The sequence below is a fragment of the Pseudocitrobacter cyperus genome (genome assembly GCF_039889165.1).
GTDB classification, from domain to species: Bacteria; Pseudomonadota; Gammaproteobacteria; order Enterobacterales; family Enterobacteriaceae; genus Pseudocitrobacter; species Pseudocitrobacter cyperus.
Genome location: NZ_JAYMYY010000004.1, coordinates 57,090 through 114,760, shown reverse-complemented (window position 1 = coordinate 114,760; position 57,671 = coordinate 57,090). Strand labels below are relative to the sequence as shown.

Here is a 57,671-nt window from a genome sequence, read left to right as displayed (position 1 = left end):
GAAAACGAAAATATAAAAGTTCGAATGTGCGCAATATCAAACAAATTCCCCGTAAAATATGGCCTACTGGTGACAAGGATATTGCAATGGAAGGACTGAAGTATGCATCAATCAGCGGAGTACGATGCCATTATTATCGGCGGCGGCGCCACCGGCGCGGGGATTGCCCGCGACTGCGCCCTGCGGGGGCTTAGCGTAGTCCTGGTCGAACGCCACGACATCGCCACCGGCGCAACCGGGCGTAATCATGGCCTGCTGCACAGCGGCGCGCGCTATGCCGTTACCGACAGCGAATCGGCTCGCGAATGCATCAATGAAAACCGTATTCTGAAACATATCGCCCGCCACTGTATCGAGCCCACCGGCGGGCTGTTTATCACCCTGCCGGAAGATAGCCTCGATTTTCAATCCACCTTTTTACAGGCTTGCGCAAACGCGGGAATCGACGCGCAGGCTATCGACCCACAGGAAGCACGCCGCCTTGAACCGGGCGTAAACCCGGCGCTAATCGGCGCGGTAAAAGTGCCGGACGGTACCGTTGATCCCTTCCGCCTCACGGCGGCAAACATGCTGGATGCCCGCGAACATGGCGCGGCGATTCTCACCGGTCATGAAGTCACCGGGCTTATTCGCGACGGGGCAAACGTGCGCGGTGTCCGCCTGCGCGACCATCAAACCCAGGAAACACGCGAGCTACGCGCCCAGGTGGTCGTGAACGCCGCCGGGATCTGGGGGCAGCGTATCGCCGAATATGCAGACCTGGCTATCCGCATGTTTCCGGCGAAAGGCTCGCTGTTAATCCTCGATCACCGCATCAATCAACACGTGATAAACCGCTGTCGCAAGCCTGCTGACGCCGACATTCTGGTGCCCGGCGATACAATCTCGCTGATTGGAACCACCTCTATGCACATTAATTATGACGAGATTGACGACAATCGCGTCACCGCGCAGGAAGTGGATACGCTGATTCGCGAAGGCGAAAAACTCTCCCCCGCTATGGGCCGCACACGCATACTCCGCGCGTACTCCGGCGTGCGCCCACTGGTTGCCTGTGACGATGACCCAACCGGGCGGAACGTCAGCCGCGGCATCGTGCTGTTCGATCACGCACAGCGTGATGGTATGGAAGGCTTCATCACCATCACCGGCGGCAAACTAATGACCTACCGCTTAATGGCCGAGTGGGCGACCGATGCAGTCTGCCGCAAATTAGGTCACACCCAACCCTGTACAACCGCTACCACCCCATTACCGGGTTCACGCGAAAGCCAGGAAAAAACCATCCAGCGCATTATCTCGCTCCCCGCGCCACTGCGCGGTTCCGTGGTCTATCGCCATGGCGATCGGACACCAGACTGGATCGGCGATAACCGCCTGTATCGCAGCCTGGTATGCGAGTGCGAGGCCGTTACGGCGGGCGAAGTGCAATACGCCGTCGAGAATCTTAACGTCCGCAATCTGCTGGATCTGCGCCGCCGCACCCGCGTCGGAATGGGAACCTGCCAGGGCGAATTGTGCGCCTGCCGCGCGGCAGCCCTGCTGCCACGCTTCCATGCCGCCAGCGCCAGCCAGTCGCTAACGCAACTCTCTGACTTCCTCAACGAACGCTGGAAAGGTGTGCAACCGATCGCCTGGGGCGATGCGCTGCGCGAAAGCGAACTTACCCGCTGGGTTTACCAGGGGCTGTGCGGGCTACAGAAGGAGCATCAGAATGAAGTTTGATACCGTCATTATCGGTGGCGGCCTGGCCGGGTTGCTGTGTGGGCTACGGTTACAGTCGCAGGGGATGCGCTGCGCCATCGTCAGCCGGGGGCAAAGCGCGCTGAATTTCTCTTCAGGCTCACTGGATCTTCTCAGCATGCTACCCGATGGACAGCGTGTGGATGACGTTAGTCACGGCCTGCGGGCGCTGAGCACCCAGGCTCCTGAACATCCGTATAACAAAGTCGGCTGCGAAAACGTGCTCTCTTACGCCCGTGAAGCTGAAACTTTACTCGCCGACTGTGGCCTCACTTTTCAGGGCGAAGCCGGGAAGATACATCAGCGCGTCACGCCGTTAGGGTTATTACGTAGCGCATGGCTCAGCCCCGTTGAGACGCCACTATTCCCGCCCACAACCAGCAAAGTACGTCTTGTGGGGATCACCGGTTTTCTCGATTTTCAGGCGCCTCTGGCCGCAGAATCATTACGTAAAAGTGGTCTGCAGGTCGACGCGGCTGAAATCGACCTGCCGCAATTAGATGTGCTGCGCGAAAATGCCAGCGAATTTCGCGCGGCGAACATTGCCCGCCTGCTCGATCAACCGGAACAGTGGCAGCCGTTATATGACGCGCTCGCCCCACTGGCGCAGGGTTACGATGCGCTCTGGCTTCCGGCCTGTTTTGGCGCCAGTGATAGCCAGCTTTACACCTGGCTCTCATCGAAGCTCACCTGCGCGTTGCACCTGCTTCCAACACTTCCGCCCTCCGTGCCGGGAATGCGGATTCAGACGCAGCTTCAGCGACGCTTCATCCGAGCGGGCGGCATCTGGATGCCGGGTGATGAAGTGCAAAAAGTCACGCTGGAAAACCAGCGTGCTACCGCAGTCTGGACACGCAATCATGCGGATATTCCCCTGCGCGCACGTTTTGTCGTGCTGGCGAGCGGCAGTTTCTTCAGTAACGGGCTGGTCTCCAGCCGTGAAGAAATCCGCGAGCCGGTGTTGAATCTGGATGTTATGCAGGCAGCCACGCGCGAGCAGTGGTATCGCCCGGATATCTTCGATCCTCAGCCCTGGCAGCAGTTTGGCGTTGCCACCGATGCCACATTACGCCCGGCAATCGCCGGTCAACGGCTGGAGAATCTGTTTGTCATTGGTTCGGTTCTGGGTGGCTGTGACGCCATTGCTCAGGGCTGCGGTGGCGGCGTATGTGCGGTAACGGCTCTGCATGCCGCTCGCCAAATCGCCCTGCTGACGGGAGGTGAAGCATGAGTAGCGGCCAGTTTGAGAATTGTATTAAGTGTACCGCCTGTACCACTGCCTGCCCTATAAGCCGGGTGAATCCACGCTATCCGGGGCCAAAACAGGCAGGGCCGGATGGTGAGCGGCTACGTTTGAAAGACGGCGCGCTCTATGACGAGGCGTTGAAGTACTGTATCAACTGCAAACGCTGTGAAGTGGCGTGCCCGTCGGATGTCAAAATTGGCGATATTATCCAGCGCGCCCGCGCGCGCTACGACGTAACCACGCCATCGCTGCGCAACCGTATTCTCAGCCATACCGACCTGATGGGACAGATATCGACGCCCTTTGCGCCGCTGGTGAATGCCGCGACCGGACTCAAACCCGTGCGTCGTTTGCTGGATAGCGCGCTGAAAATCGATCATCGTCGCACGCTGCCAAAATACTCATTCGGCACTTTTCGTCGCTGGTACCGCGGCATTGCCCAACAGCAGGCGCAGTATGACGAGCAGGTGGCGTTTTTCCACGGCTGTTACGTCAACTATAACCATCCCCAATTAGGCAAGGATCTCATTAAGGTATTAAATGCGCTGGGTACAGGCGTTCAGTTGTTGAACAAAGAGAAGTGCTGCGGTGTGCCGCTTATCGCCAACGGTTTTACCGACAAAGCCCGCAAACAGGCGCAGGCCAACGTCGCGTCTCTGCGTGAAGCCATTGATGGGAAATCGCTGCCGGTTATCGCCACCTCATCCACCTGCACCTTTACGCTGCGCGATGAATATCCGCATCTGCTTAATGTCGATAACGGCGGCCTGCGCGAGCATATCGACCTAGCCACCCGCTGGCTGTGGCGAAAACTCGATGAAGGGAAAACGCTGCCGCTTAAACCGTTGCCGCTGAAGGTGGTGTATCACACGCCGTGTCATATGGAAAAAATGGGCTGGACGCTCTACACCCTTGAACTGCTGCGGCAAATTCCCGGGCTGGAGCTAAAGGTACTCGATTCCCAGTGCTGCGGCATTGCGGGCACCTATGGCTTTAAGTCAGAGAATTACCCCACCTCGCAGGCCGTCGGCGCGCCGCTGTTCCGCCAGATTGAGGAGAGCGGCGCAGATATCGTGGTGACCGATTGCGAAACCTGTAAATGGCAAATCGAGATGTCGACCAGCAAGCGCTGCGAGCATCCGATTACGCTGCTGGCACAGGCACTGGACTAGACCGAATCAGATAACGCAATGTTTACCAGGCCAGGATAATCATGCCAGCCCGGCTAACATTGCGTCATCCGGTCGTTTCTCAATAACTACTTTTGCGTGTTTGCGCTAACGGAACAGGCTTAAACATCGCCAGCCTGTTGTCCAGCGCTTCCGTGTACAGCATCGTATCGACGCCGACGGCAACAAAGTTGGCTCCCCACGCCAGACACTTCTGCGCCATTTGCGGGTCGACCGAGAGAAATCCCGCCGCTTTTCCAGCGGCACGAATACGATGAATACTCTCCTCAATAATTCTCTGCACTTCCGGATGACCGGTATTATCGGGATATCCCAGTGATGCAGAGAGATCGGCCGGGCCAATAAAGACCCCGTCTATTCCCTCCACTTCCAGAATCGCATCCAGATTATCCAGTGCCGTTTTACTCTCAACCTGAACCAACAAGCAAAGCGATTCATTCGCCTGTGCCATGTAATTCTCAATGCGCCCCCAACGCGCAGCACGCGCGACACTGGCCCCCACCCCACGCTCTCCTACTGGCGGATAGCGAGTTGCGGCAACCACCTGTCGGGCCTGCTCTGCGGTATCGACCATCGGAATTAATAGCGTCTGTGCACCGATATCCAGCACTTGTTTAATCAACGCCTTACTGCCTTCAACCGGACGAATAACCGGCTGGCTGGCATAAGGTGCGATAGCCTGCAACTGGTGATAAAGATCCTGCACCGTATTCGGCGCGTGTTCGCCATCAATTAACAGCCAATCATAACCCGACGTTGCCGCAATCTCTGCCATATAGGAGGTGGTTGAGCTCAGCCACAGACCAATCTGCACCTCCCCTTTACGTAATCCTTCCTTGAAAGGGTTTGCTAACAATGCGTTCATAACGATCCTTACAACGTAGATAAGATTAATGATGCGCTGCGCCCGATTGCGTAACAGGGCGGTTCACGCTCAACGTGAAGATGATCAAGGAGCCAATGATTGCCACACCGGCCAGGGTAAGCAGGCCCGCCGCATCGCTGGCAAACAGCGTTTCCGCTTTGACGCGCAGAATGGGCGCAATAAATCCTCCGACGGCACCAAACAGGTTAACGAAACCAATCCCTGCGGCCAGCGCAGTCCCGGAGAGCAACTGAGTCGGCATCGTCCAGAACACGGGCTGGACGGCGATAAACCCTACCGCAGCCACACATAAGGCGAGGATCGCCAGAACCGGAGAAACCAGGCCGGACAGCCCAATCCCCATTCCCGCAGCCAGCAGCGTCAGTGCGGCAACGTTACGGCGCTCACCGGTACGGTCGGAATAGCGCGGGATGAGCCAGGTTCCAAACAGCGCAGCCACCCAAGGGATCGCCGTCACCACAGATGCTGTAAAGCCAACTTTGGTACCTAGCAGCGCAGCAACCTGAGTCGGCAGGAAGAAAATCAGGCCATACACTGCCACCTGAATCGTCAGGTAGATAATCGCCAGTTGCCAGACACGCCCGTTGCGCAGGGCATCCGAAAGCTTAGAGGTGACTTTTGTCTCCTCTTCACTGGCCAGTTGACTCAGGAGCGCCGTTTTTTCAGCACTATTGAGGAATCGCGCCTGCTGCGGGGTATCATCCAGCCAGAAGAAAGTGAAAATACCCGCCCCTACCGCCAGTAAACCTTCGATCACGAACATCCAGAACCAGCCGGGATGCCCCATAAAGCCGTGCATCTCCAGCAACGCACCCGAAAGCGGCGACCCCAGCGTCAGCGCCAGCGGTGCGCCCATGTAAAACAGCCCCATAATGCTGGCGCGGTTTCGCTGCGGGAACCACTGCGATGTCAGATAAATCATCCCCGGGAAAAAACCGGCTTCAGCCGCCCCCAGCAGAGTACGAATGATCAGGAATTTCGCTTCGCTGTCGGCCCACGCCATCGCAGCAGAGAGAAAACCCCACAGCAATGTAGTCGTACCAATCCAGCTTCTGGCACCGAATTTACGCATCAGCAGGTTAGCCGGTACGCCCAGGAAAGCATAAACCACGAAGAATATACCGGCCCCCAGCGCATAGGCTTCATTGCTCAGTCCGGTATCAATCTGATAAGTCTCTTTCGCAAAACCTATGTTCGAGCGGTCAAGAAACGCCAGCACATACAGCGCTAACATAAACGGTATTAAACGCGCGCGGTTTTTCTTCACCACGCTATCAAGCAAAGTGGTACTCATAGCAAGATCCTCAAAGAAATGAGGGCGTTGCCGAGGCTTCAGCAACGCACAGATAATTAGTGGCTATAAGGGCGTTTCAAATTGCAGTCCCGATTAAGCTCGACACCAAATCCGGGTTTATCGAGCACCGATTTATGGATGCGACCGTTTACCGGTACTGGTTCATCCAGCAGAATGGGATCAAACTGCGGACGCAACGTTGAACAATCCGGGCTGGTCATCAGAAACTCACTGAACGGCGTGTTGGTAAAGGTGATGACGGCATGGTGCGAGTAGACTGAAGAGCCGTGCGGCACCACCAGTTGGCCACGCGATTTGGCGATAGCGGCAATTTCAACCAGCGTGGTCAGCCCACCACACCAGCCAACATCCGGCTGCATAATATCAATGCCGGTTTCCGACAACGTGCGGAAGGATTGCAAAGTACCGTGGTGCTCACCGCTGGTCACCATCATTCCCGCTGGCGCGTTACGCTTCAGTTCGCGATATCCTTCATATTGCTGTGGCGGCAAACACTCTTCAATCCACTTCAGGTTGTACGGCGCGCAGGCATGGGCCAGCTTCGTCGCATAGTTCACATCCTGGCTCATCCAGCAATCAAGCATCAGCCAGAAGTCCGGGCCGCATTTCTCGCGCATATCAGCCACCATTGCGGCATCTTTGCGCACGCCCGCATCACCGTCGTGCGGCCCCCAGTGCGTCGGCATTTTTCCGCCGATAAAGCCCAGCTCTTTAGCCAGATCCGGGCGAGCGCCGGTGGCATAGAACTTAATTTCATCACGAACTGCGCCACCCAGCAGTTTGTAGACCGGTAATCCTACGACTTTGCCGAACAGATCCCACAGCGCCAGATCCACGCAGGAAATGGTGTTCATCACCAGGCCGCCCGAACCGGAGTAGTACATCGTCGCGCCAAGCATCTGATCGTGAATGAGTTTGATGTCGCTGACGCATTTACCTTCAATAAACCGATTAAGATGTTTTTCGACGATAAAGCAGCCCATCTCTCCTGCCGTAGAAACCGCGAATCCGGTCTGTCCGTTTTCGGCCTCCACTTCGACAATCAGTGTGCCTAACACATTGATACCAAACGACTGACGAGACTGTTCATATTCACGATATTTACTCATCGGCGTGGCGATATGATCGTCAATCCAGTGATTCGCGCCCTGATCGTGATAATCACCGCCGCCAGAGCCTTTTTCTGCTGTAGCGCCACCGATAAACCAGGCTCGGACATGTTTAATTTTTGGTAGGGTCATGATGTTCTCCATTGTTATGATGCGTGTGAGTCAAAAGGACTTTTCCATCCCAACAGGCGTGAAATATCTTTGGCGCAGGCAATGGCTTTCCCGGCCAGATAGTCACGGTTCTCTTCGTTGATTTGTAATCGGGTACCGACCACTGAAATAGCTGCAGTCAGTGCATTACTGGCATTAAAAACGGGGGCTGCCACACAGCGGACATCGCGATAATCTTCGCCATTATCAAAGCTCCATCCACGCTGACGGATACGTTCCAGTTCATCATTCAACTGCTGCGGCGTGGTAATGGTTGTCGGGGTTGCCTGCTCCCACACCAGTTGCTCAATCACGGCCTGACGCACGCTGGCAGGCTGCCATGCCAGCAGGCATTTACCGATACCGGAGCGGTAAAGAGAGAGGCTTTTCCCTTCGTGCGAGCGCACGCTGATAGTGGACGTGGATTCTACTTTCAGAATGTAATAGGCGCTTTCATGGTCGATTATCCCTAAATGACAGAGCAACCCGGTTTCATCCATAAGTTGTGTCAGGCGTGGACGGGCTAGTTCACGCAAATCCATCTTGCTTAGCGCATGCCCTGAAAGCTCCACCAGTTTGGTCCACAGGCAATAGTTCTCCTGGTGGTCAAGGCTGATGAAGCGCTGGCGCTTCAGTTCGTTCAGCAACAAGTAGGCTGTACTTTTGGGAATACGCAACGTTTCGATAATCGTTGCGGCGCTGCATGGCCCGATGCGTGCAATGAGATTGAGAATGTCGATAGCACGAGTGAGCGCAGGGACTTTGCTTAATTCCAACATACTGGACTCCAGTCTTAGATACTGGAATCAGTGTGTTCGGTCGAAGAAACAGAAATTGTGAATCTCGTCAAATACCGAGGGTGTTCCAGAGGAATGGAGAAATTAGGTTTGGAAATGTGAGGTAAAGCACGGATTTTTTTACACGGAGTACAACAGGCTGGACAATAACAGGGAGAGCCGACTCCTCTCCCTGGGGAGGTTTACACTTTCAGCGTTTCCACCACTTCAATCCAGCCGTGCTCGCTGGCAACATCTTTACCGTTTAGCCAGCGGCGCAGCATGTTCATCGCCATCATGGCACAGACCTGCTGACGCACAACCAGACTGTGACGCGTGGTGTTAAACTTCACGCGCAGCGCCCAGGTGCTTTCGGCAGTGGAAAGCGCGAAATTGAGATGCTCGTTTTCGAGCCCCGTTACGGACAGCGCCACCCCCGCAAAGTGATTTTCACGGCGTTCAGCGGCCCAGCGGGCAGTTTGCGCCAGCGTCTCTTCCTGCGACGGAATCACCTCACTGGCCAGCAACGGCGCACCCGCGCGTTGCAGCTCCAGCGCCAGCAGCCCGCCAGTAAACTGTTCACTCAGCGTCAGGCTGAGCTGCTTATCCTGCAATGCGCGGGCAAGCTGTTTCGGCAAGCCTTCGGTGCCTTCAAAAATCAGGCTATCGCCCGCGACCTTTTTCACTTCCGGCCACAGGGCTTCCATTGCCTGACGTTCACTCGCCGGGCCAGTCAGCTTGAGTTCGATAATCGGCATTGAGGAGCGATAGCCCATCGATACGCCCGCGGGCAGCGCCAGGTGATCGAGACTTTGCGCAAGGTCGCTTTCCGAACGGCCAAACGTGGTGAGACGCAGACATAGCGGCGGCTCAGGAATGTCAAAACGTGCACGCAGGCGTGGCAAAATTTCCTGCTGAACCATCACTTTAAATTCAGACGGTACGCCAGGGGTGAAGAAAATCAGGCAACGGTTGAGCTTAATGGCAAAACCGCAGGCCGTCCCCACCGGGTTATCAATAAACTCGGCACTGGCTGGAATTTCCGCCTGCTTGCGGTTGCTCGGCGCCATCACGCGGCCACGCTCTTTGAAGAATTTCTCCATCTGCGCCAGCCACGGTTCATGCAGTACCAGTGATTCGCCTTTCGCCGTTGCCGCCGCAAGCGCACTTAAATCGTCGCTGGTTGGCCCAAGGCCACCGTTAACAATTAATACGTCGGCCTGCAGGCTGCGTTCACGCAGTACCGCCACTAAATCGTCCAGTTTATCGCCTACTGTGTTACGCCGGGAAAGCGGCAACCCTTGTTCAAATAAGTAATCTGCAAGCCAGGCAGCATTGGTATCGACTATCTGCCCGTATAAAACTTCATCGCCCGTAGACAGCATCTCTACGTTTATCATCGCTTTCTCCAGTAAAAGAGGACGATTTACTATAGCGCAAGGCGAGGAATAAAAACGAGAAAACTGGCGCGGCAGAACGCCGCGCCGGAAAGAATCAGAAACTGGCGCTTACACCGACGTATGGGCCGTCCGCCACTGCGCTGTCCCGATTGCCATCTTTGCCCGCAAGGTTGATATAACGATAACCTGCCTCGACGCTGAGTGGACGCAACAGCATAAAGCGACCGCCAGCATTGGCTTCTTCATAATCCTGTACGCCACTGGAAAGTGAGTCAGGGGAGTAGTAGTACTCGCCGAATAACTGGAGGCGGTCACCAATTTTCCACTGTAACCCCCCGCCCACCGCCGCCGCGTAACCATCATCGCCGTAGTTCGGGCTCAGATAAACGCCCTTTCCTCCGACCGTTGCCAGAAACGGCCCCAGAGGCACATTCAGCCCAAGACCAAGACCCGCAATGTCGCCGTGGTCATCGTTATGCGCCCAGTTGCCACTTAACGCCAGCCCGGTGGTTTCAGTGCCAAAACCAACGCCGATGTTGGTATATTCTTCACCCGCCTGACCACTGATGCTAATAGCATTTGCCGCTGCCGGAAGCAGCAGCGCGCCCATCAGCCCAAATAGTATGCTCTTTTTCATTTCTGTCCTTTCGCGCAACCACACAATGAATACCCAAAAAACAGCCGAATTGTACTGCCGAATATCGCCAAATCCATGAACTAAAAGGGCGATTACTGTTCAAATTGTAACTAATTACGACACGAAAGTATCACTAAAGATTAGGGAATGCGGAGCTTAATACGATCTTTTCTCTCGTTCCGGAGAAACCTCGCAAATTACTGACGATTATCACCGTACAATAGGATTAACTCAGTTTCATATAAGGATTTACTTATGCGTCAAAGAACGATTGTATGCCCGCTCATTCAAAATGATGGCGCCTGGTTACTGTGCAAAATGGCAGACGATCGTGGCGTCTTCCCGGGCCAGTGGGCGCTTTCGGGTGGCGGAGTCGAGCCCGGCGAGAAGATTGAAGAGGCATTGCGTCGCGAAATTCGCGAAGAACTGGGGGAAGAACTGATATTAAGCCACATTACACCGTGGACTTTTAGCGACGACGTGCGCACCAAAACCTACGCCGATGGCCATCAGGAAGAGATTTATATGATTTACCTGATTTTCGACTGCATCAGCGCCAACCGTGAGATTGTACTGAACGATGAGTTTCAGGACTACGCGTGGGTGAAACCGGAAGATCTTGCGAGCTACGATCTGAACGTCGCCACCCGCAAGACATTGACGCTGAAAGGGCTACTTTAATTTTTGCGCAACCCACTCTCGCAACTGATGGCGAGAGACCTTAATCCCACTATTTTTCATCGTTTCCGGTAACCGCAGCCAGTGACACGGTTGCTGGAAGCCCGCCAGTTGATCTTTCGCCCAACCCGCCAGTACAGAAAGATCGATATCGCTTTCGCAATCCACGACAGCGACCGGGCGTTGTCCAAACTCAGGATCGTCCAGAGGAACGATAAACACCTGTGAAACCGCAGGATGCGCCACAATGACCCGCTCCACGGCTTCAGGTTGGATACCTTCCCCACCGCTAAAGAAGAGATTATCCATGCGCCCGACGATATAGAGCTTACCGTCGCGTATTTCGCCGCGGTCGCGGGTGGCAAACCAACCTTCGGCATTCACCAGCGACACCAGCGCGCCATCCCGCCAGTAGCCCGAGGCCATACTTTGCGCGCGCAGCCAGACTTCCCCCTTCACCAGTTTGAGCTCACGCCCGGCAAGCGGCGTCCCCACATCATCACCGCCGTTGGCTTCACGCGCGCAAACCGTCGAGGCAAATTCGGTGAGTCCGTAGCCGCAGAAGGTACGGATACCCATCGCGCTTGCCTGTTTGGTCAGGTCGGCAGGAATGGCCGCGCCGCCCAACAGCACGGCTTTCAGCGACAGTGGCTGTTCATCATTCAACAAGCGCCAGAGCTGAGTCGGCACGAGTGAAGCATGCGTACATCCGTGTAGCGCCTGGGCGAGGGGTCGCTCGCTCACCGCCATCTGTGCGCCCGAATAGAGCCAGCGCCAGAAAATCCCTTGCCCGGAGACATGGAACAGCGGCAACGACAAAAGCCAGCATTCATCCGGAGCAAACGGAATCAAACTTAACACGCCCTGCGCGCTGGCAAGATGCGCCGCGCAGGTGTGCACCGCCGCCTTTGGCAGCCCCGTGGAGCCCGAGGTGAGAGTCATCGAGGCCAGGCGTTCAGGCCGCCAGCCAACATCGTGATAACCCGAGGATTCCCGCAGCGTGAGGCGTGGCAGTGAATCGGCAATCTCACTGGTTTCCAGGTTGAGCACGTGACGCAGGGTTAACCCCGGCAGTAAGGCGTTAATCAGCGTGGCGGGCAGACGCGGGTTAAGCGGTAAAACACGCGCCCCGCACTGTAACAATGCCAGCCAGGCCAGCACCGTTTCCCCCCGGTTGCGCGCGCATAGCGCTACGCCGTCACCATCGCGTACACCCTGCGCCTGAAAACCGGCTGCCAGCGCGTCGATTCGCTCACACAACTGCGTCCAGTGAAGCGTCTCGTTGTCGAGGTGCAGCGCAGACGCAACACCCCGCAGCTCACGCCAGTAACGCCAGGGCCAGGTTGAAAAAGTCACAGCAACGGCTCCAGCGACAGCATATCCAGGCACGGCAGCGGGTTATCCGGCCAGCGGCGAATCAACTGCGCCTGCATCAGATTGAGGGTATCCAGCCCCGGTATCGTCTCAGGCGTCAGCCAGGCAGCGATACGCGCCAGTTGCGTTAGCCCAAGGCTCGATTCAATCGAAGAGCTAATGACCGCCGTCATGCCCAGCGCATGCGCGGCAGCAACCTGCGACTGCACTTTTTGCAGGCTGCCGGTGAGGGTCGGTTTGATGACCACAGCACGCACGCCGGGCTCGGCTTCAAATCGGAAATCAGCGTCGCGCAGGCTCTCATCCCAGGCGATAGCAATGCCCGTTTCCACGGCAAACGCGCGCGAATCATCGCGTGTTTTGCACGGCTCTTCGAGAAACGCGATGCGATCGCGGAATGCCGGGTTGACGTATTTGGCAAACTGCTGCGCTTTTAGCGGCGTCCACGCCCGATTGGCATCGAGACGCAGGTGCAGGTCAGGGATCGCTTCCAGCAGCAGGTTAACCACCATGCCGTCGCGCACAGCTTCATAAAGCCCCACCTTCACTTTTGCCACTTTTTCACCGGGCATGTCAGCCAGCGCCAGCACCAGTTCATCCGGGTCGCCGGTGCACAGCGGGGCGGCGCGATAATCTGCCGTTATCGGCAGCGTATCGTCCAGTTCCGCCAGCGCACAGCTAATGCCAAACGCCGCAGAAGGCAGTTCCGGCAACGGGGCATCTTCACCCTGTCGCCAGCGTTGCGCCCAGTCCAGTAAGGCAGATTGCGCCTCGTCCAGCGTTTCACGGCTGAAGCCCGGCAGCGGAGAAATTTCTCCCCACCCTTCGCGCTCGCCGTCACGCAGCCAGACGAACAATCCGTCGCGGGTTTTCAGTCGCCGTTCGCGCAGTACCACGCCCGCGTCCATTGGTACCTGCCAGCGGTAAACCTGCGCGTGTCGCATTACGGGTTCCGTTTAAATTTGCTGAAATCAGGCTGGCGTTTCTGGTTAAACGCGTTGCGCCCTTCCTGACCTTCTTCGGTCATGTAGAACAGCATCGTGGCGTTACCCGCCAGTTCCTGCAGCCCCGCCTGACCATCACAGTCGGCGTTCAGCGCCGCTTTCAGGCAACGCAGCGCCATCGGGCTGTTTTGCAGCATTTCGCGACACCAGCGAATGGTCTCTTTTTCGAGGTCAGCCAGCGGCACGACGGTGTTAACCAGGCCCATATCCAGCGCTTCCTGAGCATTGTACTGACGGCACAGGAACCAGATTTCACGCGCTTTTTTCTGCCCGACAATACGCGCCATGTAGGATGCGCCCCAGCCGCCGTCGAAGGAGCCCACTTTCGGGCCCGTCTGGCCGAAGATGGCGTTTTCTGCCGCGATAGTCAGGTCGCACATCATATGCAGTACGTGACCGCCGCCGATGGAATAACCGGCCACCATCGCCACCACTGGTTTCGGGCAGGTGCGGATCTGGCGCTGGAAATCGAGTACGTTCAGATGGTGCGTGCCTGCATCATCCTGGTATCCGCCGTAGTCGCCGCGCACTTTCTGATCGCCACCGGAACAGAAGGCTTTGTCGCCTTCGCCAGTCAGGACAATCACCCCGATGTTGTCGTCATAGCGCGCATCCGCCAGCGCCTGAATCATCTCTTTAACGGTCAGCGGACGGAAGGCGTTACGCACCTGCGGACGGTTGATGGTGATTTTGGCAATGCCGTCAGCGGATTTCTGGTAACGAATGTCGGTGTAGCCTTCAGAACAGTCTTGCCATTCAATCGGCGCGTAAAGCATAGCTTCATCAGGATAGATCATAGTGTGTCCTATAGTCAGAGATGCACAATCTTCGCCAGACACGCCACCACGCCCTCGGGGTTTTCCCGATGCGCGTTGTGCCCGGCGTTACGAATTACATGGCGAGGCGCGGCAAGTTCATCGGCAATCGCCATAAACTTACTATCGCGTTCGCCGCAGAGATACCAGAATGGGAAATCACGATCGCGCAGGGCATCACGCAGATCGTCCTGCACGCTTAACGATGTTGCTAATAGCATAGCCGCCAGCGCGCTGCCGTCATTGTTTTGTCGTAGCGCCACCAGCGCGTCGCGCTGTGCAGGCGCCAGGCTGGCAAAGACCGGCTGCCGATACCAGGCGTCAAACACCTGGTTCAGCGGTTCACAGGCAAAACGCTGCGCCCAGCGATTGTCCGATTGCCAGCGCTGCGCGCGTTGTTCTGCGCTTTGCAGCCCCGGATGACCGCCCTCAACCACCACGCCCAGCAATCCTTGCCGCTGATGCTGGCAGGCAAACGTCATCGCAATCCGCCCGCCCAGCGAGTAGCCGATCAGCCAATAGTTAAGTATGTTGTAACTAACCAGCGTTTCGCGCAGCGCCGCGCAAACCTCGGTGAAATTATTCACCTGGCAGGTTGTGGAATCACCGTGTCCTGGCAGGTCGATATAGAGCCGCGAGGCATCAGGAAACGCCTCGCCCACCGTTTGCCACTCACGGCAATCGCCGGAGAAACCGTGCAGAAAAACCAGCCACGGTTGCTTCGGGTCGCCCGGTCGCGCAACGGCATTTAAAATCATAATTGGCTTACCTGCGCCAGCAGCCGTTGCAGGGTTTGTGCGCCATCCGTGTCGTTGACCACCAGTTCGATAACCGTGGTGGCGGGCTGACGCCAGGCTTTTTCCAGCGCCGTTTCCAGCGCGGCCCAGTCCTGCGGCTGATGGTAATTCAGGCCAAACATTTTCGCCGCATGTTCAAAATGAACGTTCTGCGGCATGGCGTAAAAGCGTTCACGCTCTTCCACCGGCGTCGGCAATAGCGAGAAGATCTGCCCGCCGTTGTTGTTCACCACAATAAGAACAAAGGGCGCGGAAACCTGTCTCAACAGCGCCAGGCCATTTAAGTCATACAGCGCCGAGAGATCGCCCACAATCGCCAGCATCGATTTGGCGCTGGCGCGCTGTACGCCCGCAGCCGTAGAGATCAGGCCATCAATCCCACTCGCACCGCGGTTGCTGTACACCGGATAACCCGCAGGAAGCTGGCTCAGCGCGTCAATCAGGCGCACCACCAGGCTGTTGCCGACAAAAAGCTGCCCCTGTTCAGGCAGATAATGGCGAATGCGGTGCGCCAGTTGCGCTTCGCCGAAAGTTTCGCTGACGGCCTGAACGCTGTCCCACGCCTGCTTAGCAAGACGCGGGATCGCCGTACACCACGGCGTGCGCTTTTCTGCCGGATGCAGTTCCAGCCAGCGGTCGATTTCGCATACCAGTCGACGACCGCGATGATGCGCCGGATCCAGTCGCCCGGTGAGATTATCCACCAGCCAGTATTCGTCCGGTTCGCAGGTCAGTTGCCACTGCAACAGACGCTTGCCCGTCAGGCTGCTACCAAGCTGCACAACAATTTGCGCCTGCGCCAGTTCGCTTACTGCCGCTGCATTACCGAGCCACAGGTCGGCACAGGGTAGCGGTTGGCCGGTTTGCGAAAGCACGTCGCCAATCAGCGGCCAGCCAAGCGTTTTCGCCCATTCAGCGACCTTTTTGCCCTCTTCGGCGCTCATTCGCCCGGCGACCACCACGCCACGCTTCTGACGCCAGAAGAACCAGTCGCGCTGTTTGTTGCTCTCGAGATGTAAAGACTCCCGCAGCCAGGGGGTATCCTCCTGCCACCAGCCACCCAGCGCCTGTTGCCACTCAACACCAGTGTCATCCATTTCGCCATACAGCGGTTCAGCGAACGGACAGTTGATGTGTACACCGCCCGCATGCAGCGAGCCGAGGGTATTGTCAATCGATGAGACCAGCCAGCGCGCAGGAATGTCCTGGCTCGGACGTGGCAAAGAGAGTGTGGCGGACGGATGCGTGGCGAACATCCCCGGCTGACGAATAGCCTGATTAGCGCCGCAGTCAATCAGTTCCGGCGGCCTGTCGGCGGTCAGCAGAATAATTTTTTCACCCGTCAGCCCGGCCTCAATCAGTGCCGGATAGAGATTTGCGACCGCCGTCCCTGAGGTAACGATGACCGCCACCGGCTGACGGCTGACCTTTGCCAGCCCCAGAGCCAGATGACCAAGCCCACGCTCATCAAAATGGGTGTGATGAATAAACGTCCGATTTTCAGCCGCCGCAAGAGTGAGCGGTGTCGAACGTGACCCCGGAGCGATGCAGATATGGCGCACGCCGTGACGGGTTAATGCTTCAAGGATCACCGCCGCCCAGCGTCGGTTGAAAGCGCTTACTGACATAAGTTTGTCCGGTATCAATATTGCGACTCAGTATAAATAATACGAAACAATGAGATTTTGATATGAGTCGTTAATGTTCTACTCAGAGAACAATAAAGAGCGCAGCCCTGCTGCTTTATTTTCGATTTCCTGCCACTCAGACTCCGCCTGAGACCCGGCGACAATCCCCGCGCCCGCGTATAAGCGCAGCGTGTTACCGCTGACTTTCGCCGAACGCAGCATGACGCAAAACTCGCTTTGTTGTCGGCTAAGATATCCCGCCGACCCCGCGTACCATTCCCGGGTGAAGGGTTCAAATGCGTCAATAAAATCGAACGCCTTATTACGCGGCAGCCCGGCAACCGCCGCCGTGGGTTGCAGTTGTTTCAGACAGCGCTCATCGTCCGCTTCCTTCAGCTTAGCCTGGATAACGCGACGTAAATGTTGAACTTTTCTCAGGCTGACCGTTTCGGCAGGCAGAATGTCCAGCGCGTCGACATATTCCTGTAGACGCTCACAGATATCGTCCACCACCAGCCTGTTTTCACGCTGATTTTTATCATCATGCATCAACCAGTCAGCAAAGTGCTGTGCCTGAACCGGATCGGGATGGCTGGCGACCGTCCCGGCCAGCGCTTCGGTTTCCAGTTCGAGGCCACGTCTGCGCCATAGTCTTTCCGGGGATGATCCGAAAAACGCCTGCTGCGCGTCAAACGCCATAAAGAAGTGGTAGCAATGTAAATTCACCCGGCGGCTGGCCGCCATCAACGCCCCGGCATCGGGCGGCGTGGCAAAGGTGAGATCGGTCGCGCGCGCCAGCACCACTTTATCAAATTCGCCGTCTGCAATAGCGCGCGTCGCCTGTTCGATAAGCCCACGCCAGCCTGCTTCTCCCGGGCGATGGATCTCGCTGATAAGCTCAAGCGCCAGCGCGTTGCATACCCCGTGTGGCGTCAACGTCGCAAGAAACGCCCGTGCCGCATGCGCATCATCTTTCAGAGAGGTTTCGCTCGACAGATTCACGCGGAGTGTGGCAACGCCGCCCTCACGCCGCCACTCCAGGCGAGGCAAAAAAAATGTGGTTTGCCTGAAATCAAAACTATTCAGACCGCAGATACGGATGTCATCCGCTGCGTGCCGGGACAAAAAGCGTTCGGCATCAGCGATAGAGAGGAATGAAACGGCGGTGCCCAGCGCGGCAATCTCCTGACAGCCGCTGCGCTGCTGCCACCAGAACTGCGGCCAGACGGGTTGAGCATTCAACCAGCAGAGCGGGTCAAACCCATCATTCAGGGGGAAAGAAACTTCGAAAATTCGCGTGCCGGGTGATGCGGGGAAATCGTCCGACAGAGAGTCAGCCAGACTCTTTAGCGCAACAGAAACGGATAGCACGCGAACCTCCCTATTCTAAAAACCGTACATTATACGGGGTACCGGCAGTAAAAAGCAGTACCCATGATTAGGGAGTGTGATTTATCTCAGCGACGGGTCAATAAAAGACCTAATACCAACCCCACAGCGGCACCTACGCCGATACCCTGCCACGGTTTTTCGTGAACATAGTCGTCAGCGCGATAGACCGCTTTTTTCGCCCGATAATAGTAGGTGTCGGAAGCGTGGCTAACGCGGGCTTTTACTTCATGAAGCGCATTTTCCGCGCGCGCTTTTAGCTCAACATATTTCTGGTCGGCAGGGTCGCCGGAGGAGCGAAGCACCTCTTCCAGGGTATCGCTAAGCAGAGTCAGGTCATCATCAATTCGTGATTCATTAACCATTGTTTATCTCCATGTTTGCTAAACCTGTCAGATAACTATAGTCAATGCTTACGGGGCTGGGGAATGGTTTATTCCGAATGGTGCAAATCTTGCCGCAGAATCATGATAGGCTCTTTAATCATTATGTATTGACCGCCAGGGGAGTGGCGTTATGCAACTGACTTTTTTGGGAACATCCGCTGGCGTACCGACCCGGACGCGCAACGTCACTGCCATTCTTCTGCATCATCAGCATCCAACGCAGCCCGGGATCTGGCTATTTGACTGCGGTGAAGGGACGCAGCATCAATTACTGGAAACAAGCTTCCATCCCGGGAAAATCGACCGTATCTTTATCACCCATCTGCATGGCGATCATCTGTTTGGCCTGCCGGGGCTGCTGTGCAGCCGTTCAATGGCGGGCAATATGAACCCGGTAACGCTTTACGGGCCGAAAGGGCTGCGCGAGTTTGTTGAAACCGCACTGCGCCTGAGCGGCTCATGGACTGATTATCCGATGGAAATCGTCGAAGTGAGCGCCGGTTTAGTGCTGGATGACGGCCTGCGCAAAGTCACCGCTTACCCGCTTAATCATCCGCTGGAGTGCTACGGCTTTCGTATTGAAGAGCATGACAAGCCCGGCGCGCTGGACGCAAAAGCGCTGATTGCTGCTGGCGTGAAGCCGGGGCCGCTGTTCCAGCATCTTAAAGAGGGAGAGAGCATCACGCTGGAAGATGGGCGCGTCATTAATGGCGGCGACTATCTCTCTCCCGCCACGCCGGGTAAAACGCTGGCCATTTTTGGCGACACCGCGCCGTGCGAGGGCGCGCTCGCGCTGGCGAACGGCGTCGATATGATGGTGCATGAAACTACCCTGGAAACGGCGATGGAAGAGAAAGCCAACAGCCGTGGGCACTCGTCCACGCGTCAGGCCGCAGAACTGGCGCGCGATGCAGGCGTTGGGCGTTTGATTATCACCCATGTAAGCTCACGCTATGATGCGGAAGGTTGTCGACGCATGCTGGCCGAGTGCCGGGAAATTTTCCCGGCAAGTGAGATGGCGGAAGATTTTACCGTCATCACGCTGTAATCATGACGGGGGCGCAACCGCCCCCATCGTTTAGCGCGACAGCCCTGCGGCGAGATCCACCAGCCGGATAAACTCCGCCCGATAACCTTTTTCATCCGTGCCTTTAGCCCGCTCCGCCCAGCCGGCAATCTGCTGCCAGGACGTTTTCGCCAGTTCATCTGAACCGCGCAATTTTTGCCCATAAGCCGCCACGGCTGAGAGAAAACGCATATCCGTGGACGCCATTTCAAAGCTGTTTTGTAACGACGTCGCCATCACCGGCTGGCTCATTAGACGGCTGGTTTCCCCCTGTGGCGCTTTGTAGCGCAGCTTCACCCACAGCAGTTCATTCTCTTTGCCGCTGGCGGGCTTTGCCGCTTCTTTGGCATAACGCAGCGCATCAACCGAGCCTTTTTGCCCGGCGAGGGTGAGTTCAAACAGCACCGTGACGTGTTTACCCGCGCCGATATCGCCAGCATCGACCGCATCGTTATTAAAATCTTCATCGCGCAACTGACGCTTTTCATAACCAATCTGGCGATATTCAACCACCTGCGCCGGGTTGAACTCGATTTGCGCTTTGACGTCTTTGGCGACCGTGACCAGCGTTTGTTGCATCTCCTGGCCCAGCACCTTTTGCGCTTCGGAGAGCGAGTCGAGATAGCTGTAATTACCGTTGCCCACGTCGGCAATTTTCACCATCATTGCGTCATTGACGTTGTCATCACCCACACCAAGCGTGGAGAGCGTAATACCCGTGTCGCGCGCTTTTTTCACCAGCGCTTCAATGGCTTTCGGGTCGTCTATACCGACGTTAAAATCACCGTCCGTCGCCAGCAAAATGCGGTTAACACCGCCTTTGATAAAACCTTTTTGCGCCTGTTCATAGGCCATTATCAGCCCGGCCCCGCCGTTAGTGCTGCCGTCAGCGCTGAGATCGTTAAGTGCATGAATAATGGTTTGCTTCTCTGCCCCGGAGGTCGCTGGCAGCAAGACTTCTGAAGAGCCGGCATAGGTGACAATAGAGACGCGATCCTGCGGACGCAGGTCATTGACCATCATTTTGAGCGCCGATTGAATAAGCGGCAGACGTCCATCCCTTGCCATCGAACCGGAGGTATCAATCAAGAAAACCAGATTAGCGGCTGGACGCTCGCTGCTGGCAATATCTTTTGCCGAGATATCCAGGCGTAATAGGGTGTGTTGTTCATTCCACGGTGCGGGAGTGAGTTCGTACTGGACGGTGAAAGGATGAGAAACAGGTTCGCAGCCGGAGGAAATTTCAATATGAACGCCGCGCTCTGCGGATTTCTGTACCTCCTGCCCCCCAAAAGCAGTTTTATCATTCGGGCGTTTGCTCAAGGGAAAATAATTCAGCATCTCTTCAACCCGTACCGCATCCGGGTTGGGTAGTTGCCCCTGGTTTAGAAAACGACGCACATTCGCATAGCTGGCCGTATCGACATCGAGACTAAACGTCGCCAACGGAGATTGTGCGACCTGTTTTACCGGGTTGTCGTCGTAATGGGTGTAGCGGGAAGTATCAGACTGAGGAGAAGCGCGGGACACTGACCCCATCATGGCATAACCTGACATCGAACCCGATGTATAAGCGGGCCCATGAGAACAACCGCTGAGGGTTAAACTACATATTGATATTATTAATAGTTTATTCTTGCACATATAAAATCCTTTTTAAAACAAAACAATTCTTAAATCACAAAATATACCCAACATTACGCCATATACAGTTAATTATCTCCCAGTCTCTGCATTACGGATTATTCCCAGAGAGGATAAAAACCATGAATAACAAATACCATCACATTCACTTAGTTAATATTAAAATAACATTTCACAACATCTTTTAAAGAGATAAGATTCAGCTTTAAATAAAATACAACCGCATTCAAAAAGATGAGAAAAGCACGCTGGCTGCAGATAATATTTATATCGATAGTGATATTGATGAGTTTTATATTTGTTGTTTATCAGCCATGGGTTTCTCCACTGCCCAGCCCTACACAACATGCCAGCCCTGCCAGACTGGAAAAAGATGTTCGGTACCTGTCGGAGACGCTTTATCCACGCAGCTTTGATCACACTGAACATCTCAGTGCCGCGGCAACATATATTCGCGAAACATTCCAGCGTAGCGGCGCATCGGTAAGCGAGCAGGCCGTTCCGATTGTCGGCGGCCCGTACAAAAACATCATCGCCCGTTATGGCCCACAGCAAGGGCCTCGCATTGTCATCGGCGCTCACTATGATTCCGCGGTCGCGATGGAAGGCGAGAAAATACGCTGGACGCCCGGCGCTGATGACAACGCCAGCGGCGTTGCCGGGTTACTGGAACTGGCGCGCCTGCTTGGGCAGCAGTCTCCCACGATGAGTGTAGATCTGGTTGCTTACGCCTCGGAAGAACCGCCCTTCTTTCGTAGTGATGAAATGGGGAGTGCCGTACATGCCGCGTCTCTCACGCACCCGGTGAAACTGATGGTGGCGCTGGAGATGATTGGTTATTACGACAACGCCCCCGACAGCCAACGCTATCCCCTCGCTGGGCTGAACTGGCTGTACCCTACTCGCGGCAATTTCATCGCCGTTGTCGGTAGAATCCAGGATATTAGCGCCGTGCGTCAGGTAAAGGCCGGTTTATTATCAGTTAAAACATTACCCGTATATTCCATCAACGCTCCGTCGTTTGTTCCCGGAATTGACTTTTCGGATCATCTTAATTACTGGCAGCGGGATATACCGGCAGTGATGATTACCGACACGGCGTTTTTCCGAAATACCGAGTACCATCTGAAAGGCGATACTGCGAACAGGCTGGATTATGAGCGGATGGCGCAGGTGGTGGATGGAGTCCTGGCCTTCTTGACTCATCAGTATTAAGCATCGTTTAAAAAGTAGCGATACCTAAAATCATCAATAAATTCTACACTCGCATCACGATGTCGGTAATAGCGTAATTCCCTTTTACGGCTGATTTTACGCACATCTAAATTCAGACCATATGTCGCGATGGTGACATCAGCGCGATGCTGGTTTTCAGATGCGACCAACGGGTTAGGCTCCAGGCCCCCCGTAATATAGTTCACTATAAAGTAATCATCAAAAACGTAGCCAGGCTGGTCGCCAACTAATAATGCTGCATCATAGCCGTCTCTCTTTTGCGCCTGGCAGGTGTCACAACACGGATAGAGATTCTCCCATTGATAAGCTAGCCGATAAAATTGCTTACGGGACTTAGGTTTAAAATGTTCGAGCGTCATTCGACTTTCAGCCCCTAAGCTTCCTCCATCACAAAAGGCGCAATGCCCTTGCGTCATCTCGTAAAGTTTCTGTTTGGTTGTCGGATAACGAAATTCAGAAAACCATTTGAATCGATAGCGTTGATTTCGTCGCTTTCGCGTTTCGTAATGACGTCCCAGGCGTTCCCAGCAATCGGTAAGATAAGCCGGGCATTGGCTGCGGTGAAATGCGTACATTTAATCTCCCGTATATTTTGCCAATAGCCGTTGCATCTGGCGCAGTTCCATCGTGACCAGGGCATTAAGTTCTTCTCCTTTAGCCTGTAAAAGCGCGGCCAGTTGCATAACTGCATCTTCATTATCCTTATCAACGATATGCTTTCGTAAAGCTCGTTTAAATTCAGCGAGTTGGCATTCGGTTTCTACATCAAACTCTTCATTGATATCAAACACTTCAGACAGGATAAGTTGATAACTTTTCCCCGCAGATGAACTCATCGCGGTAATTGATTCCATAGACCCCGAATCCTTACACAGATCGTAGCGTTGCTCTGGTAGTCGATACACCCAGGCACCTTCTACCGATCCCACCACAAACGGAGAGTGCGTTGAGACAAAAACCTGCGCGTTAGGTAAGAGCGTCTGAATCGCCGGTAAAATGCGACGTTGCCAGCCAGGGTGAAGATGGATATCGACTTCATCGAGAAAGAGAATAATAGGTTGCGAAAAAATATCGCGCGGCACACGCCACGGAACGGATTCAAGACGCAATGCTAAATCCGCAATCCAGGAGATAATGGACTTCAGGCCATCGGGTAGTACATCATATTCAATGCTCTCCCCTTCGAGTTCAACTTTTACGCCAAGCGGCGATCGCTCTAAACGAAATGATATCGTCAGCCCCGATACATTTTTCACAAAACGGCAAATTCTTAATAAGGATTCGTCGTAAATTTCAGCCTCACTTTCTGCTGACTCCAGGCGCGCCAGCGCAGCCTTGGTTCGGTTATTGGCAATCCAGTTTGCCAGTACAGCAGGCCTGACCGTTGCATCGAAAGATAAAGCATCTTCAAATGGGGAAATAGCGAGCTCTTCAATCTTTGACGTATGCAGTTTCTCTCTGTTCGAACGCTGCCCTGAATAAGCAAAAGCGGCGAAATCCACGCATCCCTCTACCGGCCAATGTTCGCTCCGGGAAAGGATCCTGTAAGACGTAAGCAGGCTTTGTTCGTCACCAGCCATCGCTGTTTTTCGCGTAGCACGTTCGTTCCCGGCAGAGATAACAGCACGCTCTTCACAGAAACGACACGCAACGGATGCCTTACGGCTGCGGAATCGCTGATGAAGAGGTGAAAGATTCGGTGACCCGTGACTAAAAATGCCAGCAAGCGCATACAGCATGGTGCTTTTGCCGCATCCATTTGGCCCGGTAAAAATATGAATTTCCGCTTTTTTCGCTTCGTGCCCGGTACGACGCTTCCCGGGAAATTCAATATGGGTGTGCTCGAAAACGCCGGTGTCCCTAAGCGTTACACTCTCAATTCGGTATCGTTGTTCCATTGTTCAGTCCCTGAATCACTCTCCATGAATACATACTACACTCACCGTCACATCTGTAATCATCATGCGCTCTTTTCTGCGTAATCCCTCGCAGTTCCATGCATAAAAAAACCGCCGAAATCGGCGGTTTTTTCACATCAGCACTCAGCCTTACATCAGCGGCATCGCCATCTGCACCAGGTCGATCAGCGGCTGCGGCCAGACGCCCAGCACCAGTACCAGCAGTGCGGAAACCAGCACCACGATACCGCCCGCGCTGTACTGCCAGTTCGACGGCGCATCGCGGTTCAGTTGCTCCGGCGCGCTCAGATACAGGCTTACCGCCACACGCAGGTAGTAGTAGAGGCCGATTGCCGAACCAACGACCACGGCGCCGACCAGCCACCACAGGTGAGTCTGCACACCGACGGCCAGCACGTAGAACTTACCGATAAAGCCCAGCGTCATCGGGATACCCGCCAGCGACAGCATCATCACCGTCATCACCGCAGAGAGGATCGGGCGATGCCAGAACAGGCCACGGTAGGAGAAGAGAGATTCCGCGTCCGGGCCACGATACGGGCTGGACATCAGGCTCACTACGCCAAACGCGCCGAGGCTGCTGAACAGATAACCGGCCAGATAGACGCCCACCGCTTCCATCGACATTTCGCCGCTTTGCAGCGCGATCAGCGCCACCAGCAGATAACCGAGGTGAGAGATAGACGAGTAGCCGAGCAGACGTTTGATGTTGGTCTGACTCAGGGCCATCAGGTTACCAAAGATGATGGAGGCAAAGGCAATCAGGCCCAGCACCACGCGTACCGCTTCGCTGTCGCCTACTGGCGCGTAGAGGAACAGGCGCATCACCACACCGAAGATAGCGATTTTGCTCGCCGTCGCCAGGAAGGTGGAAACCGGGGCTGGCGCGCCCTGGTAGACGTCTGGCGTCCACAGGTGGAACGGCACCAGCGAGAGTTTAAAGCCAAGGCCAACAATCATCATGCCCAGACCCGCCAGCAGCAGCGGTTCATGCAGCATGTTGTCCGCCAGGCTCTTACCGAGCGCGACGAACGACAGGTTGCCGGAGTTGGCGTAAACCAGCGCCATACCGAACAGCAGGAAAGACGATGCTGCGGCAGACAATATGGTGTACTTGATACTCGCTTCCAGCGAACGTTTCTGACGGAAAGCGTAGCCAATCAAACCGAACAGCGGCAGCGAGATCAGTTCAATACCCAGGAACAGCGCCGCCAGGTGATTGGCGTTCGCCAGCAGAATGCCACCCAACGCGGCAATCAGCACCAGCAGGTAGAACTCTTCTTTGTTGTCCGGATAGCCTTCCAGCCATGGGTAAGCAAACGTACAGGTCGCGAGGCTCGCCAGCAGCACCATACCGGTGTAGAGCATGGCGTAGCCGTCGACGCGCATCAGCGGCGTCACATCCATGGCGCCCGCCTGGCCGACAAACCAGAGCGAAACCAGCGCCGCGTTAAGCCCGATAACCGCAAGCGTGGCGTTGAGGAAGTGATTGCGTCGCCACGCAATGGAGAGCATCACAACCACCACCGTCAAGCCGACGATCAGCAGCGGTAACAGCGCGATCAGTTGTTGTGGAGTTATTGTCATGGCGAATTACGGCCTTGTAGTTGAAACAGAATTAACAAACCACTGCTGAATGTTGCCCATCGCAGAGTGTGACGTGTCCAGAATCGGCTGAGGATAGAAGCCCAGCAGAACCAGCAGCACGACCAGCAGAAGAATGATGAACAGTTCACGCAGCGACATCCCTGGCAGCTCTTTGGCCGCGATTTCACTCTTCGCTTTACCGAAGTAAGCGCGGTGCAGCATCGCCAGCGAGTAAACGGAAGCGAAGACCAGACCGAATGTCGAAATGACGGTGATCAGCGGCACCACATGGAAGCTGCCGAACAGGATCATAAATTCACCGACGAAGTTCCCGGTGCCCGGCATACCCAGCGTCGCCACAGCGAAGAACAGGGAGCAGGCTGGCAGCCACTTAATTTTGCTCCACAGGCCGCCCATCATACGCATGTCGCGCGTATGCAGACGCTCGTAAAGCTGGCCGCACAGGATGAAGAGACCCGCTGCCGACAGACCGTGAGCAATCATCTGAATCACTGCGCCCTGGTATGCAAGCTGGCTGCCGGTGTAGATAGCAATCAGCACGAAGCCCATGTGGGAAACGGAGGTGTACGCAATCAGACGCTTGATATCGTATTGAGTGAAAGCCATCCACGCGCCGTAGAAGATACCAATCACGCCCAGCCACATGGCGATTGGCGCAAACTCGGCAGAGGCGTTCGGGAACAGCGGCAGCGAGAAACGCAGCAAACCATAGGCCGCGGTTTTCAGCAAAATCCCTGCCAGGTCAACGGAACCTGCGGTCGGCGCCTGGGAGTGCGCATCCGGCAGCCAGCCGTGCAGCGGCACCACCGGCATTTTCACCGCGAAGGCGATGAAGAAGCCCAGCATCAGCAGGTATTCCACGCCGTGGGACATCGGGGTTTTCAGCAGGTCTTCGTAGTTGAATGTCCAGACACCGGTCGCATTATGGTGAACAAACACCAGCGCCAGAATGGCAATCAACATCACCAGACCACTCGCCTGGGTATAGATGAAGAATTTGGTCGCCGCCGTGATACGCGTTTTACCGTCGGACGCCTTATGGCCCCACAGTGCGATCAGGAAGTACATCGGTACCAGCATCATCTCCCAGAAGAAGAAGAACAGGAACATGTCGATGGCGAGGAACACGCCAATCACGCCGCCCAGGATCCACATCAGGTTGAGGTGGAAGAAGCCCTGATATTTCTGAATTTCATTCCACGAGCAGAGTACCGCCAGCACACCCAGCAGGCCGGTCAGCACCACCATCAGCAGCGACAGTCCGTCGATGGCCAGATGGATGGTAATACCGAAGCGTGGGATCCACGGCAGGATAAATTCAGACTGCCACTGCGGCAGACCGGTGGATTGCGTCAGTGAGTAACCGCCTTGCAGCCACAGTTGCAGGCCAAGCGCGAGCGTCAATCCCATGGTAATCAGCGCGATCCAGCGCGGCATCTTCACGCCAAAGCGTTCAGTCTGCCAGCACAGGAAGCCGCCGATAAAGGGAATCAGTATTAGCCAGGGTAATAACATGGCGATCTATATTCCTTGTTAAAGTCCTCTACAGGACCTGATTTTCACTTCTGATTGTCGGTGGAGGTCGGATAAGCGCAGCCGCCATCCGACACTCACATAACAATCAAACTCAACGCAGTACCATCAGCAGCGCCAGCACAACCACTGCGCCGATGCTCATGGAGGCCACATACCAGCGCAGATAACCGTTCTCGCTCAACACCAGCCCTTTGCCCGCAAAGCGAGAAAGGATTGCCGGAATGTTCATCATCGCGTTCATCGGGTCTCGCTTGAGCAGCCACGCAATCCCCAGGAACGGTTTAACGAACACTTTGTCATAGAGCCAGTCGAAGCCCCAGGCGTTGTACCACCAGGTGCCCAGCAGACGGCCAGGGCCGCTGTTGGCAATCGACGTCACCAGAGTACGTTTGCCCAGCCACAGCCATGCGGCAATCAGGATGCCCGCAATCGCCACCACGCCGGAGGTGATTTCCAGGGTCATCACCGCGCCATGCTCAAGCTCGGTGGTATCCGGCAGCACACCCTGCAGCGGCGGAACAATCAGCGCGCCAACAAAGGTGGAGAGGATCATCAGCACAATCAACGGCAGGTGGTGGGTGATCCCCTTCCCTGCGTGAGCGTGAATTTGTTCTTTTCCGTGGAAGACAATGAAAATCATACGGAAAGTGTACAGCGAGGTCATGAACGCACCGACCAGGCCCGCCACCATCAGGTTGACATGACCGTTCGCCATCGCACCCGCCAGAATCTCATCCTTACTAAAGAAGCCTGCGGTGATCAGCGGCAGCGCGGAGAGCGCGGCACCACCAATCAGGAAGCAGGCGTACACCAGCGGAATGGATTTACGCAGGCCGCCCATCTTAAAGATGTTCTGTTCGTGGTGGCAGGCCAGGATAACCGAGCCGGACGCCAGGAACAGCAGCGCTTTAAAGAAGGCGTGGGTCATCAGGTGGAAAATCGCCGCATCCCACGCCTGAACGCCCAGCGCCAGGAACATGTAGCCAATCTGGCTCATGGTGGAGTAGGCGAGTACGCGTTTGATGTCGGTTTGCACCAGCGCGGCAAAACCTGCCAGCACCAGCGTGACCGCACCCACGATACCCACCAGATGCAGAATTTCCGGGGTCATCAGGAACAGACCGTGGGTACGGGCAATCAGGTAGACACCGGCAGTCACCATCGTTGCGGCGTGGATCAGCGCGGAGACAGGCGTCGGGCCCGCCATCGCATCGGCAAGCCATGTCTGCAACGGCAACTGTGCCGATTTACCGACCGCGCCACCCAGCAGCATCAGCGTCGCCCAGGTGAGCATGTTATTGCCCGCCTCGAAGTGCGCCGGCGCCAGTTCCACCATTTCGCGGAAGTTCAGGGTGCCCAGTTCGTTGTAGAGAATAAACAGTGCGAAGGCGAGGAAGACGTCACCCACGCGGGTCACGACAAACGCTTTCATCGCCGCTGCGCCATTCTTCGGATCGGTGTAGTAGAAACCGATCAGCAGATAGGAGCACAGGCCCACGCCTTCCCAGCCGAGGTACATCAGCAGCAGGTTATCGGCCAGCACCAGAACCACCATGCTGGCAATAAACAGGTTGGTGTAGGCGAAGAAGCGGGAGTAACCCTCTTCACCGCGCATGTACCAGGAGGCGAACATGTGGATCAGGAAGCCAACGCCGGTCACTACCGAGAGCATGGTCAGCGACAGGCCGTCCAGCACGAGGTTGAAACCGATATTGAAATCGCCCACTGACATCCATGTCCACAGCGGAACGCTGAGCACCTGTTTGCCGTTGTTAAAGAAATCAACGCCGACAATCGCAGTCACCAGCGCAGCGAGGCCAATTGAGCCCACGCCCACGGTAGCCGAGAGATTCTCCGACCAGCGGCCACGGGAGAAGGCCAGCAGAACAAAGCCAATCAATGGCAAAATAATGGTTAAGGCAAGCATATTCATCCGCGCAACTCACTTACTGAATCGATGTTCAGGTTCTGGCGGCGACGATGGAGCTGCAGCAGCAGCGCCAGGCCAATACTCGCTTCCGCAGCCGCAAGGCTGATGGCGAGGATATACATCACCTGACCATCGGTCTGGCCCCAGTAGCTCCCGGCGACCACAAAGGCCAGCGCCGAGGCGTTAATCATGATTTCCAGCCCAATCAGCATAAACAGCAGGTTGCGGCGGATAACCAGACCGGTCAGACCGAGAACGAAGAGGATCGCGGCGAGGATCAGTCCATGTGTTAAGGGGATCATGCGTGCTCCTCCGGTTTTCTTTTCGCGCTGTCGTTCGGACGGTTGCTGATAAGCTCGCCCGGACGGTCTTCACGGCCAATGTGGAAGGCAACAACCAGGCCCGCCAGCAGCAGCATGGAGGCCAGTTCAACCGCCAGAACGTACGGGCCAAACAGCGCGATACCAACTTCTTTCGCGCTGATTGGGTTGCCATCGATGCCCTGGTCATTGACGCCCAGGATGGCGTACACCATTACCGCCAGCAGAACAGCGGAAAGAATGGCCGGGCCAATCCAGATTTGCGGCTTCAGCCACTCGCGTTCCTGGGCAATCTCTGCCCCACCGAGGTTCAGCATCATCACCACAAACACGAACAACACCATGATGGCTCCGGCGTAAACGATGATCTCCAGCGCCCCGGCGAAGTACGCGCCCAGCGAGAAGAACACACCCGCAATCGCCAGCAGCGAAATAATCAGGTACAGCAAGGCGTGTACCGGATTAGTGTGCGTAATAACCCGCAACGTCGCGAGGATGGCGATAAGGCCACAGATATAAAAAGCGAATTCCATTGCCCCTCTCCTTAAGGTAACAGGCTCTTGACGTCGATAGGCTTGGCTTCGTTCTCTGCTTCGCCTTTATCTTTGCCGTCGATTGCCATACCCGCCATCCGGTAGAAGTTATATTCCGGGTATTTGCCCGGGCCGGAAATCAGCAGATCCTCTTTCTCGTATACCAGATCCTGACGTTTGTATTCGCCCAGTTCGAAGTCCGGGGTTAACTGAATCGCCGTGGTCGGGCACGCTTCTTCGCACAGGCCGCAAAAAATACAGCGTGAGAAGTTGATGCGGAAAAACTCCGGATACCAGCGGCCATCTTTGGTTTCTGCTTTCTGCAGTGAGATACAGCCTACCGGGCAGGCTACCGCACACAGGTTACAGGCCACACAGCGCTCTTCGCCGTCCGGGTCGCGCGTCAGCACGATACGGCCACGATAGCGCGGCGGCAGATAAACCGGCTCTTCCGGGTACATTTGCGTTTCGCGTTTGGCGAACGCATGCAGGCCGATCATCCAGATACTGCGTACCTGGGTGCCGAAACCTACCAATAATTCTTTTAAGGTCATGGTCTATTCGCCCCTTATGGCTGCTGCCAGAGAATGACAGCCGCCGTTACCAGCAAGTTGATGAGCGTCAGCGGCAGGCAAATTTTCCAGCCGAAGGACATTACCTGGTCATAACGCGGACGCGGTAATGAAGCGCGAATCAAAATGAACATCATCATGAAGAACGCGGTTTTGATCGCGAACCAGATGAACGGCGGTAAGAACGGGCCTTGCCAGCCACCGAAGAACAGCGTCACCATCATGGCCGAAATGGTCACGATACCGATGTATTCCCCCACGAAGAACAGACCGAATTTCATACCGGAATATTCAATGTGGTAACCATCGGCCAGTTCCTGCTCGGCTTCGGGTTGGTCGAACGGGTGACGGTGACACACCGCCACGCCCGCGATAGCGAAGGTAACAAACCCAAAGAACTGCGGGATCACGTTCCAGATGTCGGCCTGGTTGTTGACGATGTCGGTCATGTTGAATGAACCGGCCTGCGCCACCACGCCCATCAGGGAGAGCCCGAGGAACACTTCATAGCTCAGCGTCTGGGCAGATGCGCGCATCGCGCCCAGCAGCGAGTATTTGTTGTTGCTCGACCAGCCTGCGAACAGAACGGCGTAAACCGCCAGCCCCGCCATCATCAGGAAGAACAGAATACCAATGTTCAGGTCAGCCACCACCCACGTCGGGCTCACCGGCACAATCGCAAAGGCCAGCAGCAGCGAGGTGAAGGCGATCATCGGCGCCAGAGTAAAGATGACGCGATCCGAGAATTTCGGGATCCAGTCTTCTTTAAAGAACATCTTGATCATGTCCGCCACTAACTGGAGCGAGCCGCCCCAGCCTACGCGGTTCGGCCCGTAACGGTTCTGGAACAGACCGAGCAGACGACGTTCGCCAAAGCTCATGAACGCGCCGCAGGTGACAACCACCAGCAGGATGACCACCGCCTTGAGAATAGTGAGCAGGATCTCAATCAGATCCGGTGTTAACCAACTCATTGCTGTGCCTCCTGCAGATTTTCAAGACGTCCACCTGCCAGCACCGGAGCGATGCCAGGTAACCCCATCGGTAAGCCAACCTGCCCTGCCGTCAGACCTTCGGAAATCACCAGCGGCAGCGTGACGGTTTGACCGTCATAGCCGAAGGCGATTTTCGCGCCCGCGTTAACGCCAAGTTTCGCCGCATCCGCCGGGTTAAGGGCGATATACGGTTGCGGCATACGCGTCTGGAAGACCGGAGAACGTTGTGACATCTCGTCACTACCGAACAGATGGTAGTACGGCGCGATACGCCATTTACCCTCTTCCGCCTGGAAGCTTGCCGGAACGGTGGTGAAGTAATCGAGACCGCTTTCAGACGCTTCAATCAGACGCACACCCGGATCGCCGTGACGCAGATGACCACCCACCTCGGCCTGGAACTTGTTCCATGCCTGCGGGGAGTTCCAGCCCGGTGCCCATGCAAACGGAATTTGCGAGCGCGGCGCGCCTGGCTGGTTGTTCCCTTCCATCGAGAAGGCGAACATGGTGTCTTTATCCTGCGGCTGACGTGGTTCGTGCACGCTGATGTTGGCGCGCATCGCGGTACGGCCACTGTAACGGTGCGGTTCACGCGCCAGTTTCTGGCCGCGAATGCGGAAGGTCGCGTCCGGCGCAGCATCTTTGATGCCTGCCAGTTGCGGCAGTTTTTCGACAACCGCGTCAATCACATGGTCAAGCTGCGTCCAGTCCACTTCACGGCTCTGCACGGTGCTGTGCAGGGAGTGCAGCCAGCGCCAGCTTTCCAGCATCACGGTGCTGCTGTCGTAATAGGCCGGGTCATAAACCTGGAAGAAGCGCTGTGCGCGGCCTTCGTTGTTGATAACCGTACCGTCGCTTTCGGCAAAGCTCGCCGCTGGCAGCACCAGGTGCGCTTTGTCCATAATCGCCGTGCGTTGATGGTCAATCACCATCACCAGCGGCGCTTTAGAGAGCGCGGCATCCACACGGCTGGCGGAAGCGTGACGGTGCAGGTCGTTTTCCAGCACGATAACCGCATCTGCCGCGCCGCTTTCCAGCTCGTTCAGTGCGTCATCAAGAGAGCCGCCGCCAATCATGCCGAGGCCCATGCTGTTCACCGCGCGGGCAACCATGGTGATGCCAACATCAGAACCACGCGTTTTCAGCGCTTTCGCGACGTTTGCTGCCGCCTGAATGACGTCCGCGCTTCCGGCGTTGGTACCGGAAATAATCAGCGGTTTCTTCGCGCCAGCCAGTGCCTGAACCACGACGTCAATTTTGTTCTGCAGGTCGCGATCGATACCGTCTACTGCCGGCGCGCTGTTATCCAGGGCATGAGCAATGGCAAAACCGAAGCGCGCCTGATCTTCAACCGGTGCGCGATACGTCCACGCCGCAATGTCATCCAGACGGGTGTTATCGACGTTGGTGACAAACAGCGGGTGCTTCGCGCGCTGGCCGATGTTGAGGATTGCCGCAATCTGCCAGTCGGCCACTTTCTGCGCCGCCGCCATTTCGCGTGCTTTACCTTTCACCGCCTGACGAACAGAGAGCGCCACGCGTGCGCCGGTCTGGGTAATATCTTCGCCCAGAATCAGCACCGCATCGTAAGACTCAATTTCACGCAGCGCAGGCGTATGCACACCGCCGTCACGCAGCACTTTCAGCGCCAGTTGCAAACGTTCCTGCTCCGCTTTCGCGATGCCGGTATAGAAGTTTTCCGCACCCACCAGTTCACGCAGCGCGAAGTTGCTTTCCACGCTGGCGCGCGGGGAGCCGATACCAATCACTTTCTTCGACTGACGCAGAATATCCGCCGCGCCCTGCATCGCCTGCTCGGCGTTGAGGGTGATGACGTCGCTGCCGCGCAGTTGCAGCGGCTGACGTGGACGGTCTTTCAGGTTCACGTAGCCATAGCCAAAACGACCACGGTCGCAGAGGAAGTAGTGGTTTACGGTACCGTTGTAACGGTTTTCGATACGACGCAGTTCGCCGTAGCGCTCGCCCGGGCTGGTGTTACAGCCAATCGAACATTGCTGGCAGATGCTCGGCGCAAACTGCATATCCCATTTACGGTTGTAACGCTCGGAGTGCGTTTTGTCGGTGAATACGCCGGTCGGGCAAATTTCCACCAGGTTGCCGGAGAACTCGCTCTCAAGCGTACCGTCTTCCGGGCGACCGAAGTAGACGTTGTCGTGCGCGCCATACACGCCCAGGTCGGTGCCGTCCGCATAATCTTTGTAGTAACGCACACAGCGATAGCAGGCGATGCAGCGGTTCATTTCGTGCGAGATGAACGGCCCCAGATCCTGATTGCGGTGGGTACGTTTAGTGAAACGGTAGCGACGGAAGCTGTGGCCGGTCATCACGGTCATATCCTGAAGGTGGCAGTTCCCGCCCTCTTCACAGACCGGACAGTCGTGCGGGTGGTTGGTCATCAACCACTCGACCACGCTTTCACGGAACTGCTTCGCTTCGTCGTCATCAATAGAGATAAAGGTGCCATCGGTGGCCGGTGTCATACACGACATCACCAGGCGGCCACGCGTGTCTTCCGCGTTTTGGTATTGCTTCACCGCACACTGGCGGCAAGCGCCGACGCTGCCCAGCGCCGGATGCCAGCAAAAGTACGGAATATCAAGGCCGAGGGAGAGACACGCCTGTAGCAGGTTGTCCGCCCCGTTGACCTCATATTCTTTGCCGTCTACATGAATTGTAGCCATTAGCATGCTTCCAGTTGGCCCAGTCAGGGACTGAGCGTTAATCGAAATCATTCCCCTCACCCCGCCCCTCTCCCCAAAGGGGAGAGGGAGAAAAGCGGTTCCGGCTCATCCCCTCTCCCCTTTGGGGAGAGGGTTAGGGTGAGGGGTAAGGGTCTCTTACCAGCGCGTCTTAAGCAGGTTCGGCTGAATCCCATGGATCGCATGGGTATTGCTGAACTGCTGCTTGATGCCCGCTTCAAATTCTTCGCGGAAGTATTTAATCGCGCTCTGTAACGGCTCTACCGCGCCAGGTGCGTGCGCACAGAATGTTTTACCCGGGCCCAGGAATCGACACAGTTGCTCAAGTGTCTCGATATCGCCCGGTTGACCTTCGCCACGCTCCAGCGCGCGCAGAATTTTCACGCTCCACGGCAGGCCATCACGGCATGGCGTACACCAGCCGCAGGACTCACGGGCGAAGAACTCTTCCAGGTTACGCACCAGGCCTACCATGCCAATTTCATGGTCGACGGCCATCGCCAGCGCCGTACCCAGACGGCTGCCTGCTTTACCAATGCTTTCGAACTCCATTGGCAGGTCGAGGTGCGCTTCGGTAAGGAAGTCAGTCCCCGCGCCGCCTGGCTGCCAGGCTTTGAATTTCAGGCCATCACGCATGCCGCCCGCGTAATCTTCGAGGATTTCACGCGCGGTGGTGCCGAACGGCAGTTCCCACAGGCCCGGATTTTTCACCCGACCGGAGAAGCCCATCAGCTTGGTACCCGCATCTTTGCTTGTAGAGATGTTCTGGTACCACTCCACGCCGTTGGCGAGAATCGCGGGAACGTTGCACAGGGTTTCCACGTTGTTAACGCAGGTCGGTTTGCCCCACGCGCCAGAGGTCGCCGGGAACGGCGGCTTGGAACGCGGGTTGGCACGACGCCCTTCCAGCGAGTTGATCAGCGCCGTTTCTTCACCGCAGATGTAACGCCCTGCCCCGGTGTGCACAAACAGCTCGAAATCAAACCCGGTGCCCATGATGTTTTTGCCAAGCAGACCCGCTTCGGTTGCTTCAGCAATCGCACGACGCAGATGCACCGCCGCTTCAACGTATTCACCACGCAGGAAGATGTAGCCGCGATACGCTTTCAGCGCAAATGCAGAAATGAGCATGCCTTCCACCAGCAGGTGCGGCAGTTGCTCCATCAGCAGACGGTCTTTGTAGGTGCCCGGCTCCATTTCATCGGCGTTACACAGCAGGTAACGGATATTCATGGATTCGTCTTTCGGCATCAGGCTCCACTTCAGGCCAGTGGAAAAGCCTGCGCCGCCGCGCCCCTTCAGGCCGGCGTCTTTCACCTGATTGACGATTTCATCCGGGGAGAGCCCCAGCAGCGCTTTACGCGCGCCTTCATAGCCGTTTTTGCTACGGTATTCGTCCAGCCACACGGGCTGTTTGTCATCACGCAGACGCCAGGTCAGCGGATGCGTTTCGGGAGTACGGATAACGTTTTTCATTTATACCGCTCCAGTAGTTCAGGAATGGCTTCCGGCGTCAGATGGCTGTGAGTATCCTCATCAATCATCATGTTCGGCCCTTTATCGCAGTTCCCCAGGCAGCAGGTCGGCAGCAGCGTAAAGCGACCGTCAAAAGTCGTCTGCCCCGGTTTGATGTTGAGCTTTTGCTCCAGCGCCGCCTGGATCCCCTGATAACCGGTGATGTGACACACCACGCTGTCGCAGTAGCGGATCACGTGGCGGCCTACCGGCTGGCGGAAGATCTGGCTGTAGAACGTTGCCACGCCCTCGACGTCGCTTGCCGGAATACCCAGCACATCGGCGATCGCGTGGATTGCGCCGTCCGGCACCCAGCCGCGCTGTTTCTGAACGATTTTCAGCGCTTCGATGGACGCCGCACGCGGGTCTTCGTAATGGTGCTTCTCGTGCTCAATCGCTTCACGCTCTGCCGCACTCAGCTCAAAAGCCTCGGTTTGTGGTTGTTGATTCTCGTGCATAATTAGCGGTCCACGTCTGACATAACAAAATCGATACTACCCAGATAGACGATAAGGTCTGATACCAGGCTGCCACGAATAGCCGACGGGATCTGCTGCAGGTGCGCATAGCTCGGCGTGCGGATACGGGTGCGGTAGCTCATGGTGCTGCCGTCGCTGGTCAGGTAGTAACTGTTAATACCCTTGGTCGCTTCCACCATCTGGAACGACTCCTGCGCCGGCATGACCGGGCCCCAGGAAACCTGCAGGAAGTGGGTGATCAGGGTTTCGATATGTTGCAGCGTGCGCTCTTTCGGTGGCGGCGTGGTCAGCGGGTGATCCGCTTTGAACGGGCCTTCCGGCATGTTGTCGAGGCACTGCTGAAGAATACGCAGGCTCTGGCGCAGCTCTTCCACTTTCAGCATCACGCGGGTGTAGCAGTCAGAAACGCCACCGCCGGTCGGGATTTCGAAGTCAAAGTTTTCATAGCCAGAATACGGACGCCATTTACGCACGTCGAAGCCGATACCGGTCGCGCGCAGGCCAGCACCGGTGGTGCCCCACTCCAGCGCTTCTTTCGCGGTATAGGCAGCAACGCCTTTAGAGCGGCCAATCAGGATGGTGTTACGCAGCGCAGCTTTCTCGTAAGAGTCGAGACGCTTCGGCATCCACTCCAGGAACTCGCGCAGCAGGCGATCCCAGCCTTTCGGCAGGTCGTGCGCTACGCCGCCGATGCGGAACCAAGCCGGGTGCATACGGAAACCGGTAATCGCTTCCACCAGATCGTAGATTTTCTGACGATCGGTAAAGGCAAAGAATACCGGCGTCATCGCGCCGACGTCCTGAATAAACGTAGAGATATAGAGCAGGTGGCTGTTGATGCGGAACAGTTCGGAGAGCATCACGCGAATAACGTTAACCCTCTCCGGTACAGTGATCCCCGCCAGTTTTTCAACGGCCAGTACGTATGGCATTTCGTTGACGCAACCACCAAGGTACTCGATACGGTCGGTATACGGAATGTAGCTGTGCCAGGACTGGCGCTCACCCATTTTCTCCGCGCCACGGTGGTGGTAGCCCACGTCCGGCACGCAGTCGACGATCTCTTCGCCATCAAGCTGCAGGATAATACGGAATGCACCGTGCGCAGACGGGTGGTTCGGGCCGAGGTTGAGGAACATAAAGTCCTCGTTTTCAGTCCCGCGCTTCATCCCCCACTCTTCCGGTTTGAAGGTCAGCGCTTCCATCTCCAGATCCTGTTTGGCTTTGGTCAGTTCAAACGGATCAAATTCGGTAGCGCGCGCCGGATAATCTTTACGCAGCGGGTGGCCTTCCCAGGTATTCGGCATCATGATGCGACGCAGATTCGGGTGGCCATTGAAAGTAATGCCAAACATCTCCCAGGTTTCACGCTCATACCAGTTGGCGTTCGGGAAAAGCTTGGTGAAGGTCGGCACGTTGAGGTCGTTTTCAGACAAGGCCACCTTGAGCATAATATCGCTATTACGTTCAATGGAGATCAGGTGATAGAAAACGGAAAAATCCGCCGCGGGCAAACCCTGGCGGTGCGTGCGAAGACGTTCGTCCATGCCGTGTAAATCAAACAGCATGACGTAAGGCTTAGGCAGTTTCTTCAGGAAGTCGCCGACTTCCAGCAGTTGTTCGCGCTTGACCCAAACGACGGGAACCCCGGTGCGGGTCGCCTGAACGGTAAAAGCATCCGGCCCAAAACGGTTGCGCAGCTCCATGATGACCGGATCATCAAGGTGATCGCGGGTAAGCCAAACGGCTGCGTCATGCGCGGTTAAATCGGTCATATTGTTCACCATTGCAAAAGGTCCGTGGTGACTGCTGACAGGGCTTCGCGTTGTAGTAGATTGATTTGCGAAGTTTTTATCCCGCCCGCAGGCGCAAATTAAATCTCGTCAGGCGTGCGCAGATTCGTCACTGCAATTCGTTCGCCGCGTTTACGCTCGCGTTCCGACTGCATGTTGGCGCGATAAACGCCCTGGTCGCCCACCACCCACGACAGCGGGCGGCGCTCTTTACCGATAGACTCCTGCAGCAGCATCAGCGCCTGCATATAGGCCTCCGGACGCGGCGGGCAGCCTGGGATGTAAACATCAACCGGGATAAACTTATCGACGCCCTGCACGACAGAGTAAATATCGTACATGCCGCCGGAGTTGGCGCAGGCCCCCATGGAGATAACCCACTTCGGCTCCAGCATCTGTTCGTACAGGCGCTGAATAACCGGGGCCATCTTGGTAAAGCAGGTTCCCGCTACCACCATCAGGTCAGCCTGACGCGGGGAAGCACGCAGAACTTCCGCACCAAAACGCGCCACGTCATGCACAGCCGTGAATGACGTCACCATCTCAACGTAGCAGCAAGAGAGACCAAAGTTGTAAGGCCAGATTGAGTTTTTGCGACCCCAGTTGACCATATCGTGCATCGCGTGTTCAAGCTTGCCCATGTACACGCTTTTGTTAACTTCCTGCTCCAGGGGATCGGTAACAATCTCTTGTTTTTGCAGGGGATAACGGTCGTTCTCACCGTTAGGATCTATGCGGGTGAGCGTATAATCCATCTTATTGCCTCGCTTTTACTGCGTATTACGGTTAGTGACGCTGTCAGTATCGGAGTTAACCAGGGTGCGGCGAGAACGCGCAGGCGTCCAGTCAAGTGCGCCAACACGAACGAGGTAAACCAGACCAGCCAGTAGCACCAAAATGAAAATTGCGGCTTCGACAAACCCTACCCAGCCACTTTCGCGGATAGAGGTTGACCAGGCGAAGAGGTAGAGCGCTTCCACGTCAAAGATGACGAAGAACATGGCGACCAGATAGAACTTCGCAGACATACGCAGGCGTGCGGTACCTACAGAGTCGATCCCCGATTCGAACGGCGTGTTTTTGCTTCTTGCGCGCGCGCGGCCGCCAAGATACCAGCCGCCGATGAGCATCAGGCAGCACAGGCCGATGGCGATGATCAGGAAAATAGCGAAAGCCCAATGATGAGCGATGATTTCAGTGGATGTTGACATACGCAAAGCTTTACCAAATAAGTGGCGTTTAAGGCTCTGCTCTTACTGGCAGATATGAACGCTACATCGATTCATGGGGAGGATTAAAAAACCAGCAAAACGGCCAGAAGCAGAGCATAGACCGAAAAAATTTGAGGTTTTTTACTCCTTTCGATAACCTTTTGTCAACTTTAACAAAGGTTTCATCACATTAATTTACATCAATTCCATTTCATTAACATTACGTGCCCTTTGAGACATTTCGAATCATGTCACCCTCCGGATTGAGTGCTGGTGAATCGTGTCCGTTTTCGTGCAATAACACTAATTACCCTTCTATTTTGACAGGAATTTCACACGATTCCTCCCCCCCTGGAGGAGTATTTTCTTGATCTACAACACGGTTCTGTTAATTCGACCCAAAAAACAGCAACAAAAAAACCGTTTTTTTAACATTAGCAGGATATGTTAAAAGTGGATCACTATTACCCGATTGATCAACAACTCCCCTAATAATGCACTGATAGTATTAACAATAGTAATCGGTAGTAATTGCAAAATACTTAAGCACAGATGAAAAAAAAGCCACTGGCACATTTTTACAGGCCAGTGGCTCTTTTTTGCACTTACAATTTGTTACCAGTTTTCTGCAAGAATGTTACTCAATGACCTCATCCTCACCAGGGGAATTATCTCCTCCTTCGAGGGTATAGACAGTGCTTTGCGCCCAGGGCGTGATACTGGTCTCTACCGACTGGAAGATCATTAGCATTAATTCATTGGGGTTCTGCGTATTACAGCTTAGTAAATATTCAGTGTCTGGCAACACTGGCATCTTATCTGCTCGTCCAAGTACGCGCAGTTCTGGGCTCATCATCTCTACCGGGCGCGCGGTTACGCCCAACCCCGCTTTGACTGCCGCCCGCACCGCAGATGGCGTGGACGCCACATACGCCAGACGCCATGGCACCTTTGCGGCATCCAGCGTCGAGATGATCATATCGCGGAAGGGGCTTGGGTCGTCGAGAAGAACCAGCGGAACCGGCTCCCCCGGACGTAGGGCGAACTCTGCGGCGCAATACCAGAGCGTTGGCGAGGTGCGCAACACCGTAGAATGAAAAGCGTCAATACGGTGCGTGGTGAGTACCATATCAACTTCATTTTTGTGGAGCATGTCGGCCATGTCCGCGTGTCGTTTCACCCGCACATCCAGCCCAAGCTTCGGCCAGGCGGAGCTAATACGGTTTAATAAAAACGGCAGGATGGTATCGGCAGATTCATCAGATGAACCAATGGTCAACTGCCCTTGTAGGGTACTGAACATCAGCGAAGTACAGGCTTCATCATTAAAGCGCAGTATTTTCCGCGCATAGCCCAAAAGCTGGATGCCGTGCTCGGTCAACAGCTTGTTACGGCCATGGCGGGCAAAAAGTTCTTTGCCAACAAGTTGTTCAAGCCGTTGCATTTGCTGACTAACGGCGGATTGGGTACGACAGACGGCTGCTGCTGCTGCGGCAAAAGTGCTTAAATCAGCGACCGCAACAAAGGTTCTCAGCAGATCGAGGTCGAGATTCAGTATCGGACGATTTGCATTTATCATATTATTCACTCGCACAGGCCGCTAAAGCGAACCTGCCTTATTGATGCTGCGCTCTAAAATCAGGCCAATCCTTTTAAAAGCTCATTCCTCGGTATGAAACAACCGAAAAACTGCCTGACGAAGCGATATTACATTAAAATTGTCTGCCTCCCATCGGGTGACAGTCCCCTCTGCGATTAAGTGTTTTTCATCAGGCGTGAGACTATTTTTCTCAGTACCATTCTGTGAGCTCGTGCAAAAAAACCGGACAGATAACGAATCAATATAACGCTGATACGCCAATAATACCGGAATGGAACAAACGTTTAAAAACTGTTTAATTACAGTGTGTTGTCATGTTTATAGCGATAATCATCAACCTGTTTGTTGAATGAAACTCTGCGTTAACATCAATATCCTAACCCAAAACCATTATATTTATAAGTATTAATAAGTAAGATCTCAAAACAAAAACCCCATTAAAATCAGAATGCTTTAATAAAACTAACAATTCTTAATGATTACTTTGCAATTTAAAATAAAACATTAATGTAGCCCTCAGACGTTCATTAACAATGATTAACACTGAATTTACAGAGAAATGTATTAGCCATGATGACTACGTTTTATGTTTTCATTCACAATTAATATTACTAAAGCATTGCTAAAGTATATCACGGCACTTTTTACGCCTGCTTTAACTGTTTGGTTTTTAATTAGACAAAACAACCACAAATCCATACAAGATCAACATAAGGAACCACAAAGACGTGGATTAACAAAACATACAATCATTCACATCGCGAATCCATAGAGAAAAACAATGCACTAAAACCTTAAAAAGGACAAAATCTTCTCCTGTTGACCCTTCAAAACCCCGGTAATGGGGAGTACATTATTCCGGGCTGACTTCCATGGCAGGGAGTGGCGATAACAGCGAAAAAGGTTAAGGTTCATGTCCCCCATCGAAAAATCCAGTAAGTTAGACAACGTCTGTTATGACATCCGTGGCCCGGTTCTGAAAGAGGCCAAACGCCTTGAGGAAGAAGGCAACAAAGTTCTGAAACTCAACATCGGCAACCCGGCTCCTTTCGGGTTTGACGCGCCGGATGAAATTCTGGTTGATGTGATCCGCAACCTGCCAACAGCGCAAGGTTATTGCGATTCCAAAGGGCTCTACTCTGCCCGCAAAGCCATCATGCAGCACTACCAGGCGCGCGGTATGCGTGACGTGACGGTAGAAGATATTTATATCGGCAATGGCGTATCTGAACTCATTGTGCAGGCAATGCAGGCACTGCTGAATAGCGGTGATGAAATGCTGGTTCCCGCACCAGACTACCCGCTGTGGACGGCGGCCGTGTCGCTTTCCAGCGGCAAAGCGGTGCATTATCTGTGTGACGAATCCGCAGGCTGGTTCCCCGATCTCGACGATATCCGCGCCAAAATCACCCCACGCACGCGCGGAATCGTGATTATTAACCCAAATAACCCAACCGGCGCGGTTTACTCAAAAGAGCTGCTGCAGGAGATCGTTGAGATCGCCCGCGAACATAATCTGATTATCTTTGCCGACGAAATCTACGATAAGATCCTCTACGATCACGCCCAGCACCACTCTATCGCTGCACTGGCGCCTGATTTACTGACCGTGACGTTTAACGGCCTGTCAAAAACCTACCGCGTCGCGGGCTTCCGCCAGGGCTGGATGGTACTTAACGGGCCGAAAAAACACGCTAAAGGGTATATTGAGGGGCTGGAAATGCTGGCTTCCATGCGTTTGTGCGCGAACGTTCCGGCACAACACGCTATCCAGACAGCGCTCGGCGGCTATCAGAGTATCAGCGAATTTATCGTCCCGGGCGGTCGCCTGTATGAGCAACGCAACCGCGCGTGGGAGCTCATCAACGAGATCCCTGGCGTTTCCTGCGTTAAGCCTGACGGCGCGCTCTATATGTTCCCGAAAATTGATGCGAAACGCTTCAACATCCACGACGATCAGAAAATGGTGCTCGATTTCCTGCTGCAGGAGAAAGTACTGCTGGTTCAGGGTACCGCATTCAACTGGCCGTGGCCGGATCACGTGCGAATCGTCACTCTGCCGCGCCTTGACGATCTGGAAATGTCGATCACCCGCTTTGGCCGTTTCCTGTCGGGCTACCGTCAGGCGTAAAACACTGGCCGGATTTGCATCCGGCAGTCATCTCTGCGCACAATGACCCTTACTGATGTTACCGAGTAAGGGTTGTTATGAATCAGAGTCATTTTTTTGCCCACCTCTCCCGCCTGAAATTAATCAACCGCTGGCCGCTGATGCGTAACGTGCGCACGGAAAACGTCTCTGAACACAGTTTGCAGGTGGCGATGGTTGCCCACGCGCTGGCTGCCATCAAAAACCGTAAATTTGGCGGGAAAGTTAACGCCGAGCGCATTGCGCTACTGGCGATGTATCACGATGCGTCTGAAGTGCTTACCGGTGATCTACCGACCCCAGTGAAATACTTCAACTCACAGATCGCCCAGGAATATAAGGCCATCGAAAAGATTGCCCAGCAGAAACTGGTCGAAATGGTGCCAGAAGAGCTACAGGATATTTTTGCGCCATTGATCGATGAGCATCAGTACAGCGAGGAAGAGAAATCGCTGGTCAAGCAGGCCGACGCGCTGTGCGCTTATCTGAAGTGCCTGGAAGAGTTGTCCGCCGGAAATAACGAGTTTTTACTGGCAAAGGGCCGTCTGGAGAAAACGCTCTCTGAACGCCGCAGTGAAGAGATGGATTACTTTATGGATGTGTTTGTGCCGAGCTTTCATTTGTCACTGGATGAGATAAGCACCGACTCGCCGCTTTGATGCAAGCGGTGATTGCCGGATAGCGTAAACGCTTACCCGGCAATCACCACGGCTCAGAACGGGAACAGCATCGGGATCAGCAGTACACTGACTATCATCACCAGAATGGTGAACGGTACACCAATCTTCACAAAATCACTGAAACTGTATTTTCCTGGCCCCAACACCAGCGTGTTCACCGGTGACGAAACCGGCGTCATGAAGGCCGCCGATGCAGCCATCGCCACCACCATCGCGAAGGGATAAGGCGACACGCCCATCGATTTTGCCGTCGCCAGCGCAATCGGCGCCATTAACACCGCCGTCGCCGTGTTGGAAATAAACAACCCAATGGTGGCGCACATGACGAACAAACAACCCAGCATCAGGTAAGGCCCCTGCCCGCCGCCGATATCCATCAGCCCTTTCACCACCAGATCCACGCCACCGGTTTTCTGTAACGCCAGCGCAAACGGCATCATCCCGACAATCAAAATAATGCTTGGCCAGTGAATCGATTTATAGGCACTTTGCGCATCAATGCAGCGAAATTTCCCCATTAAAAGGCAGGCGATGATCGCCGCAATCGGGTTTGGTATCTCATCGGTCAGCATCAGCGCAACCATCAGTACCAGGCAGAAAATCGCGTGTGGCGCCTGGCTGTGCGCAGGGGAAGCATCGCTCACCTCCACCGGCAGATTGAGCACCACAAAATCGCGCCCTTTCTGCGCCAACTGGTTGATTAGCTTCCAGTTACCGACAACCAGAATGATATCGCCAAGCTCGAGCTGCTCGTCCACAACCGAACCATCCAGCGCCTCGCCGTTGCGTTTCATCCCCACGACGTTCAGACCGTAGCGGGTACGGAACGCAATTTCGCGCACCGTTTTACCCAGTAGCTCAGAGTCCGGGATCAATGACACTTCCGCCATCCCCACATCGAGCGCCTGATCGGCAAAATATTCCCCACGCAGCACCATTGGCTCAAGCATCTGCTCGGCGCAAAACTCGCGCAGATCGACATCCGCCGCCGACATATCAATCAGCAGCACGTCGCGGGCGCGAAATTCAGAGACCCCGTTGACGTTGACAATCACCCGACGGAAACGACGCCAGCGCTCAACGCCGATAACGTTCGCACCATAACGTTCACGCAATTTCAGGTCATCAAGGCGTTGGCCAATCATGGGCGAACCGGGGCGGATAGCCAGACGACGCGCGCGCCCCGTCAGGCGATAAGCTTTAATTAGATCGCGAAACGAACTGCGTTTGCCGCCATCGCGAGAGGCTGAGGGATCATCACCTTTGAACATAAAGCGCATCAGCAACATATAGACGATGCCGAGCAACAGCACCACGAGGCCTATCGGCGTGACGCTGAAAAAGCCAAAACCGTGCAACCCTTCGCGGAGAAGTTCACTGTTGACCACCAGGTTTGGCGGGGTCGCCACCAGCGTCATCATACCGCTGATAAGCCCGGCAAAGCTGAGCGGCATCATCAGGCGCGACGGTGAGATATTCATGCGCAGAGAGACGCTGAGCACCACAGGAATAAAGATAGCGACCACGCCGGTAGAACTCATAAACGCACCGAGTCCAGCCACGGTCAGCATAAGATAGACCAGCATTTTGGTTTCGCTGCTGCCCGCAACCTTAACCAGCCACGCCCCCATATTGGTGGCAACGCCCGTGCGCACCAGGCCATCGCCGATAATAAAAAGGGCAGCAATCAGAATAACGTTGGGGTCGCTAAAACCCGAGAAGGCTTCACTTAACGTTAGGGTACCGCTCAGTACAAAGGCCACAATGACCAGCAGTGCGATTGCATCCATGCGCACTTTGCCCATTGCGAAAAGCACCACCGCAATCGCCAGCAGTGAGAGCACCCAAATCAATTCACCGTTCACAACACATCCTTGTCAGAAAGATAAGTGATAAGTATTGATATGATGGCAGAAATTAGCCCCTATGATACGGGGCTAAATCATAAGTTTATGCTTTTAATGCGACGTCCACGATGCCATCAGGCTGTTTAGCGACATCAAGCGACTCAAGCGTGGTCAAAACGTAATCGGCTTCATCAAGACGTGATGCGCCGGCAGGAACATTCACCGCAATAACATGACATCCAGCCGCCAGGCCGGAAAGCACACCCGCTTCAGCATCCTCTACTACGGTGCACTCTTTTGCCGCCAGGCCCAACAGTTCGGCCCCCAGCAGATAGGCATCCGGTTCCGGCTTACCACGCTTAACGCGCTCTGCGGTAACAAACACTTCCGGCATCGGCAGACCAGCGGCCTTGTGGCGCGCATGGGCAACAGGAACAGAGCCCGAAGTCACGATAGCCCAGGGGATATTTTGCGCGTTGAGCGTCTCAAGCAACGTTATCGCCCCAGGCAGCGCCCGAACGCCATCCGTATCGCTGGCTTCAATCTGTTCAAGGCGAGTAAATTCGGCCTGGATCGACTCTTCAGATTGCCCGGGCATAAAGTGGCGCAGCGAAGTGATCGCCTGTTTGCCGTGGATAAAACCGAGGATTTCATCATGAGAAATACCGAAGCGATCGCCCCAGCTACACCAGGAACGTTCTACCACCGGCAGGGAATCCACCAGCGTACCATCGAGATCAAACAGAAAACCTTTACACTGCACAGGCACCTCCATCAGGCATTAATAATTTGATTAATTTCGTTGCTGCTCAGGTGATACTGGCGCGGGCAAGAGTGCCACACGTTAAGCATGCGCTGATATTTCTCCCACATCGGCGTCTGCGCGTTAAAGCCGTGCGTCCCCGCGTCAAAGTGGGTGTAGCGACCTTCCACATTCACCATAAAGCGCACATAGCTCAGGAAGCGGGCTTCTGTCGCCGCATCGAAACCGAGGAAGGTGACACGGCGTTCGTCGATGGTGTCGGCATCCTTCAGATTGGCCCACGAGACGTGCAGCGCGTGGTACATCTCCATGATGTCGATAACAATGCGACAGGTCTCTTCTTTTAACTCACCGAAGTCGCGATCCAGTTCGCGCATTTGCAGACCAAAACCGCGCTCGACAATCGTCTGCAGACGGCGATAACGTTCTGCGTTGTCGGGATCAAGCATAGTCATCATCTTGTACTGATTAGACAGAATCAGACGTTGAGCATGGGTCATTTCCATTTTTTCGACTCCTGTTGCGCTTTGCAGCATAAAAAAAGACACAAACGTTGTGCCTTCTTTTATATGCGTTTTTGATGGCTAATTACAAATCATCAAGGAAAGTTTTATCCAGTTGTTTGAAGGCGCGCTTAAGCGTGTCAGCCAGAGCCTGGTAATCAGGCTTTCCTTCGACCGGCGCGAGAGCCTGTCCGGCGTCCTGTAATTTACCGCGCACATCATAAAACCATTGTAAGGTTGACGGGGGTAATGGCGTGACGGAGCGCTTGCCGAGCCACCAAAGCCCCTGCATCGGCAGGCTTAGCGCAAACAGTGCGGTGGCGACCGCCGGGCCAAGCTGACCGCCGAGGGCGATTTGCCAGCACAGGGTGAAAACCGCAACGGGCGGCATAAAGCGGATAGCGTGGCGAGTGATACGAATCGCGCGGTTTTCGATGAAGACCGGTGCGAGGCGTTTATCCAGCGGCCACGTCTTAGAATAGTGCTGTCCCCGGCGGAACAAACTGAAAAAACTGACCGGGCTATTTTCGGGAGTCGACATGGCTTACCTCAACTTCACATATAAAAATTAAAAAAATCGTGCAAATCCACAACTGAGCATGACAACGTTCAAAACATTTTGGAATAAACCCTACGATCGGGTATCCTGTGCCAGCCTGAGATGAGGGCTAGTCTATCTCGTCCAGTCCGTCAAATTATCGCATATTCTGCCATTGGCTGAAAAATATGCAAAATGACTTAGAATCAATATGTATTTCTTCCATCCTGCCTCAAAATCGATTCAGGCATGATGTTAATCATAAATGTCAGTCTCATCCTGCGCTACGCTTTGTGACTCCTGACGTTTTTTTAGCCACGTATCATAAATAGGTACTTCCATGTCGAGTAAGTTAGTACTGGTTCTGAACTGCGGTAGCTCCTCACTGAAATTTGCCATCATCGATGCACTGAACGGTGACGAGTACCTCTCTGGTTTGGCCGAATGTTTCCACCTTCCTGAAGCACGCATCAAATGGAAAATGGACGGCAGCAAACAAGAAGCGGCTTTAGGTGCAGGCGCCGCTCACAGTGAAGCGCTGAACTTTATCGTTAACACTATTCTGGCACAAAAACCAGAACTGTCTGCACAACTGACTGCGATTGGTCACCGTATCGTGCACGGTGGCGAGAAGTACACCAGCTCCGTTGTTATCGACGAATCCGTTATTCAGGGCATCAAAGACTCTGCCTCTTTTGCTCCGCTGCACAACCCGGCTCACCTGATCGGTATCGCCGAAGCGCTGAAATCCTTCCCAAATCTGAAAGACAAAAACGTGGCTGTGTTCGACACCGCGTTCCATCAGACTATGCCGGAAGAGTCTTACCTTTACGCCCTGCCGTACAGCCTGTACAAAGAGCACGGCGTTCGTCGCTACGGCGCGCACGGCACCAGCCACTTCTTCGTGACTCAGGAAGCGGCAAAAATGCTGAACAAGCCGGTTGAAGAACTGAACATCATCACCTGCCACCTGGGCAACGGTGGTTCTGTTTCTGCCATCCGTAACGGCAAATGCGTTGACACCTCTATGGGTCTGACGCCGCTGGAAGGTCTGGTTATGGGTACGCGCTCCGGCGACATCGACCCGGCTATCATCTTCCACCTGCACGACACCCTGGGCATGAGCGTTGACGCTATCAACAAAATGTTGACCAAAGAGTCTGGCCTGCTGGGTCTGACCGAAGTCACCAGCGACTGCCGTTATGTTGAAGACAACTATCAGGAAAAAGCGGACGCTAAACGTGCAATGGACGTTTACTGCCACCGTCTGGCGAAATACATCGGCTCTTACACTGCGCTGATGGATGGTCGTCTGGACGCTGTTGTCTTCACCGGTGGTATCGGTGAAAACGCCGCAATGGTTCGCGAGCTCTCCCTGGGTAAACTGGGCGTTCTGGGCTTCGAAGTTGATCACGAACGTAACCTGGCCGCGCGTTTTGGTAAATCTGGCTTCATCAACAAAGAAGGCACCCGCCCTGCTGTTGTGATCCCAACCAACGAAGAGCTGGTTATCGCGCAAGACGCCAACCGTCTGACCGCCTGATTCCACACCGCCAGCAATGCTGGCGGTGCTGTTTTGTGTCCGCCCGAATGGGCGACAGCGAGCAAAAGAGGATAAACCGTGTCCCGTATTATTATGCTTATTCCAACCGGAACCAGCGTCGGCCTGACTAGCGTCAGCCTGGGCGTTATCCGTGCTATGGAACGTAAAGGCGTTCGTCTGAGCGTCTTCAAACCTATCGCTCAGCCACGTGCCGGCGGCGATGCACCTGACCAGACCACCAGCATTGTCCGTGCTAACTCTTCTCTGCCGGCCGCCGAGCCGCTGAAGATGAGCCACGTTGAGTCTCTGCTTTCCAGCAATCAGAAAGATGTGCTGATGGAAGAGATCATCGCCAACTACCACGCGAACACCAAAGATGCGGAAGTGGTTCTGGTTGAAGGCCTGGTTCCGACGCGCAAACATCAGTTTGCCCAGTCTCTGAACTACGAAATCGCGAAAACGCTGAACGCGGAAATCGTCTTCGTGACCTCTCAGGGCACCGACACTCAGGAACAGATCAACGAACGTATCGAACTGACTCGTAACAGCTTTGGCGGTGCGAAAAACACCAACATCACCGGCTACATAGTTAACAAACTGAATGCGCCGGTTGATGAACAGGGCCGTACTCGTCCCGATCTGTCCGAAATCTTTGACGACTCTTCCCGCGCGAAAATCGTTAAAATCGATCCGGCACAACTGAAAGCAAACAGCACCCTGCCGGTGTTGGGCGCTATTCCGTGGAGCTTCGATCTGATTGCAACCCGCGCAATCGACATGGCTCGTCACCTGAACGCAACCATCATCAACGAAGGCGACATCAACACCCGCCGCGTGAAGTCTGTTACCTTCTGTGCGCGCAGCATCCCGCACATGCTGGAACACTTCCGTCCAGGCTCACTGCTGGTGACTTCCGCTGACCGTCCTGACGTGCTGGTTGCAGCATGCCTGGCCGCGATGAATGGCGTTGAAATCGGCGCTATCCTGCTGACTGGCGGTTATGAAATGGACGAGCGCATCAACAAGCTGTGCGAACGTGCTTTTGCGACTGGCCTGCCGGTATTTATCGTCAACACCAACACCTGGCAGACCTCCCTGAGTCTGCAGAGCTTCAACCTGGAAGTTCCGGTGGACGATCACGAGCGTATCGAGAAAGTTCAGGAATACGTAGCAAGCCAGATCAGCAGCGACTGGATCGACTCTCTGACTGCGACCTCTGAGCGCAGCCGTCGTCTGTCTCCGCCAGCGTTCCGCTATCAGTTGACCGAACTGGCTCGCAAAGCGGGCAAACGCGTAGTGCTGCCGGAAGGTGACGAACCGCGTACCGTTAAAGCCGCAGCTATCTGCGCAGAACGCGGTATCGCGACCTGCGTGCTGTTGGGCAACCCGGATGAAATCAACCGCGTTGCGGCGGCTCAGGGCGTTGAACTGGGCGCAGGCATCGAAATCGTTGACCCGGAAGTGGTACGTGAAAGCTACGTTGCTCGCCTGGTCGAACTGCGTAAGAGCAAGGGGATGACCGAAGCGGTTGCCCGTGAGCAACTGGAAGACAACGTTGTTCTCGGCACCCTGATGCTGGAGCAGGACGAAGTTGACGGTCTGGTTTCAGGTGCAGTACACACCACTGCAAACACCATCCGTCCACCGCTGCAGTTGATCAAAACCGCACCGGGCAGCTCGCTGGTTTCTTCCGTGTTCTTCATGCTGCTGCCAGAACAGGTTTATGTTTACGGCGACTGCGCAATCAACCCGGATCCGACCGCAGAACAACTGGCAGAAATCGCGATTCAGTCCGCTGACTCCGCGATTGCCTTCGGTATCGAACCGCGCGTAGCGATGCTCTCCTACTCCACCGGTACCTCTGGTGCAGGTAGTGATGTTGAGAAAGTACGTGAAGCGACGCGTCTGGCGCAGGAAAAACGTCCTGACCTGATGATCGACGGCCCGCTGCAATATGATGCTGCAGTTATGGCTGACGTTGCGAAATCCAAAGCGCCGAACTCTCCGGTTGCGGGTCGCGCTACCGTGTTCATCTTCCCGGATCTGAACACCGGTAACACCACCTACAAAGCGGTACAGCGTTCTGCCGACCTGATCTCCATCGGGCCGATGCTGCAGGGTATGCGCAAACCGGTTAACGACCTGTCCCGTGGCGCGCTGGTTGACGATATCGTCTATACCATCGCTCTGACCGCGATTCAGTCGTCTCAGCAGGGCTAAGTTAGCCTGCCGCGTTTGCAAGGCCGCTCATTTATGAGTGGCCATAAAAAATCCGCAGAGTGAAATTTCTGCGGATTTTTTTACTTTTACCACACGTTAACTCAGAAAAAAAACATCACTGCGCGGTACAAATGGTAGCCGATGTCCTTTCGGTAACAGCCAGGCATGCTCCATTGAAACAGTAACCTTTTCTTCGCAATATCCATCGGTAATGATGAGTATTGGTCCCCCAGAGGGAAAGTCACCTTTGCGAGCAAACTGGTTAAGCAAATCGACACCAGGCTGCAATATGGTTCCCCCTCGCCCCTGAAGAGTGAAATGATGCAGCAGTTCTTCTGGTCTAATCCATCCCCGATCGTAGGCTTTGGCGTCACAGCATATGAATCTGACGGCAAAAACATCACGTGAAAGCGAATAGCTCGCTATTGCACCCAAGGCTTTCCCCAGTAATTGCGGATCCATCGATCCCGAGGTATCCAGAATCACACCAAATACTCTGGTCCGACGCTCCTCCTCTGATGGCTTGTGTAATGAAGGCCTTGGGATTTCAGGCGTGGTACTCTGCCGCCTGGAAGGTCGTGCCCACCCCCTACGAGGTTCAAGCGGCGGAAATCTTTCATCGAACCACTCCGCTAGTGCGACATCCCATGGAACCGGCGGTTGCGAAAGACTACGAATATCTTCAATCAATCCAGCCGGTATAACGCCTCTTCCCGGCGAATACAAACAACGTTCAAGACCTTGATAAAGCGCTCGGCGACAATAGCTTTCAGCATCAACAAAGATGTTCCCATCATCATCGCCGATAAGATCCCCACCAGCACGGCCTCTGAGTGTCATCAACTTTCGTGCCTGACGCATATTTTGTGCAAGATCATCGTAAATTTCCTCTGCCGAAAATCCGCTAAATTTAGTGTCATGTAAGAGCCCGATTGTCGGTGCTGCGCCTATTTGCATCTCTATGAGCCAGCCATTGATCGCAAAATCACAGGCTACGTTCCAGAGTTCAGGGTCTCTTCCTCGTCGACGCGATGCATGATTAAGCCCGGCATGAAGCAATTCATGAGCAAAAACAAACAGCATTTCATTATGGGTTAAGTGAGATAAGGGATTGATCCAGATAGTTCGTGTCGCAACATTAATTGCCGCAATCGCAATATCATATTGCTGACAGATTTGGATATCTTCCTCAATATCAAAGCCCGCAGCCAACGCACCCAGCAGCGGGTAGCTGGTCATAATTTGTTGACGAATGCGCTGTGCCAGCGTCAGTTTTTTAGAAACGCCAGGCGCTGTACGATAACCGCCAACCTGCTCCAATGCCTGGCTTACACTGGACAACAATCCTTCAGCCAATAGAGCCTTCCAGTCAACGTCTCCCTGGTAAAAATAGCGCGTCTCCGACCAATAGAAAAAGCGATCCTCTCCGCCACAAAATCGTGAGAACCATTGTTCGAGTAAAGGATGACAGCCATCTGCGCAAATCTGGCGAAACAACACTTCGGCATCACTGGTTAACTCCTCCGGTAGAGGAAATGACTGCAACTCTTCCGGTAAAGGTCCAATTTTAAGCTCTTCACAGAAACGCGTCATCGCCAGCAGAACCGATAGTGCCCAGGTTCTTTCAGGCATGCGTTGCGTGATCAGCCCAAATCCAAGCGCAGCCAGCGTTTGGGCAATCATTCGCGCCCACTGTTGTGGTGTGGCATGTCGTTTGGCATTCAGCCAAAGATGCCCCTGGCTGCTTACAACGACCCAGCCTTGCGATGAAACATAGCGAAGGTCACGATCGATAGAGCACGAAATTCTGGGCCAAATCGCGGAAAACAATGTATGAGATTTCACAATCTCAACACCCGCCAGACAGGCTTCAAGCGCCGGATTTCGCCGGTTTGTTTTCTTCATCAACCTACCCTCGCGCTGCTAATCTGGGTAAATCCCTTGCAACCTCCAGTAAGAACCAGGTAGGGAGTTTTTTACCCTCATCATCTTCACTCATTACCGATTGCGCAATTTCCACGCTAATACGTGCTAATGATTTCAGGCAATCTTTAGCACTAATCGCCAGTTGACGTTGTTCGCTGCGTATCGACTTTTCATTATCTGGCAGCTCTTTAAGCAGATGTGAGCGGAAAGACTGGGCCATAAAATAGAGAATATCACGGTCGCCCGGAGCTTCAGGCCACGAAGCGTCACCCTTTAAAATGGCATTAACGGTGTGTTTCTGGCGGATCTGTTTGATAAAACCTTTAAATCCCGCCGCATGAGCCGGCGAAAGTAAGCCATAAATAAGCGCTTCCAGCATTTCAATTTGAATATTCTCACCAAAAGACCACAATGCGTCAGAAAGCATGTGCCAGCTTCGTGGTGTCGAAAAGGGTTCTTCATGTTTTGGCGGTTCATTCCAAAGCTGATCGGGACGAAGTTGAATATATTCAACGACCCAGGGATGGATCCCAGCTTCGTTAATGGCCCAGTGCAGCCACTGACGGTGATCGGCTCGTAGATGAATATGCACCATCCTGTTAATCAGAGCAGATGGCATAGGTTTGACGATCGCCGAATCTTTTGCACGATTTCCGGCACCAATAACAATGGTCCCTTCGGGTAAGCGATACTCTCCAACTCTTTTTTCCAGAATTAATGAATAAAACGCCTTTTGAATTTCATGTGAAGACGCGTTCAGTTCATCAAGGAATAAGACAAATGGCTCCTTGCGCACGATATTCATGGGCGGGTAAAACCGCGAACATTCCCCCTCTATTTTCGGAATACCCAGTAAGTCTTCCGGAGCAAGCTGACTCCCCAATAAAGAAACACACTCCATACCCACTTCATCTGCGAAACGATTTATCAACGCACTTTTGCCAATACCAGGCGCCCCCCAAATGAACACGGGACGGGTAATCGCAACATTTAGTAGAAAGTCGAAAGTTTGTTCTGGTGATAACTGTATTGCAGAAAGCATAATATCGTCCTTGCCATGCATTTCAAAAATAAAAAATTAACCGTTCATATTGTCATTAATAATAATACTCAAAAATAAAAAATGTATATCTTATAAAAATGCCTCCGCATTTGGAGGCATAGTCAAGAATTTTACTCTGTTTCTTCCGCAGGCACGTTCTCATTCTTCGCATTCCGGCTCATCCACAGCGCCAGCGCTTTCAGCGAGTCAGCGGTGAACTCATCACAACGCGCGGTGATCTCTTCCGGCGTTAGCCAGCACACTTCACTGACCTCTTCTTCCTGCAACGCAAAGGGCCCGTGCGAGACACAGCTAAACAGGCTTCCCCAGACGCGGCAGTGCTTATCTTCAAAGTAGAACTGACCGTGGTCGGCAAACGGCACACCGGCAATACCCAGCTCTTCTTCCGCTTCGCGGCGCGCAGAATCCAGCATTTGCTCATCAGACTGCACCACGCCGCCTGCCGTCGCGTCCAGCAAGCCGGGTTGGTAATCTTTGGTATCGGTGCGACGCTGCACCAGTATTTTGCCCATCCCATCATGAACGACGATGTAAGTGGCGCGATGACGCAGACACTGAGCCCGCATCTGTTCACGGCTGGCCTGTGCGATAACCTCATTGTCTTCGTTGACGATATCTACCCATTCCGTGCTTGCCAAATGATTCTGCTCGACCATCAGAAAACCTTCTCCAGGAAGCGCTCTTGCGGCGCATATATGTTTGTCGGGTAAATTACGGGTTAATCATAACCTCTGCAATAACCTGTTGATCATTGAGTGCGAAAACTTGCAGTTTATCGCCATCCAGCATGCCGTAACTGGCCACATTTCCACCTTTAGGGATACTGACCGAGCCGGGGTTAAACAGAAAAATCTCGCCGCGTTTCTCCGCAACCGGAAGGTGTGTATGCCCGGAAACGAGCACATCGCCAGCCGCCAGCGGTGGCGGATTGTCGGGGCCAAAAAGATGACCGTGCGTAAGAAACAGACGTTGATTTTCCGTGACGACCTGCTGCCAGGGGGCGGTGATGGGGAAGTGCAACAGCATTTGGTCAACTTCGCTGTCGCAGTTGCCGCGAACGGCGATAATCTGGCTCGCCAGCGAATTGAGGCGTTCTGCCACCTGCGCGGGCGCATATCCTTGCGGCAGTGCATTGCGTGGCCCGTGGTAGAGGATATCACCGAGGATAACCAGCCAGCGGGCACCGCTTTGTGCAAAGATTGACAATACGCGTTCAGTCGCGGGCAGAGAACCATGAATATCCGATGCAAACATCAGCTTCATTTATCAAATCTCCACACATGAAAACCGTACTATCATAATGGATTCCGTCAGAATTTTCAGCCAGCGCGTTTCGCCGATAGCGCTACATAACGCAGAACGGATGAACGTTGCCACTGAAATTCGGCGTAGTCGGCCAGCGGCTGCGGGACGTCATCGCCATTCAGCACTAGGCGATTGAGCATCAGCGCCAAATCCGTATCGGCAATGCACCATTCACCAAACAAATTTTGCTGCCCGTGTGCAAGTAACGCACTTGCCGTGTCAAACAGTTTAGCGGCGCTTTTCTCTCCTGCACGTGATAATGGCGGTTTTTTCACGCCAGCAAAGACCACATCCGTCGAACGCTCTTCACGAATCGGCATCAGGTCGCTGCGCAGCCACGCCTGAATTTGCCGGGCGCGGGCGCGTTTTTGTAAGTCATGCGGATAAAGCCGTTCCCACTGGGGCGGGGCAAAGCGTTCATCGAGATATTCGGTTATCGCGGATGACTCGCTAAGTTTAAAATCATCCACTTCCAGCAGCGGCACACGGCGAGTCTGGTCATAGCCTTTCCACCCCGACTGAAGATGTTCGCCATTGTTCAGCGACACGGTTTTCAGGGTAAACGGCAGGCTTTTTTCCTGGAGCGCCACATAGACAGACAGGACATAAGGTGAAAAGAAATCGAAATCTGACCAAAGGGTAATAGCAGGCATACTCATAATGTCTCACTTTCAGATGGCGATAATCCAACATATCGCTTCTGCTCACGCTTGTCACTGAGACTCCGTATAAGGCCTATACTTTGTTGCATCAAAGCCACAACGCGGAGAGATGATGATAGACCTCTACTATGCCCCCACCCCGAATGGCCACAAAATTACGCTTTTTCTGGAAGAGGCTGAACTCCCCTACCGGTTGATTCGTGTTGATATCAACAAGGGTGAACAGTTCAAACCGCAATTTCTTGATATCTCGCCGAATAACAAAATTCCGGCCATTGTCGACCATCAACCGGAGGACGGCGGCGCACCATTCAGTCTGTTCGAGTCAGGCGCCATTTTGCTTTATCTGGCAGACAAGTCCGGCAAGTTATTGAGCAGCGAGCTGCGCGAGCGCCACACCACGCTTCAGTGGCTTTTTTGGCAGGTAGGCGGCCTTGGCCCCATGCTCGGGCAAAATCACCACTTCAACCACTTCGCCCCGCAACCCGTCCCCTATGCGATTGAGCGATACCAGGTTGAAACCCAGCGGCTTTATAGCGTTTTGAATCAGCGCCTTGCAAATACCCCCTGGATTGCGGGCGATCGCTACAGTATTGCCGACATCGCCTGCTGGCCGTGGATAAACTCCCACGTGCGGCAGCGGATAGACCTGGCGACCTATCCTGCGGTGCAAAACTGGTTTGAACGCATCCGCCAGCGGCCAGCGACAGCGCGGGCAATGCAGCAGGCGCAGCCCCATTAAGTGGCCGATTGCTTTCGTGTATGATGGCTGGGACAACTATAAAAGGGAGTAATCTGCAATGTCTCAGCCAGACGCTATTATCCGCATCAAAAATCTCCGCCTGCGCACTTTTATCGGTATCAAGGAAGAGGAGATAGCCAACCGCCAGGACGTGGTTATCAATATCGAAATTCACTACCCGGCAGACAAAGCGCGCGGCAGCGAAGATATTAACGATGCGCTGAACTATCGCACCATCACCAAAAATATCATTCGCCATATTGAGAATAACCGTTTCTCACTGCTGGAAAAATTAACTCAGGATGTGCTCGATATCGCACGTGAGCATCACTGGGTCACTTATGCTGAAGTAGAGGTCGATAAACTTCACGCGCTGCGTTATGCCGACTCGGTTTCCATTGCCATGAGCTGGCGACGTTAGGCGCTTCCTGATGGAGGTGGCATGAAGATTCTGATTACTGGTGGTACCGGGCTGATTGGACGTCATTTGATCCCACGCCTGCTGGAACTGAGCCATACGGTGACGGTGG

At 54.5% G+C, this 57,671-nt stretch carries 52 protein-coding genes (1 of these 52 only partly in view); 13 read left to right on the top strand and 39 right to left on the bottom strand.

What is annotated here, in order from left to right:
* The first annotated feature begins 102 nt into the window (after positions 1 to 102).
* The 3 genes from glpA to glpC are packed head-to-tail and all read left to right on the top strand — an operon-like array spanning position 103 to position 4,161.
* Complete coding sequence (gene glpA, locus VSR74_RS14460; protein WP_347795353.1) at positions 103 to 1,725, top strand: anaerobic glycerol-3-phosphate dehydrogenase subunit A; 1,623 nt, start codon at positions 103 to 105, stop codon at positions 1,723 to 1,725.
* Positions 1,715 to 2,974, top strand: coding sequence for a glycerol-3-phosphate dehydrogenase subunit GlpB (glpB, locus tag VSR74_RS14455; RefSeq protein WP_347795352.1), 1,260 nt, complete (start codon positions 1,715 to 1,717; stop codon positions 2,972 to 2,974). The genes glpA and glpB overlap by 11 nt, the downstream gene beginning before the upstream one ends.
* On the top strand, positions 2,971 to 4,161 hold the full coding sequence (gene glpC, locus VSR74_RS14450; protein WP_347795351.1) for an anaerobic glycerol-3-phosphate dehydrogenase subunit GlpC: 1,191 nt from the start codon (positions 2,971 to 2,973) through the stop codon (positions 4,159 to 4,161). Before glpB ends, glpC begins: the two co-directional genes overlap by 4 nt.
* A 79-nt stretch (positions 4,162 to 4,240) precedes the next feature.
* Here the strand turns inward: glpC and yfaU are convergent, their stop codons facing one another.
* The 6 genes from yfaU to VSR74_RS14420 form a co-directional block, all read right to left on the bottom strand.
* Positions 4,241 to 5,044, bottom strand: a complete 804-nt coding sequence (gene yfaU / locus VSR74_RS14445; protein ID WP_347795350.1) for a 2-keto-3-deoxy-L-rhamnonate aldolase — start codon at positions 5,042 to 5,044, stop codon at positions 4,241 to 4,243.
* Positions 5,045 to 5,069: 25 nt separating this feature from the next.
* Entirely contained in the window at positions 5,070 to 6,359 is a 1,290-nt protein-coding gene (locus tag VSR74_RS14440) for an MFS transporter (RefSeq protein ID WP_347795349.1), read from the bottom strand.
* Positions 6,360 to 6,415: 56 nt separating this feature from the next.
* Positions 6,416 to 7,621, bottom strand: a complete 1,206-nt coding sequence (gene rhmD / locus VSR74_RS14435) for an L-rhamnonate dehydratase (RefSeq protein WP_347795348.1) — start codon at positions 7,619 to 7,621, stop codon at positions 6,416 to 6,418.
* Positions 7,622 to 7,635: 14 nt separating this feature from the next.
* Positions 7,636 to 8,418: an IclR family transcriptional regulator gene (locus VSR74_RS14430; RefSeq protein ID WP_347795347.1), complete on the bottom strand. Its 783-nt coding sequence runs from the start codon at positions 8,416 to 8,418 to the stop codon at positions 7,636 to 7,638.
* A gap of 200 nt (positions 8,419 to 8,618) precedes the next feature.
* Complete coding sequence (locus VSR74_RS14425; RefSeq protein WP_347795346.1) at positions 8,619 to 9,815, bottom strand: nicotinamide mononucleotide deamidase-related protein YfaY; 1,197 nt, start codon at positions 9,813 to 9,815, stop codon at positions 8,619 to 8,621.
* Between the two features lie 94 nt (positions 9,816 to 9,909).
* On the bottom strand, positions 9,910 to 10,452 hold the full coding sequence (locus VSR74_RS14420) for a YfaZ family outer membrane protein (protein ID WP_347795345.1): 543 nt from the start codon (positions 10,450 to 10,452) through the stop codon (positions 9,910 to 9,912).
* A 255-nt stretch (positions 10,453 to 10,707) separates the two neighbouring features.
* Between VSR74_RS14420 and nudI the strand changes: the two genes are divergently transcribed.
* Entirely contained in the window at positions 10,708 to 11,133 is a 426-nt protein-coding gene (gene nudI, locus VSR74_RS14415) for a nucleoside triphosphatase NudI (protein WP_347795344.1), read from the top strand.
* Here the strand turns inward: nudI and menE are convergent.
* From menE to elaB, 7 genes are all read right to left on the bottom strand, one after another.
* Positions 11,125 to 12,486 carry an o-succinylbenzoate--CoA ligase gene (menE, locus tag VSR74_RS14410; protein ID WP_347795343.1) on the bottom strand — a complete coding sequence of 454 codons (1,362 nt, stop codon included), beginning with the start codon at positions 12,484 to 12,486 and terminating at the stop codon, positions 11,125 to 11,127. The two genes, nudI and menE, sit on opposite strands and share 9 nt — an antisense overlap.
* Positions 12,483 to 13,448, bottom strand: coding sequence for an o-succinylbenzoate synthase (menC, locus tag VSR74_RS14405; RefSeq protein WP_347795342.1), 966 nt, complete (start codon positions 13,446 to 13,448; stop codon positions 12,483 to 12,485). The genes menE and menC overlap by 4 nt, the downstream gene beginning before the upstream one ends.
* A complete protein-coding gene (gene menB / locus VSR74_RS14400; RefSeq protein ID WP_108473603.1) occupies positions 13,448 to 14,305 on the bottom strand; it encodes a 1,4-dihydroxy-2-naphthoyl-CoA synthase in 858 nt (285 codons plus the stop codon). Before menB ends, menC begins: the two co-directional genes overlap by 1 nt.
* A 14-nt stretch (positions 14,306 to 14,319) precedes the next feature.
* Positions 14,320 to 15,081, bottom strand: a complete 762-nt coding sequence (gene menH / locus VSR74_RS14395; RefSeq protein WP_347795341.1) for a 2-succinyl-6-hydroxy-2,4-cyclohexadiene-1-carboxylate synthase — start codon at positions 15,079 to 15,081, stop codon at positions 14,320 to 14,322.
* Positions 15,078 to 16,748, bottom strand: a complete 1,671-nt coding sequence (gene menD / locus VSR74_RS14390; protein ID WP_347795340.1) for a 2-succinyl-5-enolpyruvyl-6-hydroxy-3-cyclohexene-1-carboxylic-acid synthase — start codon at positions 16,746 to 16,748, stop codon at positions 15,078 to 15,080. The genes menH and menD overlap by 4 nt, the downstream gene beginning before the upstream one ends.
* Before the next feature lie 78 nt (positions 16,749 to 16,826).
* Complete coding sequence (menF, locus tag VSR74_RS14385; RefSeq protein WP_347795339.1) at positions 16,827 to 18,119, bottom strand: isochorismate synthase MenF; 1,293 nt, start codon at positions 18,117 to 18,119, stop codon at positions 16,827 to 16,829.
* 86 nt (positions 18,120 to 18,205) lie between these two features.
* The gene (gene elaB / locus VSR74_RS14380; protein ID WP_347795338.1) at positions 18,206 to 18,502 is read right to left on the bottom strand and encodes a stress response protein ElaB; all 297 of its coding nucleotides are present in this window, start codon (positions 18,500 to 18,502) and stop codon (positions 18,206 to 18,208) included.
* A gap of 151 nt (positions 18,503 to 18,653) precedes the next feature.
* On the opposite strand from elaB, the gene rbn reads away from it, so the two are divergent.
* Positions 18,654 to 19,571: a ribonuclease BN gene (rbn, locus tag VSR74_RS14375; protein WP_347795337.1), complete on the top strand. Its 918-nt coding sequence runs from the start codon at positions 18,654 to 18,656 to the stop codon at positions 19,569 to 19,571.
* Between the two features lie 30 nt (positions 19,572 to 19,601).
* Here the strand turns inward: rbn and VSR74_RS14370 are convergent, their stop codons facing one another.
* Positions 19,602 to 21,233, bottom strand: coding sequence for a vWA domain-containing protein (locus VSR74_RS14370; protein ID WP_347795336.1), 1,632 nt, complete (start codon positions 21,231 to 21,233; stop codon positions 19,602 to 19,604).
* A gap of 285 nt (positions 21,234 to 21,518) precedes the next feature.
* On the opposite strand from VSR74_RS14370, the gene VSR74_RS14365 reads away from it, so the two are divergent.
* A complete protein-coding gene (locus VSR74_RS14365; RefSeq protein WP_347795335.1) occupies positions 21,519 to 22,448 on the top strand; it encodes a M28 family peptidase in 930 nt (309 codons plus the stop codon).
* On the opposite strand, the gene VSR74_RS14360 is transcribed toward VSR74_RS14365, so the two are convergent.
* From VSR74_RS14360 to lrhA, 16 genes are all read right to left on the bottom strand, one after another.
* Positions 22,445 to 23,044 carry an HNH endonuclease family protein gene (locus VSR74_RS14360; protein ID WP_347795334.1) on the bottom strand — a complete coding sequence of 200 codons (600 nt, stop codon included), beginning with the start codon at positions 23,042 to 23,044 and terminating at the stop codon, positions 22,445 to 22,447. The genes VSR74_RS14365 and VSR74_RS14360 overlap by 4 nt on opposite strands.
* Positions 23,045 to 24,367, bottom strand: a complete 1,323-nt coding sequence (locus VSR74_RS14355; RefSeq protein ID WP_347795333.1) for an AAA family ATPase — start codon at positions 24,365 to 24,367, stop codon at positions 23,045 to 23,047. It abuts the gene before it with no gap.
* A gap of 150 nt (positions 24,368 to 24,517) precedes the next feature.
* The gene (nuoN, locus tag VSR74_RS14350) at positions 24,518 to 25,975 is read right to left on the bottom strand and encodes an NADH-quinone oxidoreductase subunit NuoN (protein ID WP_347795332.1); all 1,458 of its coding nucleotides are present in this window, start codon (positions 25,973 to 25,975) and stop codon (positions 24,518 to 24,520) included.
* A gap of 6 nt (positions 25,976 to 25,981) precedes the next feature.
* Positions 25,982 to 27,511: an NADH-quinone oxidoreductase subunit M gene (gene nuoM / locus VSR74_RS14345; protein ID WP_108473595.1), complete on the bottom strand. Its 1,530-nt coding sequence runs from the start codon at positions 27,509 to 27,511 to the stop codon at positions 25,982 to 25,984.
* Positions 27,512 to 27,623: 112 nt separating this feature from the next.
* The gene (nuoL, locus tag VSR74_RS14340) at positions 27,624 to 29,465 is read right to left on the bottom strand and encodes an NADH-quinone oxidoreductase subunit L (RefSeq protein ID WP_347795331.1); all 1,842 of its coding nucleotides are present in this window, start codon (positions 29,463 to 29,465) and stop codon (positions 27,624 to 27,626) included.
* Positions 29,462 to 29,764, bottom strand: a complete 303-nt coding sequence (gene nuoK / locus VSR74_RS14335; RefSeq protein WP_003861496.1) for an NADH-quinone oxidoreductase subunit NuoK — start codon at positions 29,762 to 29,764, stop codon at positions 29,462 to 29,464. Before nuoK ends, nuoL begins: the two co-directional genes overlap by 4 nt.
* Entirely contained in the window at positions 29,761 to 30,315 is a 555-nt protein-coding gene (nuoJ, locus tag VSR74_RS14330; RefSeq protein ID WP_347795330.1) for an NADH-quinone oxidoreductase subunit J, read from the bottom strand. Before nuoJ ends, nuoK begins: the two co-directional genes overlap by 4 nt.
* Before the next feature lie 11 nt (positions 30,316 to 30,326).
* Positions 30,327 to 30,869 carry an NADH-quinone oxidoreductase subunit NuoI gene (nuoI, locus tag VSR74_RS14325; protein ID WP_000172742.1) on the bottom strand — a complete coding sequence of 181 codons (543 nt, stop codon included), beginning with the start codon at positions 30,867 to 30,869 and terminating at the stop codon, positions 30,327 to 30,329.
* Positions 30,870 to 30,883: 14 nt separating this feature from the next.
* Positions 30,884 to 31,861 carry an NADH-quinone oxidoreductase subunit NuoH gene (nuoH, locus tag VSR74_RS14320; RefSeq protein WP_015963658.1) on the bottom strand — a complete coding sequence of 326 codons (978 nt, stop codon included), beginning with the start codon at positions 31,859 to 31,861 and terminating at the stop codon, positions 30,884 to 30,886.
* On the bottom strand, positions 31,858 to 34,584 hold the full coding sequence (gene nuoG / locus VSR74_RS14315) for an NADH-quinone oxidoreductase subunit NuoG (RefSeq protein ID WP_347795329.1): 2,727 nt from the start codon (positions 34,582 to 34,584) through the stop codon (positions 31,858 to 31,860). The genes nuoH and nuoG overlap by 4 nt, the downstream gene beginning before the upstream one ends.
* Positions 34,585 to 34,740: 156 nt before the next feature.
* A complete protein-coding gene (nuoF, locus tag VSR74_RS14310) occupies positions 34,741 to 36,078 on the bottom strand; it encodes an NADH-quinone oxidoreductase subunit NuoF (protein WP_347795328.1) in 1,338 nt (445 codons plus the stop codon).
* The gene (nuoE, locus tag VSR74_RS14305; RefSeq protein ID WP_015963655.1) at positions 36,075 to 36,575 is read right to left on the bottom strand and encodes an NADH-quinone oxidoreductase subunit NuoE; all 501 of its coding nucleotides are present in this window, start codon (positions 36,573 to 36,575) and stop codon (positions 36,075 to 36,077) included. The genes nuoF and nuoE overlap by 4 nt, the downstream gene beginning before the upstream one ends.
* Before the next feature lie 2 nt (positions 36,576 to 36,577).
* Positions 36,578 to 38,383, bottom strand: a complete 1,806-nt coding sequence (nuoC, locus tag VSR74_RS14300; RefSeq protein WP_347795327.1) for an NADH-quinone oxidoreductase subunit C/D — start codon at positions 38,381 to 38,383, stop codon at positions 36,578 to 36,580.
* Positions 38,384 to 38,469: 86 nt separating this feature from the next.
* Positions 38,470 to 39,144 (bottom strand): NADH-quinone oxidoreductase subunit NuoB, encoded by a 675-nt coding sequence (gene nuoB / locus VSR74_RS14295; RefSeq protein WP_015963653.1) that lies wholly within the window; start codon positions 39,142 to 39,144, stop codon positions 38,470 to 38,472.
* 15 nt (positions 39,145 to 39,159) lie between these two features.
* Positions 39,160 to 39,606, bottom strand: coding sequence for an NADH-quinone oxidoreductase subunit NuoA (nuoA, locus tag VSR74_RS14290; protein WP_347795326.1), 447 nt, complete (start codon positions 39,604 to 39,606; stop codon positions 39,160 to 39,162).
* Between the two features lie 631 nt (positions 39,607 to 40,237).
* Positions 40,238 to 41,179, bottom strand: coding sequence for a transcriptional regulator LrhA (gene lrhA / locus VSR74_RS14285; RefSeq protein WP_347795325.1), 942 nt, complete (start codon positions 41,177 to 41,179; stop codon positions 40,238 to 40,240).
* A gap of 934 nt (positions 41,180 to 42,113) precedes the next feature.
* On the opposite strand from lrhA, the gene alaA reads away from it, so the two are divergent.
* Both alaA and yfbR read left to right on the top strand, forming a co-directional pair.
* Positions 42,114 to 43,331: an alanine transaminase AlaA gene (alaA, locus tag VSR74_RS14280; RefSeq protein WP_347795324.1), complete on the top strand. Its 1,218-nt coding sequence runs from the start codon at positions 42,114 to 42,116 to the stop codon at positions 43,329 to 43,331.
* A gap of 77 nt (positions 43,332 to 43,408) precedes the next feature.
* Positions 43,409 to 44,008, top strand: a complete 600-nt coding sequence (gene yfbR, locus VSR74_RS14275; RefSeq protein WP_347795323.1) for a 5'-deoxynucleotidase — start codon at positions 43,409 to 43,411, stop codon at positions 44,006 to 44,008.
* A gap of 53 nt (positions 44,009 to 44,061) precedes the next feature.
* On the opposite strand, the gene VSR74_RS14270 is transcribed toward yfbR, so the two are convergent.
* The 4 genes from VSR74_RS14270 to yfbV form a co-directional block, all read right to left on the bottom strand.
* Entirely contained in the window at positions 44,062 to 45,894 is a 1,833-nt protein-coding gene (locus tag VSR74_RS14270) for an SLC13 family permease (RefSeq protein WP_347795322.1), read from the bottom strand.
* An 85-nt stretch (positions 45,895 to 45,979) separates the two neighbouring features.
* The gene (locus VSR74_RS14265) at positions 45,980 to 46,639 is read right to left on the bottom strand and encodes a sugar phosphatase (RefSeq protein ID WP_347795321.1); all 660 of its coding nucleotides are present in this window, start codon (positions 46,637 to 46,639) and stop codon (positions 45,980 to 45,982) included.
* 11 nt (positions 46,640 to 46,650) lie between these two features.
* A complete protein-coding gene (locus VSR74_RS14260) occupies positions 46,651 to 47,145 on the bottom strand; it encodes a YfbU family protein (protein WP_347795320.1) in 495 nt (164 codons plus the stop codon).
* Between the two features lie 82 nt (positions 47,146 to 47,227).
* Complete coding sequence (gene yfbV, locus VSR74_RS14255) at positions 47,228 to 47,683, bottom strand: terminus macrodomain insulation protein YfbV (protein WP_347795319.1); 456 nt, start codon at positions 47,681 to 47,683, stop codon at positions 47,228 to 47,230.
* 337 nt (positions 47,684 to 48,020) lie between these two features.
* Here yfbV and ackA point away from each other — a divergent pair, with 337 nt between their 5' ends.
* Both ackA and pta read left to right on the top strand, forming a co-directional pair.
* Entirely contained in the window at positions 48,021 to 49,223 is a 1,203-nt protein-coding gene (gene ackA / locus VSR74_RS14250) for an acetate kinase (RefSeq protein ID WP_347795318.1), read from the top strand.
* Positions 49,224 to 49,301: 78 nt separating this feature from the next.
* Entirely contained in the window at positions 49,302 to 51,443 is a 2,142-nt protein-coding gene (gene pta, locus VSR74_RS14245; protein ID WP_347795317.1) for a phosphate acetyltransferase, read from the top strand.
* 96 nt (positions 51,444 to 51,539) lie between these two features.
* Here the strand turns inward: pta and VSR74_RS14240 are convergent, their stop codons facing one another.
* The 5 genes from VSR74_RS14240 to yfcF all read right to left on the bottom strand — a co-directional run bounded on the left by VSR74_RS14240 (position 51,540) and on the right by yfcF (position 56,396).
* Entirely contained in the window at positions 51,540 to 53,348 is a 1,809-nt protein-coding gene (locus VSR74_RS14240) for a vWA domain-containing protein (protein WP_347795316.1), read from the bottom strand.
* 4 nt (positions 53,349 to 53,352) lie between these two features.
* A complete protein-coding gene (locus tag VSR74_RS14235; protein WP_347795315.1) occupies positions 53,353 to 54,411 on the bottom strand; it encodes a MoxR family ATPase in 1,059 nt (352 codons plus the stop codon).
* A 131-nt stretch (positions 54,412 to 54,542) separates the two neighbouring features.
* The gene (gene yfcD, locus VSR74_RS14230; protein ID WP_347795314.1) at positions 54,543 to 55,088 is read right to left on the bottom strand and encodes an NUDIX hydrolase YfcD; all 546 of its coding nucleotides are present in this window, start codon (positions 55,086 to 55,088) and stop codon (positions 54,543 to 54,545) included.
* A gap of 55 nt (positions 55,089 to 55,143) precedes the next feature.
* Positions 55,144 to 55,695, bottom strand: a complete 552-nt coding sequence (gene yfcE, locus VSR74_RS14225) for a phosphodiesterase (RefSeq protein ID WP_347795313.1) — start codon at positions 55,693 to 55,695, stop codon at positions 55,144 to 55,146.
* A gap of 56 nt (positions 55,696 to 55,751) precedes the next feature.
* A complete protein-coding gene (gene yfcF, locus VSR74_RS14220) occupies positions 55,752 to 56,396 on the bottom strand; it encodes a glutathione transferase (protein ID WP_347795312.1) in 645 nt (214 codons plus the stop codon).
* Positions 56,397 to 56,511: 115 nt separating this feature from the next.
* On the opposite strand from yfcF, the gene yfcG reads away from it, so the two are divergent.
* The 3 genes in view from yfcG to VSR74_RS14205 are tightly spaced (at most 58 nt apart) and all read left to right on the top strand, a layout consistent with a single transcriptional unit that may run on beyond the window.
* The gene (gene yfcG, locus VSR74_RS14215) at positions 56,512 to 57,141 is read left to right on the top strand and encodes a GSH-dependent disulfide bond oxidoreductase (protein ID WP_347795611.1); all 630 of its coding nucleotides are present in this window, start codon (positions 56,512 to 56,514) and stop codon (positions 57,139 to 57,141) included.
* A gap of 58 nt (positions 57,142 to 57,199) precedes the next feature.
* On the top strand, positions 57,200 to 57,562 hold the full coding sequence (gene folX, locus VSR74_RS14210) for a dihydroneopterin triphosphate 2'-epimerase (RefSeq protein ID WP_347795311.1): 363 nt from the start codon (positions 57,200 to 57,202) through the stop codon (positions 57,560 to 57,562).
* A 21-nt stretch (positions 57,563 to 57,583) separates the two neighbouring features.
* Positions 57,584 to 57,671: the 5' end (the start) of a TIGR01777 family oxidoreductase gene (locus tag VSR74_RS14205; protein WP_347795310.1), read on the top strand. It continues 806 nt past the right edge of the window; 88 of the gene's 894 nt are visible here — the first part of the coding sequence; the start codon lies at positions 57,584 to 57,586; the stop codon falls past the right edge of the window.

Excerpts from the sequence above, each read along its gene's own strand:
- glpA (WP_347795353.1), top strand. The coding sequence starts at position 103 with ATGCATCAATCAGCGGAGTACGATGCCATTATTATCGGCGGCGGCGCC.
- glpB (WP_347795352.1), top strand. The coding sequence starts at position 1,715 with ATGAAGTTTGATACCGTCATTATCGGTGGCGGCCTGGCCGGGTTGCTG.
- glpC (WP_347795351.1), top strand. The coding sequence starts at position 2,971 with ATGAGTAGCGGCCAGTTTGAGAATTGTATTAAGTGTACCGCCTGTACC.
- yfaU (WP_347795350.1), bottom strand. The coding sequence starts at position 5,044 with ATGAACGCATTGTTAGCAAACCCTTTCAAGGAAGGATTACGTAAAGGG.
- VSR74_RS14440 (WP_347795349.1), bottom strand. The coding sequence starts at position 6,359 with ATGAGTACCACTTTGCTTGATAGCGTGGTGAAGAAAAACCGCGCGCGT.
- rhmD (WP_347795348.1), bottom strand. The coding sequence starts at position 7,621 with ATGACCCTACCAAAAATTAAACATGTCCGAGCCTGGTTTATCGGTGGC.
- VSR74_RS14430 (WP_347795347.1), bottom strand. The coding sequence starts at position 8,418 with ATGTTGGAATTAAGCAAAGTCCCTGCGCTCACTCGTGCTATCGACATT.
- VSR74_RS14425 (WP_347795346.1), bottom strand. The coding sequence starts at position 9,815 with ATGATAAACGTAGAGATGCTGTCTACGGGCGATGAAGTTTTATACGGG.
- VSR74_RS14420 (WP_347795345.1), bottom strand. The coding sequence starts at position 10,452 with ATGAAAAAGAGCATACTATTTGGGCTGATGGGCGCGCTGCTGCTTCCG.
- nudI (WP_347795344.1), top strand. The coding sequence starts at position 10,708 with ATGCGTCAAAGAACGATTGTATGCCCGCTCATTCAAAATGATGGCGCC.
- menC (WP_347795342.1), bottom strand. The coding sequence starts at position 13,448 with ATGCGACACGCGCAGGTTTACCGCTGGCAGGTACCAATGGACGCGGGC.
- menB (WP_108473603.1), bottom strand. The coding sequence starts at position 14,305 with ATGATCTATCCTGATGAAGCTATGCTTTACGCGCCGATTGAATGGCAA.
- menH (WP_347795341.1), bottom strand. The coding sequence starts at position 15,081 with ATGATTTTAAATGCCGTTGCGCGACCGGGCGACCCGAAGCAACCGTGG.
- menD (WP_347795340.1), bottom strand. The coding sequence starts at position 16,748 with ATGTCAGTAAGCGCTTTCAACCGACGCTGGGCGGCGGTGATCCTTGAA.
- elaB (WP_347795338.1), bottom strand. The coding sequence starts at position 18,502 with ATGGTTAATGAATCACGAATTGATGATGACCTGACTCTGCTTAGCGAT.
- rbn (WP_347795337.1), top strand. The coding sequence starts at position 18,654 with ATGCAACTGACTTTTTTGGGAACATCCGCTGGCGTACCGACCCGGACG.
- VSR74_RS14370 (WP_347795336.1), bottom strand. The coding sequence starts at position 21,233 with ATGTGCAAGAATAAACTATTAATAATATCAATATGTAGTTTAACCCTC.
- VSR74_RS14365 (WP_347795335.1), top strand. The coding sequence starts at position 21,519 with ATGAGTTTTATATTTGTTGTTTATCAGCCATGGGTTTCTCCACTGCCC.
- VSR74_RS14360 (WP_347795334.1), bottom strand. The coding sequence starts at position 23,044 with ATGTACGCATTTCACCGCAGCCAATGCCCGGCTTATCTTACCGATTGC.
- VSR74_RS14355 (WP_347795333.1), bottom strand. The coding sequence starts at position 24,367 with ATGGAACAACGATACCGAATTGAGAGTGTAACGCTTAGGGACACCGGC.
- nuoN (WP_347795332.1), bottom strand. The coding sequence starts at position 25,975 with ATGACAATAACTCCACAACAACTGATCGCGCTGTTACCGCTGCTGATC.
- nuoM (WP_108473595.1), bottom strand. The coding sequence starts at position 27,511 with ATGTTATTACCCTGGCTAATACTGATTCCCTTTATCGGCGGCTTCCTG.
- nuoL (WP_347795331.1), bottom strand. The coding sequence starts at position 29,465 with ATGAATATGCTTGCCTTAACCATTATTTTGCCATTGATTGGCTTTGTT.
- nuoK (WP_003861496.1), bottom strand. The coding sequence starts at position 29,764 with ATGATCCCCTTAACACATGGACTGATCCTCGCCGCGATCCTCTTCGTT.
- nuoJ (WP_347795330.1), bottom strand. The coding sequence starts at position 30,315 with ATGGAATTCGCTTTTTATATCTGTGGCCTTATCGCCATCCTCGCGACG.
- nuoI (WP_000172742.1), bottom strand. The coding sequence starts at position 30,869 with ATGACCTTAAAAGAATTATTGGTAGGTTTCGGCACCCAGGTACGCAGT.
- nuoH (WP_015963658.1), bottom strand. The coding sequence starts at position 31,861 with ATGAGTTGGTTAACACCGGATCTGATTGAGATCCTGCTCACTATTCTC.
- nuoG (WP_347795329.1), bottom strand. The coding sequence starts at position 34,584 with ATGGCTACAATTCATGTAGACGGCAAAGAATATGAGGTCAACGGGGCG.
- nuoF (WP_347795328.1), bottom strand. The coding sequence starts at position 36,078 with ATGAAAAACGTTATCCGTACTCCCGAAACGCATCCGCTGACCTGGCGT.
- nuoE (WP_015963655.1), bottom strand. The coding sequence starts at position 36,575 with ATGCACGAGAATCAACAACCACAAACCGAGGCTTTTGAGCTGAGTGCG.
- nuoC (WP_347795327.1), bottom strand. The coding sequence starts at position 38,383 with ATGGTGAACAATATGACCGATTTAACCGCGCATGACGCAGCCGTTTGG.
- nuoB (WP_015963653.1), bottom strand. The coding sequence starts at position 39,144 with ATGGATTATACGCTCACCCGCATAGATCCTAACGGTGAGAACGACCGT.
- lrhA (WP_347795325.1), bottom strand. The coding sequence starts at position 41,179 with ATGATAAATGCAAATCGTCCGATACTGAATCTCGACCTCGATCTGCTG.
- alaA (WP_347795324.1), top strand. The coding sequence starts at position 42,114 with ATGTCCCCCATCGAAAAATCCAGTAAGTTAGACAACGTCTGTTATGAC.
- yfbR (WP_347795323.1), top strand. The coding sequence starts at position 43,409 with ATGAATCAGAGTCATTTTTTTGCCCACCTCTCCCGCCTGAAATTAATC.
- VSR74_RS14260 (WP_347795320.1), bottom strand. The coding sequence starts at position 47,145 with ATGGAAATGACCCATGCTCAACGTCTGATTCTGTCTAATCAGTACAAG.
- yfbV (WP_347795319.1), bottom strand. The coding sequence starts at position 47,683 with ATGTCGACTCCCGAAAATAGCCCGGTCAGTTTTTTCAGTTTGTTCCGC.
- ackA (WP_347795318.1), top strand. The coding sequence starts at position 48,021 with ATGTCGAGTAAGTTAGTACTGGTTCTGAACTGCGGTAGCTCCTCACTG.
- VSR74_RS14240 (WP_347795316.1), bottom strand. The coding sequence starts at position 53,348 with ATGAAGAAAACAAACCGGCGAAATCCGGCGCTTGAAGCCTGTCTGGCG.
- VSR74_RS14235 (WP_347795315.1), bottom strand. The coding sequence starts at position 54,411 with ATGCTTTCTGCAATACAGTTATCACCAGAACAAACTTTCGACTTTCTA.
- yfcD (WP_347795314.1), bottom strand. The coding sequence starts at position 55,088 with ATGGTCGAGCAGAATCATTTGGCAAGCACGGAATGGGTAGATATCGTC.
- yfcE (WP_347795313.1), bottom strand. The coding sequence starts at position 55,695 with ATGAAGCTGATGTTTGCATCGGATATTCATGGTTCTCTGCCCGCGACT.
- yfcF (WP_347795312.1), bottom strand. The coding sequence starts at position 56,396 with ATGAGTATGCCTGCTATTACCCTTTGGTCAGATTTCGATTTCTTTTCA.
- yfcG (WP_347795611.1), top strand. The coding sequence starts at position 56,512 with ATGATAGACCTCTACTATGCCCCCACCCCGAATGGCCACAAAATTACG.
- folX (WP_347795311.1), top strand. The coding sequence starts at position 57,200 with ATGTCTCAGCCAGACGCTATTATCCGCATCAAAAATCTCCGCCTGCGC.